Here is a 54,400-nt window from a genome sequence, read left to right as displayed (position 1 = left end):
ATTTTACTTCTGTCTAAAGTATGGCTGAAGTATTCTTCTCCCAGCAGTCGATCGGTGAAGTCGAAATCCCGTGCCAATGGCGGATTGCGACCAAGCTGCCTTGTTAGAACGCGTAACTTCGCATTGGGAGAAACGACTACGTCACACCGCCGGAAACGACACCGCAATAGTCCCAGCCTGGTACGCGAGCATGGTCTCGTCCCCAAAGATGTAACGCTGGCAGCCGACCGTCAGACGGTTATGATTGCCGCACTGGTTGTAAGCGCCGCGATCCTGGCTTTCGGCGTGAATGCCCTGATTGGGTCCTAACCGCCCATGCGCATGTAAAGCGACGGCTTCATGTCAGGCTTTGTAAGGCTGTACACCTCATAAGAGGCTTGGTGGTCGTCTCCCATTCCAAGCGAGCCAACCGGCATACCTGGCACGGCAAGTCCCGCAATCGGAGGTTTCTCGTTCAACACCTTCTCGACGGCCTCCAAGGGGACGTGCCCTTCAAAGAAGTAGTCGCCGACCACAGCGGTGTGGCACCCCTGCATATCTTCAGGGATACCGAGCCTGCCCTTTATCGACATGAAATCATCCTCCCGGACCACGACGTTGAAATCGGCATTCACCATTGCGAGGGCCCAAGCTCCGCAGCAGCCGCAGCTGGGATCTTTATAGATGTCCATCCGAGCCCGCGACGCTGACGCACGCCGGGTAAGTGTGGCAATCGTGCCTGCTGCCGCCAGACACATGAAAGCTCTACGTTTCATGCTCTTCTCTCCTTTCATTGGTGTTCAAGCTCATTTCAGGGCCATGATCGACGCCCGTTTCCCTTCGACATTCTCCTGAACGTTTGCAGGTTCTCTTGACCTTCCCACGATGGCAAACCCCACCTATTTTAAGTCACTTGAATCGGAGACCTTCCATGTACGAATTCAATATCCAGAACATGACCTGTGGCCACTGCGCGGGCACGGTGGAAAAGGCAATCAGGGCCACCGATCCCACTGCCCAGGCCAAGGTCGACCTTCCAACCCGGACCGCAAAGGTGGAGTCAAAACTCGACCCGCTCACAATAGCGGCAGCGATCGAGAAAGCAGGCTATCCGAATACATTCACATCTCTCTAGTCTTCGGGCAGCGGACAACAACGACCTCCCCCTTGCAAATAGCAGCAGATGCTCCCGGGAATGAACGGGAGCATCCGCGCCATCAGGCCTTGTACCCGATGTGTGTCATCATCCCGCTCGCCATATGGTACAGGTGATGATTGGAACGGCCAACGGCCGGAGTTGTCGGCGTCAAAGGCAATGATCACCGTCGACATCATGGGCACCATTACGGTATCGCGTAAAGCGCCGTTAATAGCCCTCCCGTTGATACCGACGACCTGGAACTTGTGTCCGTGCAGGTGCATCGGGGTGGGACATCATTGACATGTTCCTCTCCTGCAGCGTGTGAGCGTGCATCCAGTGGGTCCCGCGCTCTCGGAGGCGAAACTTATCGTGGCGGGTTTGGCCAGGCTTGCACCAGCTGGATTATCCGGCACGCAGTCCTGATCCCACGGCGGCGTTAGACCGTGCCAGTGGATCAGCGTCGGGGCGTCGATCTGGACAACTCAACATCGAATGGAGCGCCGGCGTCGAGCCTCAATCCTGGCGACTCATACGACCGAGTTATGCCAAGCACATTCGCGGCCTGCCGTTGACCTCAATTGTTCGCTTGACGATGCTAAGTCTTTGGGTCGATCCGGCCAGTTGCGTAGCTGGCGCTGTCCCGGCACTTGCTTGCCGAATAGCGAGAGGGTTGGTCGCGCCATAGATAGCCGCCCCGGCCACCCTGCAGGTGAGAAAATCGCGTCTGTACATGTCACTTGTCCGGTTTCGAGGGTAGGCGCGCAATGCAGCAACGAAAAACGTCAGACAGCAAGCCGGGCGGGTCGAGCCCGGGCGGTACCGAATGTCCCGTCAGCGGTGAGATCTGGACCAGATAGACGACAGGGTGGGATAAGTGCAGGAACTCGGAGGCTCCTGAGGCCAATGGCCCTGCGCGCACTGAGCAAACCGAGACGCAGCAGTTCCCGGCCGTCGAATGCGACGGTTCGGAATGCCGATGGCCCGCCATCTCTGCCCTATGATCCTGCACCAAGACGTGGGCGGAGGAGGGAATATCGAGGCAGGGCACAGCGTGAGCTGCGGCAAATGGCGCAAACACCAGGCCGATGGCTAGGATAACCATCGTCGCAATAAGCACCAGTGTTCGATCACGGCCATGCTGTTAGCTTATTAGGGACTGAAGGGAACAGTAAACACGTTGGCGTGTCACGCCGTTGATCCATATCAACAAGGTGAAATGAGACCCTTGACCTTCCCATTATGGGAAGGATTACTTATCTGTGCAGTGAAATGAGGATCCTCCCATGACTGCGCTCTCCCAGTTCGAAAAAAACCTGGCACATTCCACTCCGACCGAGTTCGAAATCGAGGGCATGTCGTGCGCATCCTGCGTCAGTCGTGTGGAGAAATCGATCAAGGCCCTTCCTGGCGTCGATAGCGCATCGGTCAATCTCGCCACAGAAAGAGCCAGCGTCACATTCAAGGATGCCGTCGATCCTGCTTCGGTTCTGCGCGCCATCGAGGACGCAGGCTATCAAGCCAGGATCGATACGCAAGAATTTGGCGTCGAAGGAATGACCTGCGCCTCCTGCGTGGCCCACGTCGAGAAGGCGTTAAAGGCTGTGCCAGGGGTCATCGATGCGTCCGTCAACCTTGCGACCGAGCGGGCGACCGTGCACGTGGCGGCGGGGGCTGTTCAGACCCCGGTACTCGAAGCTGCGGTGAGGAATGCCGGATACGACGTCCGCCGCCTGCAAGCACCACAGGCCCTTGAAGACAAAGACCACCGAGCGACCGAAATCTCCAAGCTCAAAGCCCTGCTAGCGGTCTCTGCAGCGCTGACCTTGCCGCTCTTCCTGCTGGAGATGGGTTCTCACTTCATCCCGGCCGTTCATGAGTTGATCATGGACAGCATCGGCATGCAGAACAATCTTTACCTGCAGTTCGTCCTCGCAACCGTTGTCCTGTTCGGACCTGGCCTGCGATTCTTCCAGAAGGGCGTACCGAACCTCCTGCGTCGGACGCCCGATATGAACTCGTTGGTGGTCCTCGGAACCACGGCTGCGTGGCTCTACTCCGTCGTGGCGACCTTCGCGCCGCGCTTGCTGCCGTCCGGGACTGTCAACGTGTATTACGAGGCTGCTGCGGTCATCGTGACCCTCATCCTGCTCGGGCGTTTTCTCGAGGTCCGCGCCAAAGGGCGGACCAGCCAGGCCATCAAGCGGCTGATCGGCCTCCAGGCCAGGACTGCTTTCGTGTCGCGCAACGGTGCGTTCGTCGAAACCGAGATCGAGGACGTGGTCGTCGGCGACATCATTCGCATCCGGCCGGGCGAGAAGGTGCCCGTCGATGGCATCGTCGCAACCGGTAGCTCATATGTCGATCAGTCGATGATAACAGGCGAGCCGATACCGGTCGAAAAAACAGCCGACAGCGAGGTCGTCGGCGGTACGATCAATACAAATGGCACGTTCACCTTCCAGGCGACCAAGGTGGGCAGCGACACCCTTCTGGCGCAGATCATCAGGATGGTCGAAGCGGCGCAGGGATCGAAACTGCCGATTCAGGCTCTGGTCGACAAGGTGACAGGCTGGTTCGTCCCCGCGGTCATCTTCGCCGCAGCATTCACCTTTGTCGCCTGGTATGCGCTTGGCCCGTCGCCCGCCCTGAGTTTCGCACTGGTTAACGCGGTGGCAGTCCTCATCATCGCGTGCCCATGCGCCATGGGTCTGGCGACGCCAACATCGATCATGGTCGGAACCGGCCGCGCGGCCGAACTCGGCATTCTCTTTCGGAAGGGAGAGGCTCTGCAAAGCCTTCGCGAAGCCGATATCGTCGCTTTCGACAAGACCGGCACCCTGACGAAGGGTCGCCCTGAACTGACCGATATTGAGGTCCGGGACGGATATGCGGAAATCGAAGTCCTGCAACTGGTCGCCAGCGTCGAGACCCTGTCGGAGCATCCGATTGCCAAGGCATTGGCGGCAGCGGCTTGGGAACGGGGCATTCGTGCTCTCCCTGTCACCGACTTTCAGGCGAACCCCGGCTTCGGCATTGAAGGCTCGGTCAACGGCCGAAAGGTTCTGGTCGGTGCTGACCGCGCCTTGGAGAAAGCGGGTATCGACATCGGCCAATTCCGTGAGAAAGCCGCCGCTCTTGGCGATCAGGGGAAGTCACCACTCTATGCGGCCATCGACGGCAATCTCGCAGCGATTATCGCGGTGTCTGATCCTGTAAAGGAAACAACCCCAGCAGCCGTGGCTGCGCTCCATGCGCTCGGCCTGAAGGTGGCGATGATCACCGGAGACAACAAACGCACCGCCGACGCAATCGCCCGCCAATTGGGTATCGACGAGGTCGTCGCCGAAGTCCTTCCGGACGGCAAGGTAGAGGCCGTGAAGCGTCTGCGGGCCGGTGGCAGAAAGGTTGCCTTCATTGGCGATGGTATCAATGACGCTCCGGCTTTGACCGAAGCGGACGTCGGCCTCGCTGTCGGCACGGGCACCGACATTGCAATCGAAAGTGCGGACGTCGTGCTGATGTCTGGCGACCTGAACGGCGTACCGAAGGCCATCGCCCTCAGCAAATCGACGATCCGGAACATCAAGCAGAACCTGTTTTGGGCCTTTGCTTACAACGTGAGCTTGATCCCGGTAGCAGCAGGCGTGCTTTACCCGGTAAACGGCACCCTGATGTCACCGATATTCGCAGCAGCAGCCATGGCGATGTCCAGCGTCTTCGTACTTGGAAATGCGCTACGTCTCCGCTCTGTAAACCCATAACCCATTACGAAGCGGGCTGGCCTGGAAGGGCCGCCCGCATTCAAGGAGATCGAACATGAATATTGGACAGGCCGCAAAGGCGAGCGGCGTTTCGGCGAAAATGATCCGCTACTACGAACAGATCAAGCTGATCACGCCCGCTCACCGGACGGAGTCGAGCTATCGAACCTACGCCGACAACGACATCCACACGCTGCGCTTCATCCGCCGGGCACGCGATCTCGGCTTTTCCGTGGAGCAGATGAAGACACTGCTCGCGCTCTGGCGAGACCGTTCTCGCGCAAGCGCGGACGTCAAGAGCATCGCCATGGAGCACATCGCCGAACTGGAACGGAAGGCAGCCGCCATCCATGCGATGACGGAAACCCTGAAACATCTTGCGACACACTGCCACGGCGACGAGCGTCCGGACTGCCCGATCATCGAGGAGTTCGCAAATGCAGGTGATGCGGATGACGTTCCAGCCATGAACGCTCCATTCGGCGTAAACGGTATCAGGGCTGAGCAGCCGGTACGACGGTGACTGCTATTCCATGCGGAACCTGACATGACAGCTCGTGCAGGTCTGCAGCATAAGGTGGAAGGCATGCTCGGCAGGGAGGGATGAAAGCTCGGCCTCGCTCTGGACATGGGTCCCGAGCGGCCCGCCGCCCATCGGCTCGCCGGGCTTCATTCGCATGCTGTCGGTCATAACCGCCGGATTCTTCCCGGCGGCCACAGCCAGCGCCGCCGCATAGGACTTGAGGTCATTTGCCAGGCGGTCGAAACGGTCACGTTCCTCGATGATATTTGGCTTCGCCTTCGAAGCCGGAGATGCGGCTTCCGACGCGAAGTGGTCGATCAGCGTCTGGCCCGCCTTGTCTCGGATAAGCTCGGCTGCCCACTTGAACTCGGGCGACGAATAGGTCGACGGCACCTTGAACATGCCCGCGATGGACTTGGTGGCAGCCGCGATTGCCTTCATATCCGCCTGCCGGACGGTCACGATGTCGCCCGCGCAAACCGCAGCAGACGCGACAGCCAGAAAAATCAATGAACCGACAATAACGGACCTCATGGCATCCCTTCGCTGGCAGGATCGATGAACGAACCTGGCACGGCTCGGCATCGACTTGAATTTGATCAAGATCAATGTCTTACTTTGCGTCTCAGCTATCTACAGACATTGGCAAGATTCAGCCCAGTTCGATTTAGCGACGAGGTTCAAGGACGGAAAGTCATGGTCGCGGTTTTCATCGCAGTCCTGCTCTTCCTTTCCCCTGTGATGCCAAGCTTCACAGCCGACCTCTCCGTTGTTTCCCAAACGCACGTTTCGGCCGACCAGAGTTCTCACGAAGATTGCGACGATTCAAAACCGCACGCTGTCCCTGGCCAATGCTGTGCCTTGCAGTGTCTGGTGTTTGTCGCAGAGGCCGTTGCGCCAGAAGTCCATCACGTTCCGAGTTTCATTGACGTCGCCTACCGGCAACCAGTCGATCACCTGACCGGTGTCATTTTCCCACCATCGCTGGGACCGCCCCGTACCGCTGCCTGACCTGACGAGCGTGGCCATTGCGCGGCCGCGCGAGCTGGCAACGGAAAACACGGAGTGTCTCGTGACAACGGTACATCATCACGACCATGAACATATGGCGGCATCGCCACCGCCTACGATAACCGGCGAGCCGGTCATCTATACCTGTCCCATGCATCCCCAGATACGGCAGCCCGGCCCGGGTAACTGTCCAATCTGCGGCATGACCCTTGAACCCGAAATCGTGACAGAAGAGACCGGGCCCAGCGCCGAGCTGATCGATATGCTACGACGGTTCTGGATCGGCCTGGTGCTTTCTCTGCCAGTCCTGGCGCTGGAGATGGGCGGCCACCTCACGAACCTGCACATGCTTCTCGGCGCTCAGACGTCGAACTGGGTGCAGATGGTTTTGGCCACCCCTGTCGTGCTCTGGGCTGGCTGGCCGTTCTTTCAACGGGGGTGGCAGTCACTGGTCAGTCGTCACCTCAACATGTTTACCCTGATCGCCATGGGAACCGGGGTCGCCTGGATTTATAGCGCGGTCGCGACCGTGTTCCCGGAAATCTTTCCGGAAACGGTTCGCTCAAACGAAGGCGCGGTTGCGGTCTACTTTGAGGCGGCAGCAGTCATCACGGTCCTCGTGTTGTTGGGTCAGGTTCTTGAGCTTCGAGCCCGCGAGCAAACGGGCGGCGCGATCCGGGCCCTGCTCGATCTCGCTCCGAAGATGGCGCGACGCGTGAAACCGGATGGCTCCGACGAAGATGTCGGCCTCGATGTCATTGTGGTCGGGGTCCGGCTTCGTGTTCGCCCCGGCGAGAAGGTACCGGTCGATGGCATCCTTCTCGAAGGTAGAAGCTCGGTCGACGAGTCGATGATCACAGGCGAGTCCATGCCTGTCTCCAAGGAAGTCGGCTCGAAGCTGATCGGCGGCACTATGAATCAGACCGGCGGTTTCGTCATGGAGGCCGGAAAGGTCGGCCGTGACACGATGCTGTCCCAGATCGTGCGGATGGTCGCCGAGGCACAGCGCTCTCGTGCGCCGATCCAGCGGCTCGCCGACCAGGTGTCGGGCTGGTTCGTACCGGTCGTTATCGTCATTGCGGTCATCGCCTTTGTCGCATGGCTGCTGATAGGTCCGGAGCCGCGATTTGCCCATGGGTTGGTCGCAGCCGTCGCTGTCCTGATCATTGCGTGCCCATGCGCTTTGGGGCTGGCGACACCGATGTCGATCATGGTCGGCGTCGGTCGCGGCGCAAGGCTCGGGGTTCTCATCAAGAACGCCGAGGCACTGGAACGGATTGAAAAGATTAACACCCTCGTGGTCGACAAGACCGGGACCCTCACCGAGGGGCGTCCGAAAGTGACAGCCATCATTCCTCGCGACGGCGTGGCGGCTGATGACGTCCTGCAGTTGGCCGCCAGCCTGGAACGGTCGAGCGAGCATCCGCTTGCCCATGCTATCGTCGTCGCTGCTCAAGATCAGAATCTCCCTCTCCAAGACGCGCAAGACTTCGACAGTCCGGTCGGCAAAGGCGTGACGGGGAATGTTTCAGGAAAAAAGCTTATCCTGGGAAGCCACAGGATCATGGCCGACGCTAACGTCGACGTCCTGCCAATGACGGCTCAAGCGGAGGAACTCCGAGACGAAGGCGCAACCGTCATCTTCCTGGCAATCGATGGCTCGCTGGCCGGTCTCTTTGCCATCGCTGATCCGATCAAGGCCACGACACCGCAGGCCGTGAAGGCGCTGATGGAAGAAGGCGTCGAAGTTGTCATGCTGACCGGCGACAACAAGACGACGGCGGCAGCAGTTGCTCGCAAGCTCGGCATCACCTCGGTGGAGGCGGAAGTCCTTCCAGAAGACAAGAGCAAGATCGTCTCGCGGCTGAGGGGCGAAGGCCGCATCGTTGCCATGGCTGGCGACGGCGTTAATGATGCACCTGCACTTGCGGCGGCCGACGTCGGAATTGCCATGGGAACCGGAACGGATGTCGCTATCGAAAGTGCGGGCGTAACCCTGCTGAAGGGCGATCTACAAGGCATTGTCAGGGCAAGGCAGCTTAGCCGGGCGACGATGCGTAACATCCGGCAGAACCTGTTCTTCGCCTTCATCTACAACGCTGCTGGCGTACCGATAGCGGCGGGCGCTCTCTATCCCGTCTTCGGAATCCTCCTCTCCCCCATCATCGCCGCCGCCGCCATGACCCTGTCGTCCGTGAGCGTCGTCGGCAATTCCCTCAGACTCAGGAGTATCGGACTATGAATTCGCGCACCTGGATTTTGATGGCGGCATCACTTGGCATTATCGTCGTGTTCTTCATGCTCCGGGAGCATTGGCCGCACGCGCTTGGCATCGCCCCATACCTTCTTCTTTTGGCATGTCCGCTGATGCACCTGTTGCATGGACACGGTGGTCATGGAGGTCATGACCACAAGGACGGCGCGTGATGACGTACGAGGACTCTGCGATAAGCACCATCGACCTGCTGGCTCCGCCCCAGCAGGTCTTCGCGTTCCTCGATGATCCAACCGTTGTCGGGGCCCATATGCAGAAGCCCTCGCTGATGATGCTGGGGGCTTCCATGGAATACGAGGTCGATCATGGGAACGGGCAAGTTGTCGGCTCCATCGTGAAGATGCGAGGCAGGGTCCTCGGCATGGACGTGTTCGTTGAAGAGATCGTCACCGAACGGCAACCGCCGTGGCGAAAATCATGGCAGACGCTCGGCCGTCCGAAACTGCTGGTCATCGACAACTACCACATGGATTTCGTCATAAAGCCGATCAGAGAAGGCTCCCGGGTGATCGTCAAAATTCAATACTCGTATTCCCGCAGCCCGATTGGCAGCTGGCTCGGCTCGTTCCCGGCGAAAGCATATGCAGGGTTGTGCGTGTCGAAAATGACGTCAGAGGCTTTGAAACACTTCGCATCCCCACGCAATGGCCAATAACGGATAGGCCGGCCTCCTGGGCCTCCCGTCGGCATCATTTCGCAGTTCTCGGCGCAGCGTCGACAAGCGTCGACAAAGCTTTCCATGTTGATCGGTCCATCTTCATGTTGCCGACCAACGACATATCCATCTTCGAGCCGCCACTGGATGACGTGCCCCTCTTGCCCATATCCATACTCTTGCACTTTTCGAGATAGGTCATGTCCTGCGCCATCATGACAACAGGATCAAGCAGCGGGCGCGGACGCTTTATTGCCAGCCGAATATTGCGACTACCGAAGTTTTCCCATGCAAGTGAGCCGCCCGAATGCAAGCTGCGTAGTTTGTCGGTATCTCGTCGACGCAATCATAGCCCGCCACCTTCGCCGATGGCGGGCTCAAATTCGTGAAGTGCTAGGCAAGCAGGTTGCGTTGTGTGGCGACCTCTTCGAGGATGCGCTTGACGCGAAGAACATCTGGCGAAATCGGGCTACCGGCATCGCTGGATGCTCGAACTGCATTATTCAAGTGATCGATCGCAACTAGGATCTCCTCGTCGCCAATGGACTTATCCGTAGCCATACTCTCGGCAACACCGCCGGTATTCAACATGTTTCATCACCTCTTCATTCATTGAAGCGAGGCGGAAACTAGGTGATTTGGTGTTCGTATGCTTTCCGTGTCGAGCTTTGTGGTTACCAAATAATTACTTTAATTACTAACGTCCACGTCGTTTGAGGTAACCGGTTGCGACGGTAGAGGAGCATGTCCCGGATAGTGCGATTCCGGCTGTGGAAAACGATAGCCGCGAGCGCGAACCGCGGTGACGAAACGCTCATATTCTGGCCCGCTTGTAGAACGGTTCGTTCCCGGTAGCGGGATTTGCAATGCCTCACGCCCCCCGGGGGCTAGGACCGGGAGGCCCTGATCCGCATCGTTCTGCCCACGGAATAGCTGCAGTCCGGAGAGGTAGTCAGAGGTCTGAGACGCGGGCCCCGCCTCTTCGTCGTAGGTCGGACATAGCGGCCGCACGTCGACCGGCCGGCGCGGAACGACGTGCTTCAATGTACGAGCCTCAAAGGGGAGGCAGGACGGTTGGCAGCTTTGGCTTTCATTGCAGCAATCGAGTGGTACGCACCGACCAGAGAAATGTTCGGCAGAACTCGCGAGAAGAGGCACGGCTCCACGCAAAATCCGACGCACTATGCCGCGTGAAGTTTATGAAGTTCAGTTGCGTGCGCTGGCAGGAAATCCCGGTGAAAAGCCGCCGCGGCGTAAACTGAAAGGACACCATCCTGGCTGCGGACGATGAAATCGCTGGGCCGCGCCCTAAGAGCTTCAGTCGCGTTGAATACCGTAACAGCAGCCGTGGCGATAACCATATGGCCACGCTCGTAGAATTCACGGACCCAATCCGGCAAAGTGGCCCAACCTGCTCCGAGGAAGCAAATCTCCCGACCCCGTACGACTTCGACCCGCGCAGGTGTTCTTAGATATTCCCGCATTGGTTCCAATCGGGGCTTCACGGCCGCTAGGGGAGCGCCACCGAGAGGGAGGAGGTAGTATTTCCAGCACTTTTCCGCTTTCTGTCCAGGGTTAGTTGGCACCCTTACTTGCCTGCGCTGCCCCTTAGGTCTATCACTTCACCTGGAAGAATCTAAACTATCGGAGAAGTACGTGGCTAACGGAACTGTAAAGTTTTTCAATCAGGACAAGGGCTTCGGCTTCATAACGCCAGTCAATGGTGGCCCGGACGTCTTCGTGCATATCTCTGCCGTCCAGGGCGGATCGCTACGCGATGGCCAGAATGTCAGCTACGAGCTGGGTCAAGATCGCAAGACCGGAAAATCCAAGGCCGAGAACGTACGTCCGGTCTGATCACGACCTACAACAAATTAGGCCCGCGGGAAATCGCACCGCAACCCGCGGGGCTGAAATTATCATGTGCAACTTCATCGAGAGAGCTTCGCCAGCCGAGGGGGATTGGCCATGTCTAGGGATCGGCAGCCACGATTGTGAAGGTTGATAGCTGCGTCGCACGGAAACGACGACGCCTGATCGTCCCACTCGACTTTGTAATATCGATACCATTCCCTGACAGCCTGCGACATGATGCTGTGGTCAGTCTTAGCTTTGTCCTGAGATACCGCCGAAAGGCACGGCTGTTAGGACATACTGGTAGAAGTCAGTGACGGCCGATTTCGGCTTCAACTTTCTTCCGGGAATTGCCAGCATTCCTGACCGCTTCCTTGACGGTATCGTTGGAGACGCCTTCCTTCTTTGCCTCGTATGTTACCTCGTGGTCCTGGCCGCCGGCGACGCGGGCGCGATCCTGTGCATGGCTTCGAGATGTTTGCGTCTTTGCCATTGCATGTCCTCCTTGATCAATGTTCGCAGCAGGAACTCGCTACGACTCCAGTAGTTCCCTCGAAATAACGAATACCAATCGCGCCGCTTGAAGCGACGACTGAAGCCGCTATGCAGGCTCGCACGACGGAAATCAGGATAACCATGCGGTACCTCTGGACACTGGAGCGCGACGGGCGGGAACCGCGGGGTGGTCTTGATGCCGTCGATGCCTTGATCGAATTCCTGCGTTCAGAGGACCTGCCGGGGATCATGCCGCCGGATTGGATCGTCGCGACCCTTCAGATGGATGAAGACGACAACGGCGTCGCTGTCCAATCCTCGCCTCATGGGTGGAGGCTCCGCGTGAAGCGGATGGCATAGTTCGTCCTCAACCACCGGCGCCACGTCGTCGGTCATTCACCCGTTGACAGACAAATTATATCCATTATTCTGGATGTATGGAACCTAAGGACGCTATCGCGGCGCTGGCTGCCCTCGCCCAGACGACAAGGCTCGAAACTTTCCGCCTGCTTGTGAGGGCGGAGCCAGATGGCATCCCCGCGGGAGAACTGGCTCGCATTTTGGACGTGCCGCAGAATACCATGTCCGCGCATCTCGCCACCCTGTCGCGTGCTGGCATCGTGAAAAGCGAGAGGCAAAGCCGCTCTATTATCTACCGGGCGGACCTCGAGGGTTTCCGGGCGCTCACGTTGTTCCTACTTATGGACTGCTGCGGTGGAAACGCTGAGCTTTGCGCTCCTCTCATCGCCGATCTGACGCCATGTTGCTCCCCGGAGTCCGGGCCATGTATGAACTGACGCTCGCCCCCATATGGGCGGCCGAGCAGTTGAAGACGGCGCTGGCCGCTGCCGGGCTACCGATAGACGATGTCGATGGACCCGACAGAGCGTACTTCCGGCTCGTCGACGACGAAAACCAGGTCCTTGGCTATGCAGGTATCGAAGCGGCCTCAGATGAAGCCGTCCTTCTGCGATCCGTGGTGATCGTGCCGGAATTCAGATCGCGTGGATACGGGCGGCATCTCACAGAAATGACACTAGCCCGAATACCCATGGCGTCTGAGGTCTATCTCGTCACCACGAGCGCCGCATCCTTCTTCGAGCGCGTCGGCTTCCAGGTCGTCGCACGCGATCAGGTGCCGCAGACAATTCTTTCCACCCGCCAGCTGTCGGGCATCTGTCCCGCATCGGCGACGATCATGAAACTGACCAGGCGGCCTGCGACCTAACCACGGAACACGACCATGACCGACAAGACTTACAACGTGCTCTTCCTGTGCACGGGCAATTCCGCACGCTCAATCCTCGCTGAGTCCATCCTCAACAAGGAAGGCGCTGGTCGCTTCAGGGCATTCTCCGCCGGCAGTCAGCCCAAGGGCGAAGTGAACCCGCATGCGCTCAAGGAGCTGGACGCCCTCGGCTATCCCTCGACGGGTTTCTCATCGGAAAGCTGGGACGTCTTCGCTAAACCCGGAGCGCCTGAGATGGACTTCATCTTCACCGTCTGCGACAGCGCCGCTGGTGAAGCCTGCCCGGTCTGGATCGGCCACCCGATGACGGCGCACTGGGGCGTCGAGGACCCTGCGGCCGCCATCGGGACCGAGGTCGAAATCCAGCGCGCCTTCGCGCTGGCTGCGCGCTTCCTCAAGAACCGCATCTCCGCCTTCATCAATCTTCCGCTCGCCTCGATCGACCGCATGGCGCTCGAGCAGCATGTCCGCCACATCGGTTCGCTTGAGGGCGCTTCTGTCAAATCCGCAAAGGCCGAGTGATATGTCCACCTTCGAACGATATCTGACCGTCTGGGTCTTCCTCTGCATCGTGGTTGGAATCGCGCTCGGCCATGTCATGCCTGGCGTGTTCCATGGCATCGGCGCGGCCGAAGTCGCCAACGTGAACATCCCGGTCGCCGTGCTGATCTGGCTGATGGTCATCCCGATGCTGCTGAAGATCGACTTCGGCTCGCTGGCGAAGGTCGGCAGCTATTGGCGCGGGATCGGTGTGACGCTCTTCGTCAACTGGGCCGTCAAGCCCTTCTCGATGGCACTGCTCGGCTGGCTGTTCGTCGGATGGCTTTTCCGCCCACTGCTCCCGGCCGACCAGATTGACTCATACATTGCTGGTCTGATCATTCTGGCGGCCGCGCCGTGCACCGCCATGGTGTTCGTGTGGTCGAATCTCACGAAGGGCGAGCCCCACTTCACCCTGTCACAGGTAGCCCTCAATGACGCCATCATGATCGTCGCTTTCGCACCGATCGTCGGACTGCTATTGGGCCTCTCGGCGATCACGGTCCCCTGGGATACTCTGGCGATATCGGTGGTCCTCTATATCCTCATCCCGGTCGCCATCTCCCAGATGGTTCGCAAGCGCCTGACTGCTGATGGCACGACGCGATCCCTGAACAGTTTGCTGGCAAGGCTGCAGCCCCTTTCGCTTCTTTCCCTCCTTGCCACCTTGATCCTGCTCTTCGGGTTCCAGGGCGAGCAAATCATCGCGCAGCCCGCCGTCATCGGCTTGCTCGCGGTGCCGATCCTGATCCAGGTCTACTTCAACTCCGCACTGGCCTACCTGCTGAACCGGATATCGGGCGAACAGCATTGCGTCGCCGGGCCGTCAGCCCTCATTGGGGCAAGCAATTTCTTCGAGCTCGCGGTCGCCGCCGCCATCAGCGTGTTCGGCTTCCAGTCCGGAGCGGCGCTCGCGACCGTCGTCGGCGTCCTCATCGAGGTTCCCGTGATGCTGTCGGTCGTCTGGATCGTGAACCGTACCAAGGGCTGGTACGAGGCCGCGCCCGCCGTTTCCAAAAACGCCGCAACCGAAAGGACATGAACATGGATGTCATAATCTACCACAACCCCACATGCGGGACGTCGCGGAACACGCTCGAAATGATCCGCAATGCGGGCATCGAGCCGAGTGTAATCGAATACCTCAAGACGCCGCCGTCACGAGCCGAACTGGTGAAAATGATCGCTGACGCGGGCCTCACCGTGCGTCAGGCGATCCGTGAGAAGGGAACGCCCTACGAAGAACTTGGTCTCGACGATCCTTCGTTGACCGACGACCAATTGCTCGACGCCATGCTCAAGGACCCGATCTTGATCAACCGACCGTTCGTCGTCACGCCGCTCGGCACGAGGTTGAGCCGGCCGTCTGAAGCTGTGCTCGATATCCTGCCGGACACTCAAAAAGGTGCCTTCGCCAAGGAAGACGGCGAGAAGGTTCTCGACGAGAAGGGGAAGCGCGTTGTCTGAGGAATTTCCCGCTCTCGAGGAGCGGCATCTTCGCCAGCCTGACCTCGAAGCGCTCCGCCCGCGGTTCCCGACACACAAGCCGCGCATCCTGATCCTCTACGGATCGCTCCGTGACGTTTCCTACAGCAGGTTTCTCGCTCACGAGGCACGCCGTCTGCTGGAGCGAATGGGATGCGAGGTTCGGGTGTTCGATCCCAAGGGCCTCCCCCTGCCAGATGAAGCTCCCGTCAGCCATCCCAAGGTGCAGGAACTTCGTGAACTTTCCGAATGGTCCGAAGGCCAGGTATGGGTCAGCCCCGAGCGCCATGGCGCGATGACCGGCGTCATGAAGTCCCAGATCGACTGGATTCCCCTTGCCGTCGGGTCGGTGCGGCCAACGCAGGGAAAGACGCTCGCGGTAATGCAGGTATCTGGCGGCTCGCAGTCATTCAATGCCGTCGGCCAGCTTCGCATCCTCGGCCGCTGGATGCGGATGATCACGATCCCCAATCAGTCTTCTGTCGCCAAGGCATATCAGCAGTTCGATGCCGACGGGCGGATGAAGCCGTCGTCCTACTACGACCGTGTCGTCGACGTCTGCGAGGAACTGGTGAAGTTCACTTTGCTGACTCGCGACGCCTCGTCCTACCTCACCGACCGCTACAGCGAGCGGAAGGAAGACGCGGCCAAGCTCGAACAGCGGGTTCAGCTGAAGTCGATCTGATCTCAGCCAGCGGCGACAACGCTACGTTTCGTCGCCATCGCCACGCTGACGAATGCGGCCATGCCGACCATCCCGAGCGCGGCCGTGACGAACAATGACAGACTGATGCCAAGCAGTTCCATAGCCATCGCAAAGGCGAAAGGCGCGGCAGCTCCCAATGCGAGGCGGGCGGCCGCCATCCTGCCCGTGATCGCTCCGTAGCCGTCGCTGCCGAACAGATAAAGCGGAAGGCTGCCCTGTGCGATCGAATTGATCCCCGAGCCGAGACCAAGGCAGATCGCGAAGGCGACGGCTCCCGGCAGCCAGCTTCCACTCAGGCCGAGGATCAAGATGCCGACGACCATGAGCGCAGCCGATATGACCGCAAGCATGGGCGGCAACAGGCGCGTGCCGAAGATCATATTGAGCAGGCGGCTCAGAACCTGGGCGGGTCCGAAAAGCGAGCCGATGACCACCGCGGCCGCTCCAAGACCGAGATCACCGAGCATCGGAACCATGTGCGCGAGGATCGATGCCAGAGTGAACCCGAGGATCGCGAAGGCGGCCGAGACGACGACCATCGCACCCCGGCGGGCCTCCGGCGGGATTGCGCCGATCACTCGTTGTCGTTCGCGAGCGGTTCCGTTGGCGCTTGCCGCCTTACCCTTCCGCATCATCCAGAAATGCAGGGGCACGCAAACGACCAGATTGAGGGCTGCGAACACCAGGTAGATTTCCCGCCACGACATATATCCCATCAGCGCCGCCGAGATCGGCCAGAAGATCGTGGAGGCAAAGCCGCCGATGAGCGTCAGATAGGTGATGCTCCGGGAGGCCGTCTTTGGATCGCTTTCGACGAGCGCCGCGAAGGCAGCCTGGTACTGGACCATCCCGGAGGATACCTCTAGCAGGACGATAGCGAGCGCGAACACGGCGACCGACGGTGACCAAGCGCAAAGGGCGAGCGTCAGTGCCGAGAAAAGCGAGCCGACGGTCAGCACGGTCGCCGCCCCGATCCCGTCCATCTGTTTTCCAATCATCGGGGCCGAAAGCCCACCGACGAGGAGCGACACCGAGAACACGCCGAAGACCTGCTCGAGAGTGATCCCGAGGTCCTTCGCCATTCCGGGCGCGAGGATTGAAAACGAATAGTAGAGCGTCCCGTAGCCGATGATCTGGGTCAGGCCGAGCGCGAAAATCGTTGCGAGCGAAATCGCGTTCTTCGTATCACGCATTTTGGTTCTCTTCCGACGTCTCGGTAGAGCAGCAGGCTCCCTCACCTTCGCCAACCCCAAGTACTCGCAGATGTCCCGCGCAGCAGTCGTGCATAAGGAACGTGACTAGCCCCGATAGTGCCTCGTAGTTCGCGCTGTAGACGATCGATCGGGACTCCCTCCGCTGGTCGATCAGCCCGGCCCGTTCGAGTTCCTTGAGATGGAACGAGATGTTCGACGGAGAGACACCCATCTTCTCGGCGATCGCACCCGCCGCCATTCCATCCGGACCGGCGACCACGAGCGTGCGTACGACGCCCAAGCGGGTTTCTTGCGACAGCGCCGCGAAAGACATAAGGGCTTGACGTTCTTCCATAATTCAATATTCCTTGAAACATTGATCAGAGGGGTAGCGCATATGGACTCGATCATCAAGACGGTTTCGACGACATTGGACATCACTTTGGGACAACTCCTGTCCCACGTCGGCTCCGCGCCGAATTTGCCGTTGATATTGTCGTACGAGGAGGGCCGGCTACCACGTCACGGAGGTCAAGGGCGGGCGGTTCTCGGCCCTCGATTGCGGGGCGAATCCCGAAGAATGGTCAGAAATCTTTGTTGTTTCCTCACACCTTTCTCGGGAGGTCAATGGCCAGCGAGGACACTTCCGCGAGTGAACCTCGACATGAGAACGAGCCTTCAAGCTTTCAATCCTTTGGCTCCCGCCTCCTCGAACGCTTCGCGACTTGCGGCAACGTGCTCGTCTCACCCGGGGCGATATGGCCTTTTGGAATGCCCCAGCGGGCGTTCCTAAGGCTCCCGGCCAGCCTGGCGTTCGAGGGCAGCCAAAAGTTCGTACGCGTTGCCTCGGGATGCCGAAAGAACTGCGGGATCGAGAAATCGATGGCAGCTGTCACAGAGTGGCTGAATTCCAGAAAACGACCAGTTTCAGGCAAGCCGTTGCGACCATGGTCTCCTGGCTTTTGCCCAGGAGGTTTCTATGAAAATCGATTTTCACAGCTCGGTTTACAGTGTGTTAGCCCGCCAAACGGGAAACTCCCCGTCCGTCAGCGATGAGAAATTTGAACTACCCTCGTCTACTCCCACCAAGATTCCGGCGCTGAAGACCGACGCACAGTTGGTGGACGATTTTTACCGAAGGCTGGTACAGTCAAACTTCGCAGCCGACACCAATGAAGACGGCAGGGTCTCGAAGGAGGAATACGCCCAGAGCAACAAAGAACTCGCCGCGGCAAACGACCGGCCCTACGACGCGGCCGTCGTGGATAGGCATTGGAACGTGTTGGATCCGACCCACAAAGGAAGCGTCGACCAGGATGAAATGCGCGCCGGACTTGAGCGGCTCCTGCCCGTCAGCGTTGGTCACCTCAGCGATGCGGAGGCTGCGCGTCTCCGCAATCTGAAACCAAGTACCTAAAGTGCATGACGCCATAGGCGGTCATCGCCATGCACGTGGTGCGGCGGCTCTCGATTAGCGCTAAGATCGAGAACCCGCTATGTTTATCAACTGGCCCGCGGAACACGCCGTGCCGGGCACGAGCAATTTGAATGGTCCGGCAAAAGGACCGTTGCCTGGGATCGCACTGGACGATTGACGGGTCCGCAGAAATCAGATTGAGCGAAGCTCAGATTATCGACGCCGACCCCACGTAAAACGACCTGTTCCGGGCAAACAATCCTGTTGGCGGCCCTGGCGAGGCCTGCTATGTCGGGCGTGCCTATGGGACGCTTCGGACAGCCGATGAAGTCGCCTCGGCTATCGAATATCTGTTGCCCGACGACGCTAGCATGATGATAGGGCAGATGTTGAATGTCGATGGTGGAGCGTCCATCGGCAGAGCAGCAATGGACGACGCCCGCTTCAAGCAAAGGCCGAAACGGGCGTCCTAGAAGCGCCTGCTGAGAAAGTCAGGCATCAAAATAGACTGCGCCGATACAACTCATTTCGGGCCGCAAGCGATACTCAGAAATCCCACCATACCGGAACCCAGCGAAACAGATCGCCGGCAGCCGCCACACGCCCCACGGAGGGGAAAGGCAAGTGCGTCGATACCAACCAAGACCCATTGGCGGCGAGTTCATGCATGAGACGAAGGCGAACTCGCGTCGCTTCCTCTGGGTCGTGCTCGAAGCCGTTGTGCCATTCCGGATGATCGAACGAAACGGGGAAGATGGCGTCGCCTGCGAACATCAGTCGCTCGCCGCCAGACGCAAGGCGTACAACACTATGTCCAGGGGTATGGCCGCCCGTGCGAGCGACGGTGACGCCCGGCGCTACCTTGGCCTCATCCACGAATGTTCGAAGATGGCTGCCGTATTCGCGCAAGAATTCCAAAGATGCACGTCGTGCGAGTTCGACAAGAGGCGGTGGCATGGCGGTCCGAGAGAAGTCGGGCGACTGCCAAAATTCGGCTTCCGCTGAAGACACATGAATCCTGAGGTTCGGCCGTAACCGTTCCTTGACACCGTCAGCAAGCAAGCCGCCGACGTGGTCGAAATGCATGTGGGTGAGGATTACGTCCGTGACCGCCGCGAGATCGACGCCTGCCGCCTCCAGCCGCTGAACAAACAAGCCGGCCCTTGGGAAGTCCGGATACTCTTCCCCCAGACCACTGTCTATCAGTATCGTCTGGCTGCCGCTGTGCACGACGACCGCATTTAAGGCCCAGTCGAAGGCCTCTTTCGACAAGAACATGTTGTCCAGCCAGGCCGACCGAGTTGCCGGGTCGGCGTTGGTGGCCATTGACTCGGCCGGCGGCGTCAGCACGCCGTCGCTGATCACAAGTACGTCGATGTCGCCAACGCGCACTGCATAGCGCGAGGGGACCAGTTCGCCTTGAGGGTTACCGAGTATAGGCCCAGGGATCGACGTGGTGGTGGGTCTTGCATCTACCGTTGACATGATAGGCTCCAGATAAGGTTGTTGAGAGCTGTCGGTCATAGGTCGCGATCAGAACCTTAGATCGGGGACAAGATGTGGTCGAGGTATGCTTAGGTTTGGGGGTGCTGCGACGCGACCTCCTTGGCAGTGCTTTTTCCGCCGACTCTACTCCCTGCCAAAGCCTTCTACTCGCTTCATCAAAGGCAGGCGTTTGGCGAGTGGCCTTGCGCCAGGCCGATTACTAACCTTGGTATATCTATTTTTCTTCCTCGCAGGTCGCATACGATCCCAGCCGGTCATAGGCAGGATCAAAAGCGAAGGAGAAGCATGATGCGAAAGCTCGCGACCTTTTTGTTTTGCTCGGCACTGATTGCAGTACCGGCCGGCGCGGCGGACAAACCTCACAACGCCAAAGTCTCCGTGGTCTTCGACCACCCCCTCCCCAACGTACCAGGCAAGAGCATGCGCGGCGTGCTCGTCGAGTACGGGCCAGGTGGCCATAACCCGTCGCATACCCATGCCAAAAGCGCATTCATCTACGCCACGGTCATCGAAGGCGAGATTAAGAGCCAGCTCAACGACGGTAAGGTGACAATCTACAAGACCGGTGAAAACTGGATCGAAGTCCCCGGTGACCACCACCAGGTCAGCGCCAATGCCAGCGATACGAAGCCCGCCAAAATTCTCGCGCTCTTCGTTGTCGACACTGATGAAACGAAGCTCACGATACCGGATGGCGCTACCGATTAGGGTTGCGGCGGTACGGCTCTCTCAAGCCGGCTCTTCTCTGAACTTCGGCGGCCACATCCGAACATTGATGTGCCGCCCCCAAACAAGGTATGGAACCATGAAAATCGTCATCATCGGAGGCTCAGGCCTTATCGGGACGAAAGTTGCCGAGCGCCTGCGAACGCGTGGGCACGAGGTAGTTCAGTCCTCTCCGTCCACTGGAGTCAACTCTCTCACGGGCGAAGGTCTCGGCGGCGCGCTGGCTGGAGCAAACGTCGTAATAGACGTCACGAACTCCCCCTCCTGGGAACCGAGCGCCGTGCTTTCGTTCTTCGAGACGTCAACGACCAATCTGCTCAAGGCGGAGCGTGCCGCCGGAGTTCGCCACCATGTCGCGCTCTCCATCGTCGGGATCGAGCGATCTCCGGAGAACGGCTACTTCAGGGCGAAACTCGCACAGGAAGCGCTTATCAAGAAGGATGGCGCTCCATATACGATCGTGCGGTCGACGCAGTTTCTCGAATTTCTGGGAGGTATCGCTGATAGTGCCACGGTCGATGGAGCTGTCCACGTGTCGCATGGCGCGTTCCAACCGATAGCCGCCGACGAGGTTGCAGGCTTCGTCGCGGAAGCGGCGACCGCCACCGCCGAGAACCGAACGATAGAAATCGCCGGACCCGAGAAAAAACCGATGAGCGACTTCGTAATCGAATATCTCGCTTCCATCGGCGATAGTCGGAAGGTTCTTGTCGATCCTCAGGCGCGGTATTTCGGCACGCTGGTCGATGACCGGGCATTGGTTCCTTTAGGTACCGCCAAGCTCGGAACTCTCGACTTCAGGACGTGGCACGCGCAACGCTCACAAGCCGCGGCCTGACACAGAGGAATCCGGCCGCCGGGCGCGTAAAACCGTGCCCGACGGCCAAGCAGACCTGCCAACCTAAGTGTTGAAAGGACAGGGCCATGGTCGAGTTGCCCAGACAGGAAACATTCGGCAAAAGCATAGAGACTGGCCGGGAGAACGAGGATGCGGCGCCTCAAACGGCAGAGCCCCTCTCAAAGGTACGGACCCGATCCCCGAAACTCTTGCTCAAAAGGAGCGGATACGCGATCGCCGCTATTGCGGTGGTGGGATATGTCGCTCACTTCGGCTACGACTACTGGACGACGGGACGGTTCATCGAATCGACAGATGACGCCTATGTTAAGGCGGACTACACGACCATCGCCCCCAAGGTGGGGGGTTACATCAAGGATGTTCTGGTCAACGACAACGATTTCGTAAATGCCGGTCGAGTCCTTGCGACGATCGACGACAGGGACTTTCAAATCGCCCACAACTCCGCCCGAGCCGACCTGCAGAGCGCTGAAGCTGCGATTGCCAATCTCGACGCCCAGATCGAACTGCAAGCTTCCGTTATCGAGCAGGCGAAAGCCTCAGTCGACGTATCGAAAGCCTCCTACAACTTCGCCAAGTCCGACGCGGCAAGGAATGCTCGGCTGACCTCGAACGGATCGGGGACCCTATCGCGCGCGGAGCAAAGCAAATCCATCCTGGACCAGGCTTCCGGAGCGGTCGATCGGGATCAGGCTGCTCTCGTTTCCGCCCAGAGCAGGGTCCAGGTCCTCAGAACGCAGCGGGATCAGGCGGTAGCTCAACGCGACAAGGCCACGGCTGCCGTCGATCAAGCAGCCGTCAATCTCTCCTATACCCGCATTGTCGCAGCCGTGGACGGGACGGTCGGCGCACGATCGGTCCGGGTTGGACAGTTCGTGGCCTCAGGCACGCAATTGATGGCGGTCGTCCCGTTGCATGCGGTTTACATCGTGGCGAACTTCAAGGAGACCCAGCTCACGCATATGCACCCTGGCCAACAAGCCGAGATCAGGGTGGACAGCTTTCCCAAGCTCAAGATCAAGGGACACGTCGATAGTATCTCTCCCGCCAGCGGCCTGGAGTTTTCCCTGCTCCCACCCGACAACGCTACGGGCAATTTTACGAAGATCGTTCAGCGCATTCCGGTAAAAATCCTCATCGATGACGAGCGCCTCTCCGCCACGCTGCGGTCAGGCATGTCGGTGGAGCCGGAAATCGACACGAAAGACGCCTACGCGCCGGAAGCGCCATAGCAATATCGAAAACGAAGCTCACCCGCACGTTCGTAACTACGGAGAGGCATGTCATGGCTACTCTTCTTATTTCCGCGAACAGCAACCGTCAAATTGCAATTCCAAAACAGGCCGAAGATACGTTGCGGGTCTGGTGTGCCGTCGTCGCCTCGACACTCGGCGCGTTCATGGCTGTTCTGAACATCCAGATCGTCAACGCGTCGCTGGCCGACATCCAGGGGGCGATCGGTGCGGGAAAGGACGACGGCGGATGGATATCCACCTCTTATCTGATCGCCGAGATCGTCGTCATTCCGTTGAGCGCCTGGCTTGCGCGCGTGTTCTCCGTCCGCAACTACCTTCTCGCCAGCGCGATCCTCTTCCTCGTCTTCTCAGTCGCATGTGCATTCGCGACCAATCTCCAGCAGATGATCGCGTTGCGGGCCGTCCAGGGTTTTTCCGGCGGAGCGCTTATCCCAATGGCCTTCACGATTATCATCACCCTTCTTCCCAAACCCAAGCAGCCGACGGGGTTGGCGCTTTTCGCGCTTTCAGCCACCTTCGCGCCGGCCATAGGACCAACCATCGGCGGCTACCTGACCGAGAACTACGGTTGGGAATTCATCTTCTACGTTAACCTGGTCCCCGGAGTGATCATGGTCGGCATGCTTTGGGCATCGCTCGATCGCGCGCCCATGGACCTCTGCCTATTGGCAAAGGGCGATTGGCTCGGGATCGTCACAATGGCCATTGGTCTCGCCGCCCTCCAGACCGTGCTCGAAGAAGGAAACAAGGAAGATTGGTTCGGCTCCAACTTCATCGTGCGGCTGTCGATTGTCGCGGCAATCGCGCTGACGCTATTTCTCGTCATTGAGTTTAGAAGCAAGCACCCATTGCTCAATCTCCGGCTTCTCGCCAGGAGAAACTTCGGGTTCGGGATCGTCGCGAATTTTCTGCTTGGAATGGCGCTTTTTGGATCGGCCTTCATCCTGCCGATCTACCTTTCCCGCGTGCAGGGTTACAATTCGCAGCAGATTGGAGCGGTGCTTGCCTGGACAGGCATCCCACAGCTTCTTCTGATACCGCTCGTTCCGCGACTGATGAAGGTTTTTGACGTCCGCCTTCTGATCGTCTTCGGCTTCGCGCTGTTTGCGGCCTCGAACTTCATGAACGTCTACATGACGGCAGACTATGCGAGCGACCAGCTGTTCTGGCCGAACGTCGTCCGTGCCGTCGGCCAGGCTCTTGTTTTTACCCCGTTGTCGGCAGTCGCCACCGCGGGGATCGAAGAGCAAAACGCCGGGTCGGCATCCTCCCTGTTCAACATGATGCGCAACCTCGGCGGTGCGGTCGGAATAGCGTCGTTGCAAACATTCCTCACCAAGCGAGAGCAGTTCCATTCCAACATCCTGACGAACTCCATCAGCGCTTTCGACGAGTCATCCCGTAACCGTATTGCCAAGCTGGCGGCCTACTACATGAACCACGGCGTCAGCGACCAAGCCGCTGCGACGCACAAGGCTATCGTGACCATTGCCCTCAAGGTCCGGCAGCAGGCAAACATCATGGCGTTCAGCGATACGTTCTTTCTGATGGGAGCGGCGCTCGTCGTTGCATTGCTAGCGTCCCTCCTGCTGAAGAAACCAGGCCGGCTCTCCGCAGGTGGAGCGCACTAATTGACCCCGATTTTCGTTACGCCGATGCCAAAACCGCTCGAAACGTGATTTCGATGAGCTGCTCCGGGAAGGCGAGACGGGAAATTCCGATCAAGTTACTCGCGCACCGAGGCAGCTCTGTATTGTACACTTCCTTCCGGACTTTTCCTGCTACCGCGAAGGCAGCGTCGACGTCGAGAGCGAACAAGGTCTCCTCGACCACGTCATCAAGCGTAGCTCCGAATTTTTCCAGGAGCGCCACGGCGTTGGCGTAGGTTTGCCGCATCTGGGCTTCCATACTCGAGAAATTCACAGGACGCCCAGATGCGTCCAGCTCAGCAGGAGCGACGAGATTTCCCTCGCTGTCGTGGCTGAGCTGCCCAGAAAGGTAAACCACATCCTTGACTTGGACCGCTTGGCAGTAGCCATAGGTCATTTCCCAAGGAACTCCGAAATTCACGGTCTTCTTCGACGTTTCCATAAAGTCCTCCTTGTGACCAATCTTCTCCGTTCTCACAGAGCCAGTTTTTCATCACGGCTTCGCAGCGGAAGGACCAGAGTTGCGCGCGTGCCGATGCCAATCTCGCTCTGCAGATGGAGATTTCCTCCGATCTCTTGGGCAAAGTGGCCGACGATCGTCAGCCCGAAACCGCCGAGGCCAGTGGATTTCGTCGTGAAGAACGCGTCGCTGGCGCGCCGGAGTGTTTCGCGGTCCATCCCTATGCCGTTGTCGACAATTCGAAGTTCTACGACCTCCGAGAGGGGGGCATGGCGCGTCGCAGCCACTGCGAGCGAGATCGAACCTCCTTCTGGCAAGGCTTCGCGAGAGTTCGCGAGCAGTTGGATGACTGCGTCGCGAAGACCGTCACGCGAGGGATGGTTGAGGGGACCTCGATGTCCAGGACGATATCCTCTCCCAGCGTCATTTCGACCTCCAATGCTATTTCCGCGAGGAAGCCCGATATATCGAGCCCGTCGGCTTCGGTATTTGGGGAGATCAAGTGTGTGGAATTTGCGTTCATCTCCGTGGCCTTGCTCGGGTTCTGGCTACCGGAGCGCCATTGCGCTTCGATTTCAGCCGCTTTGAGCGACCGATTGGAAACCTTCGTAAGGCGTGGGAGCGCAGCCAACAAGTAAACTGAAGTTTGGGGTCCTGTGAGCGCTTCGACACCTAACCTGAAGAAACCCAAAGCCCTGCCCGATGGAAGCTTTTGTCTGGAAAGATAGCGCACTACTGTAACTTGAAGATCGGCTTCTTCAGCGTATAATGCGCCATCCCTTCAACAAGCCGCCTGATCGCCAAACCGAGCGAAAGGTGGGCTTTAGTGTTTTTTGACCGGAGGAGCCAATGTCTGAAGGCAAGGCGCTGTCGAAGGTTGATCAATCGGGAAGCGACCGCGACTTTGCGGCGCTGGCGCGTGACCTAGTGGACGCGCTGCCTGGCCATTTGTGGTCGACGGACTCGGGGGGGCGGTTCACGTACATCAATCCGAGCATGCGAGAATACTTCGGCGTCGGCTCTTTGACAGAAGAGTCTGACTGGCTGTGGCGGGTCCATCCCGACGATCATGACGCCGCAGCTGCCAAGTGGCGACATTCGCTGCACACAGGCGAAATTTTCAAGGGCGAGCACCGCTTACGAGGAGCAGACGGCGAGTATCGATGGTTTCGTATCGAGGGGCGGCCATCTTGGGACACATACCACCGGATAACGGCATGGCACGGTCAGAACGTCGACATGGAGGATCAAAAAGCGGAACTGAAGGCGCGTACGCTCGAGCTATCCTTGCTCGTCGATATGGTCCCAAGCCATTTGTGGCGGTTGACGCCTGATGGAACGACAACCCTGGTCAACAAGCGCATGGCCGATTTTCTTGGCCTTGATGTGTCGAACGTGAGCTCGCTCGAGTCCGTTATGGACACCATTTTCCATCCGGATGACGTCGAGGCCGTTGGTGTCGAGCTTACCCGGTGCCTGGCATCCGGGGACAGATTCTCAATGAGGTATCGTCTACTTCGCGCGGACGGCGCTTATCGATGGATGTCAGGTCGAGCCGAACCCTTGCGGGATCAGGACGGCAATATCGTCCAATGGTTCGGCCTATGCCACGACATCGAGGACCAGGTACAGGCGACGGCGGCGCTGCGACGATCGGCGGAAAAGCTGGCGCAGGCAACGCAAGCGGCCAACCTGTCACAGCTTTCGGCGTCTATCGCCCACGAAATCAATCAGCCGCTTGCAGCGATCGCCGCTGACTCCGAGGCATGCTCGCGATGGCTGTCGGCCGACCCACCGAACGTCGAGAGGGGCAGGCGTGCTGCGGAACGTATATCCGAGGACGTTGGAGCGGTCACGGATGTCATCGCTCGAATCCGCGCCCTCTTCCAGCACAAGCCCCAGGCGCGAACAGTTGAGGACATAAACCAACTGATCAACGAGGTCTTGAGCCTCATGTCGGACGAAATTGCCGCGACGACCACCCGGATCGATACCGAACTCGATCCAGCGCTCCCACAGGTTCTGGTCGATCACATCCAAGTGCAACAGATTTTGGTGAACCTGATCCGGAACGGAATTCAGGCGATGGACAGCACGAACCCCTTGAGGAAGTTGAGGATAAAAACAGATCGGGATGGTCCCAATACCGTTGTCATCTCCGTTGAGGATTCCGGGAGTGGATTTAGCGATCCTGACCGCGTTTTCGAGCCGTTCTTCACGACGAAGAGCGCGGGGATGGGGATGGGCCTTCCGATTTGCCGCTCAATGGTCGAATCCCACGGGGGCCATCTTTGGGTGAAAAACAACGAGACGGTGGGTGCGACCGTCGCGTTCACTTTGCCGATCGGGCTTCCGGCTGAACAAGTCTAGGCCGTCGATTCTGGCACGCGCTCGCGAAGGCTCCGACCATTGTACCCACGGCCTATAACGTACATGGCCAGGACCCAGGCTGCAGCGATCATCGCGCTGGAAACCGCCGCCAAGCTCGCATAGCCGGAAGCCCCGATCACTACGCCCGCAAAAACGGGACCTGCTGCAAACCCGAGGAGATTTGCAGCACCTGCCGCCGCCGCCCACCGTCCGCTGGAATCGAGCGCAGCAGCCAGGCCGAATAGATACGGCAGCGAAAAGTAGTAAAGGACGGCCGATGCAATGACCGCTATCCTGTATGCCCACGGGTCGGGCCAGAGGCAGAGCGCCAGCACGACGAGGATGTAACCAACGCAGAAGCCCGTGATTGGAGTTGCCCTTCCCCAGCGGACGTTCAGCACCGTGGCCGTACCCGCTCCCACCAGACCAACGAGTGTGGACGCAGTCAGTACGTATCCGACCGCGCTGGTATCAAGGCCGACCCGTTCGCCCAGTGGTCCGCTAAAGGCGAATAGCCCGGCGGAAACGGCCACGTACAGGACGATTGCGGCAAGAAGCAAAACTCCGAGCATCCGGTTGTTGATGGCAACGATCGTGTTGCCGTCCCTCACCGCGCGGACGTTGGGAACGAGCAAAAGAAGTGGTGTGAATGCCAGGGATGTTGCCGCAAGGAGAGTGAATATACCTCGATGCGCGAATGCGGCGGTGACTTCACCGCCGATGCTGAAAAGCGCAATGCTTCCTATCGCCCAGACAAGTTGGAAGTAGCCGAAAATCTTTTCAGGGTTCTGCGAGTGAGAAGCTACGATACTGAGCGAAATCGCGTAGAGGACTCCCTCCCCGGTTCCTGCCAATCCCCGCAAAAGCAATAGCCCGCTCCACCCAGCGACAAAGATCGATGCGCCTTGCGCAGAAAGGGTCACAATAATCGCGAACAGGCTGGCCCGTTTGTAGGAAAACCGCGATAAGAACGGTGCGATCAGGATCGCGGCAGTCGCGAGAGACAACAGTTCGACGGAGGCAATAAAACCAGCATCGCGCTCCGGCAGCGAAAGACCGTCGATCAATCCAGCGACAACAAATGGCGACATTTGAGGGACGAGACCGCCGATAATCTGGGCGGCTGTCGCGCCGATCACCAGAGAGGCAGGATCGCGGGATATGGCGGCATTGCCTGAAACTTCGCCCATATTCGGCGGTTCCCCAACCGCGTTTATTGTCGGTCGGCACCCTACCCCGTCATCAAACCCGTGTAAATTAGAGGACTACACCGTTGTCATCTCGTGGCCGTCATGGAGTTTTTGGACTTTGCGGACGAGATCGGCGAGCGACCGGCTTTCCATCTTCCTCATGACGTTCATCCTGTGCAGCTTGACGGTCATTTCGCAAATACCGAGTTCGTAGGCCACCTGCTTGTTCATAAGGCCGCTTACAATGAGGAACATCACCTCACGCTCCCGTCGCGTAAGCGTGTCCGCGAGTGCGTACAACCTATTATGTTCGTTCAGCACGCGATGACGCTCGTCATCTAGCTCGATTGCCTTGTCCACCGCTTCGAGCAAGTTCCGAGGAGCGAACGGCTTCAAAATGAAATCCACCGCCCCTGCCTTCAGGGCGGTGACGCTGGACGGAACATCGGCGTGTCCCGTCAGGAATATGACAGGCATTCGGCTTCCGGAGGTTGCCAGTTCTTTTTGTATCGCTAGGCCGCTGCTGTTTGGCATTTGAAGGTCGAGGACTATGCAGCCCGGTCGCCCCGTGTCCGCCGCTTCGAGGAACTCAGCGCCACTGGCAAACGCGGATACCTCCTTGTGAGTGGCCATAAAAAGGTCGAGAAGCGATTCCCTCATCCGATCGTCGTCATCAACGATATAGACAATGGGTTCCACCGTTGCTTCCGCTTTGGAACTCAAAACTGCCATGGTACACCTCCCGGCCGGAGTGCTTGTCTGCCAGAACTTGTTCCGGCTACGTTGCGCAGCAGTCTAACACCAACGTAGCGGTCGCGGACGATATACGTTGGTTTGCCAATCGTGGCCTGCCGGCAAATGATAGCAGCTAGTTGGCCTGGGCGGTGTTGATTTCATCGAAGGTACGCACGACGTCCACGATCGATCTGGCCTGAAGCTTCTTCATCATGCGGCTACGGTGAAGCTTGACCATTATCTCGCTGATGTTCATCTCCCGTGCTATCGCTTTGTTGGGCAGGCCTTTCGAAACAAGGGCAAATACCTCAGACTCACGGGGCGTAAGAGTATCTACGACCGATTGCGCGCGGAACCGCGCCAGATATTTAGACCGCATCTCAGCATTGCGGGAAAGCGCGAAACCCGTGCGTTCAGCAAGGGTTTCGAGCTCCAATGGTTTCAATATGAAGTCAAACGCGCCGGCCTTCATGGCCAAAACGCTCGCCTCCACAGAAGCGTCCCCAGTCATGAATATGATCGGCAAGGGGCATTCCAGGGCAGACAGCTTTTCCTGAAGCTCCAGACCAGTCATTCCAGGCATCCGGACATCCAGAATGACACACCCGGGGCCCGACAAGTCGGCCTGCTCCATGAAGTCGCTCGCCCTTGCATAAGCCGTAGCCAGCAGGCCAATCGATGCGAAGAAATCGACCAGCGACGTTCGAATTCTCAGGTCGTCATCAATGATGTGGACCGTTGTAAACGGTGGGTGGCTCGCCTTGGTCATGGTGGCCTCAGCAGATTGAGCAATTCACTGCTATCTAAGGGCTTGCTGAGAAATGCACAGGCTCCCAGTTCGAAAGCGACAGACGCAGCATCCGGGTCTGGATAGGATGTCATTAGGATCACTGGTTGCTCGATCCCACCTTCCCTCAGTCGTCGGAGGAGTTCGATTCCAGACATTCCCGGCATCCGGAGATCGCTGAGAATGCAGTCGCACGTGAGATAGCCCTTGCTGGACATGAAATCTTCGCCTGAAGCATACAGCTCGCCGTATATGCCAGCGGAGGCAAGCATGTCCTCCAACGCGACGCGAAATTTACGGTCGTCATCGACTATAGCGACAATCTTCGCGCGGGAGCCAGACATCCATTGGCAACCTATGTTGAACCGGCATGCAGAGAATTTGATCGCAGGGAAATGCTGAGATCGGGGCATTAGCGGGCCGCAGAAGGGTGTCCTTGGGCGGCGGTCCTTCACGCCTCAAGGTTATCATAGTTGTCCTCAATGTAGCAGGTATACCAAGGTTTGTATTTCCGGGCTCAGAGTGCGCCCTACCGCTCTGACCGTGGCCCTCGATCCGGAGTCGAAACGAGGATGGATCAGGAGGGCCGATCTGCTGTAGCTGACGAACAGGAGGCTGCCGATAGTCGCCGAGTTCTACCGCTAACAGCTGCGTGCGAACCTTGGCCGCCGCCCGCGCGCACTCATAAGATGGGCCTGAAACCCGGGCAATGGTGGTTTTTAGGCGGTGGAACCGGCATCGGCCTGGCAAACCCCTCAATCGGCGTTCCTGATAGCAGATGGTCAATCACACTCTGCCGGAAAACGGGCGTCACGATCACTCGCTCCGGTGGAAGGTAATTCAGCGGCCAGAGGAGTTCCTTTGCGGGCAGCCAAGGGAGCGCAAATTCAGCGTCACCGAAATCCAGGAACAAGGGGGGCGCCTCTCTCCCCGCCAACGCTCGACGATAGCCGGCGCGATCCCATGGAAACCGCCTTCGAATTACCGCTCTGTGCGGTCGCACTTGAAAAGCATCCATATACCATCCATATAACATCTATGTGGATGGAGATACGTTATGAAGGACAATGTTCACAAGCTCCGCGACAAGGGCGGTGACTCTGAAAAAATCACGATTAATCTAGGCTATGTCGATCTCGGTCGTGTCGATCTTCTCGTGCAGGAAGGCTTTTATTCCAATCGCACGGATTTCATCCGCACGGCAATCCGAAACCAGCTTGCCATCGAGCGTGAGGCGGTCACTCAATCGATCGTCCGGCACACTCTCGAACTGGGACTTCGCGACTATACCAGTGCCGATCTGGAAGCGGTGAGGGCTGCCGGAGAACGCCTCGATATCAAGATAGTCGGACTTGCCCGCATCGCAGCCGATGTCTCCCCCGAGCTTGCCCTTGCAACCATCGAATCCATCACCGTGCTGGGCGCACTTCACGCCAGTGCAGAACTGAAATCAGCCTTGGCCGAGCGTATTCGCTAGGGCAACGGCAACACCAGCAAGGACATGTCCATGAACGAGGATTTCCTAGCATCCATGCGCCGGGCAACACTATCCACACGCGCCTTCAACCTCGCCGAGGCGACACGCGTGATCCAAGTTGCACTTGCGGGCCCTCCAGCGTTCGGCACTCACGGGACAGCAGACCCGGACATTACCCCTGCTCCATCAAAAGGCCGGTCAAAACCTTTTCCGATCGATCCCGCCGCAGAGGTCATCGAGCCGACGAAAGGGCTGAGCGGGGCTGCAACCTCGCAAAGGTTGCGAAAGCCCCTCGGAGAGGTTCTACGCATCCTGCGTGAAGGACGGTCGGCGAGCAGCGCGTTCGGATCGATGTCGGGTTCAACTCCGCCAGACATGGCCAAACATGGCCCCTATCCTGCGGTTGCAGACGGGGCACAATTTCTCATCCGATCCTTTACCGGCGCGGCCGGCCGACGAGAGTACAAGCTCTACATACCGGCATCCGCGCATGACCAGCCGCGCGGGCTTGTCGTGATGCTTCACGGTTGCAAGCAAGACCCAGATGGGTTTGCCGTTGGCACGCGCATGAATGATATTGCCGAGGCACACGGCCTGCTCGTCGCCTATCCCGGCCAGACCGGGGCGCACAACGCCTCGTCCTGCTGGAACTGGTTCCGGCCGACGGATCAGATGCGCGGGGCTGGAGAACCTGCGATCATTGCGGGGATCACCGCGGAGCTCATGTCTGAATTCAACCTCGATCGCGGCCGGGTTTTCGTCGCCGGCCTTTCAGCGGGCGGCGCGATGGCGGCCGTCATGGGCGAGACCTATCCCGATCTCTATGCCGCAGTGGGCATCCACTCTGGACTGCCCTATGGATCGGCAAACGACGTCATGTCGGCATTTTCCGTCATGCGCGGGGATGCAGGTTTTATATCCCGGCCCGAGCGCAGTGCTCGCCCGATGGAGCTGGTTCGCACCATAGTCTTCCAGGGAAGTGCTGACCGGACGGTTCATCCTTCCAACGCCAAACGGATCGTGACGGCAGCCACTCCGGCAGGCTCGACAACCCAAACGCAAACGGGCCGTTCCGCAGGCGGGCGGACCTATACGAGAACAATTGTTGCCGACCCAAATGGGGTATCGACGGTGGAACACTGGCTCGTCGAAGGTGCCGGACATGCCTGGTCGGGCGGCCATGGCAGCGGCTCCTACACCGACTCCTATGGACCGGATGCCTCAGCAGAGATGGTTCGTTTCTTCCTCGAGCATCTTAGGCTAAGGCGAAACTAAATCACACGATGAGACCCTTACGCGTGGACGGGAGACCCCTCGATAATGGAAATGGGTCCTGAGGTCTCAATCACCCGTTCAAGCCGTAGCCCGGCGGCGTTGAACAAGCTTGCATACTGTGCCTCCGTCCTCTCCAAGCCGCCGGTGACGGCGAGCATGACCACGTCGATACCTTTAATGTGGTTCGGTTCGTCACCAGGCGGGATCAGCGTCTCTGCCACAAGCACCTTCGCGTTCGGTAGCATCGCCTTTCGGCAATTTCGCAGGATCGCCATAGCACGCCCATCGTCCCAATCGTGAATGACCTTCTTGAGGACGTAGACGTCACCGCTGGGAAGGCCGTCAAAGAAATCACCAGCGATAAATTCGGTGCGCGGCAGGTCGCCTCCGGTACCGTCATGTGCCGCCGCGACGCCCGAAGGCAGATCGAAAAGCACGCCGCGCAGATGGGGGTTGCGGGCTAGGATCGCCGAGAGAAGCTGACCATGTCCGCCCCCTACGTCAATGATCCTCGTGTACGGGGTGAAGTCATAAGCTTCGGCAACGGCCTCGTTGCTGCCTTGGCTCACAGCGACCATAGCACGCTGAAACAAGGCAGCCTGCTCGGGGTGTTTCGACAGCCAGTCAAACCTTGGGCTCCCGAACACCTTGTCGAAGGCTGGCTTTCCTGTACGGACAGAATACAGGAGTTGCTCGAAGGCAAGATATGCCTCGCTATTGATCATACTGACGAAGTCACGCGGACTCGGCCGATCGGAGCGCAGCACGGCACCGACCTCCGTCAACTCGAAATGTCGGGGCGCTACTTCCCTGAAAACCCCTTCAGGCGCGAGAAGTCGCATTACACGATAAAGCGGGTCAGCGTCTGACTGAGTGGCGGCCGCTAGTTCATCCACCGACCGCTCGCCGTCGGCCAAAAGATCGGGGACGCCGAGTTCGATAATGACCCGCAGTGCCTGTGACACAGCGAACCCGAATCCGAGCCTCATGATCTGCTGCGACGCGCTGGACATGGATTCTCCTCGACTGTGTGCGTAACGCTAACAGAATTGAGCAAGCGCAACTAGGCTGCTGCCTTCAATCCGACAGGCCCGCCTTCCGAAATCCGTTCAGAATTAGGTCCATTGAGACCGGGTTCCTGAGCGGTAGGCGTCGGAGCGTCGTGAGTCAATCCGGGAGACAGGGAGTGAAGCTTGGAAAGCGCGTCTTGAGCCTCCTCGATGCGGTCGAGGTGGGCGTTAGTTGTGACCAATGGCTTGCTCGAGGCGGCCGCTGAAGAGGGCGGCAAGTGCGGCGATCGTCAAAAACATGAAACGGCCGGAATCCAGCGGGCTCAACGCCATGGCGTGCTCGGCAAGTCCAAATGCTTCGCTCGGGTCTCCGCCGAAAACCAGCGCTGCGGCGGCGGTGAAAACCACGTATCCCGCGCCGGTATTGAGGTCGAGGGCGCGGCGCACTGCGTGAAGACCGACATCATAGTCGCGTGCCACCATCGCAAGCACAAAGCCGGCCCTCGCCAGCGACATTGCATCCTCGTCGCCGGCAACGATTGCGCGGCGGGCGAGCGCGATGGCCGCCTCGGCGTCGTTCGCCCCGGCTGGCGGCCACCCGCGTCGCCATCGAGAGTGCGAGGGTAACCCTGCTGACGGGCGATCTACAAGGCATTGTCAGGGCAAGGCAGCTTAGCCGGGCGACGATGCGCAACATCAGTCAGAACCTGTTCTTCGCCTTCATTTACAACGCCGCTGGCGTGCCAATAGCGGCGGGGGTTCTCTACCCCGTCTTCGCAGTCCTCCTTTCCCCCATCATTGCCGCAGCCGCCATGGCCCTGTCGTCCGTGAGCGTCGTCGGCAGCTCCCTATTCGCACACCTTGATTTTGATTGCGGCATCACTTGGCATTATCGTCGTGTTCATCATGCTCCGGAAGCAGTGGCCGCACGCGCTTGGCATCGCCCCATACCTTCTTCTTTTGGCATGTCCGCTGATGCACCTGTTCCATGGACACGGTGGCCATGGAGGTCATGACCACAAGGACGGCGCGTGATGACGTACGAGGACTCTGCGATAAGCACCAACGACCTACTGGCTCCGCCCCAGCAGGTCTTCGCGTTCCTTGACGACCCAACCGTTGTCGAAGCCCATTTGCAGAAGCGCTCGCTAATGATGCTGGGTGCCACCATGCGATACGACGTCGATGCCGGGAACGGGCAAGTCGTCGGCTCCATCGTAAAGATGCGCGGCAAGGTTCTCGGCATGGAGCTGTTCGTCTAGGAGATCATCACCGAATGGCACCCACCGTGGCGGAAGCCGTGGCAAACGCTCGGCCGTCCGAAGTTCCTCGTCATCGACTCCTATGGACTTCGTCATCAGGCCGATCTCGGAAGGCACCCGGTAATCGTCAAAATTCAATACTCGCATTCCCTCAGCCCGGTGGGTAGCTGGCTGGGCGGAGTTCCGGCAAAAGCGTACGCCAGGTGGTGCGTATCAAAAATGACGTCGGAGGCGGGCAATCACTTCCCACAGTCTCCGAAAAGAACCTGAATGGAAGGCCGGTCACCCGGCCCTCCCGACGGCCTCAGGCGGCCATCTTCTCACAGCTGTCCGCGCAGCGTCGGCAAGCATCAACGCAGCTTTCCATGTCGCCGATGCGCTCGCAGTCAGCAGCGCATTCCCGGCAGATTTCCGCGCATTCACGGCAGGTGTGCTTATGATGCGGTGTGCCGAGCAACATGAAATGCGCCGATGTACGGCACATTTCCGAGCAAGCCATCATGAGACGGAAATGGTCAGGCTTCGTATGTTCGCCACCCATTTCCAAACAGTGGGTCATCGCCATCGATAGGCACTCCTGGTAGCAAGCCAGGCAGGTCTCGATGCAACGCTTCATTTGTTCCGATTGGTGGTGCATGACCGGCTCCTACTTGGCTTCCTTCTCGACCCACTTGGTCATGTACGCGATCTCCTTCTTTTGCGCAGCGATGACCTTCTTCGCCATGTCCTTCGCCGCTTTGTTATCGCCGTACTTCAGTTCGGCCTCGGACATGGCGATTGCGCCCATGTGGTGGGCGATCATCCCGCAGACGAAAGCCACATCGGGGTCTTTCTGCATCATTCCCGTCATCATGTCGTCGTGCATCGACTTCATGCCGTCCATCACGGCCTTCTGGTAATCGCCCATTTTATCCATGGGCATATCCATCTTCACGTCACCGCCAGAAGACATGTCCATCTTCATCCCGCCGCCGGACGCCGTGCCCATGTTGGCCATGTCCATCCCCTTGCATTTTTCGGGAAGGGTCATTTCCTGGGCGATAGAAGGCTGCACTGCAAATGACAGGCAAGACGCGGCGAAAGCCGTCAAAAGGTACTTCGTTTTCATCGGAAATCTCCAAAGATTGGGTTGATCGAAACGTCAGACCGCGACGTCTCTCGGCGGCGGATCGATTGGCCTGATCAACAGGAGCGGGCTTGCTGCCGCGTGTCCCGGGAAAACGATGCCTCCCAACCGCAGCGACGCACCGGAGAGCACGACGATCGGCATAAGCGGACAGCAATGCATGTCAGTGCAGCATGCGCCTACATGTATCGTATCCGGCTTTTCATCATGTGAGCCTGAGTAGGCATGCACGCACTGCCCGCCCAGCGAACCAGCGTTCACCGACGGGGCCATCGCCGCGATCACCATCAAGCTCAACGCCAGGGCGATTATGGCATGGGCCATTTTGCTACGAATACGGCTCACTGCGAATTTCCCTTTCGCTTCCACTGCGAAAGCAGAATTTTGTTCCTGAGGGCGATATGGGCTGGGAAGCTTGGAAAGCAACCAAGGAGCGCGAAGTGGATACCCAATTTTTACAGAGTCACGGCACTCTCCACGGCAATTGGAGGGGATCGAATGCGCAAAGGCTACAGGGGTTACCAGATCGCCTTGCACTGGGTTATCGCTGGACTACTGCCGATACAGTACCTCACTGGAGGTAGTATTGAGCGGACCCATCATGCGGTGCACATGGGCGTGCAGCCGTCGGCGACCGACGTTCTGCAGCATCTGATCCACAACTATGCAGGGCTTGTCATCGGCGGGTTGATGGTCCTGCGGCTTCTCCTGAGGATTATGCAGCCGCCTACAAAAGCAACGCCGCTAACACGCGCCGACCTGCTCGCGACAGCCCTCCACATTGCCTTCTATACAGCGATCATCGGTCAAGCCGCACTTGGTTTCGTCGCCAGCTATTTGACCTTCTCCGTCGCCCCGCTTCATGCCATCGGATCGAATGTGATCCTGATGATGGTCGCGATCCACTTCACCGCTGCTGCCTGGCATACGTTGATCAAGCGAGACGCTACAATCGACCGGATAATCCTTCCCCGCACAGACGAGCCGGTTACCTGAACCGTCAGGTCAGACGCTAACCGCATTGTTGGACCCAAGTCCGATGGCGAGGGGAGCGGTTAGTCCTAGTCTCTTCCTATCCTCTTCTGCTGGGAGGATAGTGGGAGGCCACAGCGGAGGGGTGGTTTGCAAAAAGCCGGGGTCGCCTCCCTCAAACTCGTTGCCGTCCGAAATTGCAGGCGGTTCAGCAAAATAGATGTTGACCTTCCAACGGTGGCAAGCCGTACACGCCCCCATGACTGCCTCACAATGGTCGCGAATCTTTGAAACGTTCGGGAGCGCAATTGAAGCGAGGCCGCTTTGGCTGTAGCTCTTGGGAATGGGCAAAATGTATCGAATCGCACTGAGCAGACTGCTCATATTCGTGCGGCTGGTGATCATCGTATCGCTGGCAGGATACACCTTGTCCAACGCAAATGCCGCCATGCATGGATCGGCTTTCCCCGAATTGCCGTCACCAATTGCCGCGAGCGGGCACGACCATAGTGCCATGTCTCACGATCATCACGGCATGTCCGGTCACGATCATTCGATGTCCGGTGATCAGGCGGCGGCTCAAGATGTTTCCCAGCAGCATGATCACGGGTCATCCACGGGCGATCACGACCAGTTCTCCAAACAGCAGTGCTGCAAGGATTTCTGCGGCGGCTTTGGCATTGTTTGTGAAGCTCACGACGTAGGCGGACCCGTCGTGTCTTCGATCCGGCAGTTCGTCAACGATCAAAGTCTCGTTGGCGAGCTGCCGCCTCTGTATCGACCGCCTAATATCTGAATAGCGATTAGCCCGTCCTGACGGGTCCGGAAGGCATGCCGTGGCGACAGCCGCGCCTGCCGGTCGACTTCTGCTATTCGGATTTTTCAAAATGAAACCTTCCCTTTTTGTGGTGGGGCTGCCCCTTTTGATTGGCGGCTGCGCATCCACCCCTCCCGATGTTATTGCGTCGGCGGACGTCCAGCAGACGTACTCGGTGCGTCCTATTCGATACCGTTCGCCAATCTCTGGCTTCGTTGCCCGCCAGCCTGTCGATCCCAAGCCGTGGCGGCAACAAAACGAGCAGCTGTCTCCGAAGACCGGAGACCAATCATGATCGCGATCAGGAGAGCGGTAGTCCTGACAGCTATTCCACTGGTTCTGGCCGGTTGCGTCAGCAGTGCCGAATACGCCGGAAAGGAAGCGGGCTTTTCCACGGTCTCTGCCAAAGTCGGTGGTGTCACGTCTAAACAGACTGTCTGGGTGCAAAACCAACAGCAGGCACAGGCAACGTCCTCTCGCGTGAGGGCCATCCTTGGCAGGAACAAGGTGCTGGACGCCGAGACAGCCGTTCAGGTCGCGCTCATCAACAACAAGGGCCTGCAGGCAGCCTACGCCGACCTCGGCGACAGCGCGGCAGATGCCTGGCAGTCGACGATGCTGCTGAACCCGACGGTTTCTGTAGGCTTCTCGGGGGTCGGTGCGCCGGAACTTGAGGCATTTCGTACAATCGAGGGGGCGATCACCACAAACCTTCTCGCCTTGATGACGAAGAAACGGGACATCGAAATCGCCGACACCCGTTTCAGGCAGGCTCAGTTGAACGCTGCCGTTAGGACCCTGCAGCTCGCAGCGGAAACCCGTCGTGCCTGGATCAACGCCGTCGCCGCATGGGAAAACGTCGGTCAGCTGCAACGAGCACAAGCAGCCGCCGACGCAGCGTCGGAACTCGCCGAAAAGCTCGGAGAAACAGGCGCTATGACCAAAAGCGGCCAAGCCCGTGAGCATGTCTTCGTTGCCGAGCTGGCTGGCGAAACGGCGAAGGCTCGACTGACGGCTCGTCTTGCCAAGGAGGAACTCACGAGACTGATGGGCCTATGGGGCACAGATGTCGATTACCAGGTTCCAAACAGTCTCCCGGCACTGCCACGGTCGCTTGCCAAGCGCGACGCAATAGAGACCGAAGCCCTCAGAAATCGTATTGACCTTCAGGTCGCCCGCCTGGAGCTGGAGGCCACCGCGCGATCCTATGGCCTGACCGAGGCCACCCGCTACGTCACGGACCTGGAAATCCTCGCAGGCTTCGAAGCCGAACGCGAAGTCGAGGACGGGAAGAAGAAGTGGGAAACCACTGCCGCTGGCGAGCTGGAGTTCTCAATCCCCATCTTCGACACCGGCAAGGCAAGGATGCGCAAGGCCGAGCTTGGCTACATGCGGGCCGCGAACCAATTGGCGGAGAAGGCCGTCAATGTCCGTTCGGAGGCAAGATCGGCCTACGAGGCCTACCGCTCCAACTACGACATCGCCCGGCACTACCGCAACAACGTCGTGCCGCTGCGTACCAAGGTCGAGGAAGAGTCCCTGCTCACCTACAACGGGATGATCACCAACACCTTCGAATTGCTCACCGACACTCGGGACAAGATCAATTCCATCCTGCTTTCCGTCAACGCCAAGCGAGATTTTTGGCTGGCCGACGCGAACCTTGCCCCCGCTGTCTATGGCGGCGGCTCGTCTGCGGCGGCAGCCGAGACCGAGGTTGCTTCGGCCTCCGAAAGCGGCGGCGGCGCTCATTGAGAAAGGGCACTCAGATGTTCAATAGACGACAACTTTTTGGCGCTGGTGCAGCCCTGGTGGCAGCCGGAGCCTGGACCAAGACGTCCGCGATGGGCCTACCGGACGCTCCGGCAATGGCGTCGGCGGATATGCAGCCTCCACTGCACCCGACCTCGGGCCCTGACTATCAGCCGGTTGTCACCCTCAACGGCTGGACACTTCCCCATCGGATGAACAATGGCGTCAAGGAATTTCACCTTGTCGCCGAGCCGGTGGAACGAGAGATGGCGGATGGCATGACCGCCTACCTCTGGGGCTACAACGGACAATCTCCAGGACCGACCATCGAGGCCGTCGAAGGTGACCGTGTTCGTATCTTCGTCACCAACAAACTGCCGGAGCATACGACGATCCACTGGCACGGCATGATCCTGCCATCGGGTATGGACGGCGTTGGCGGTCTCACGCAGCCGCACATCCCGGTCGGCAAGACATTTGTCTACGAGTTCGATCTCGTGAAGTCCGGCACCTTCATGTACCACCCGCACTCGGACGAGATGGTCCAGATGGCGATGGGCATGATGGGCTTCTTCGTCATCCACCCCAAGGACCCAAAGTTCATGCGGGTCGACCGGGACTTTGTGTTCCTGCTCAACGCCTATGACATCGATCCCGGCACCTATGTGCCCAAGGTCATGGAAATGACCGACTTCAACATGTGGTGCTGGAACAGTCGCATTTTCCCCGACATCAGCCCGCTTGTCGTTTCCAAGAACGACCGCGTGCGTGTCCGCGTCGGCAACCTGACGATGACCAACCACCCGATCCACATGCACGGCTATGACTTTGAGGTCACCTGTACGGATGGAGGCTGGGTGCGGCCGGAAGCGCGGTGGCCGGAGGTCAGCATCGACATCCCCGTCGGGGCGATGCGGGCTTACGAATTCGATGCCAAGTACCTCGGGGACTGGGCGATCCATTGCCACAAGTCGCATCACACCATGAACGCAATGGGCCACGACATCCCGACCTTCATTGGTGCCGACAAGTCGAAGGTAGCCGAAAAAATCCGCAAGCTGCAGCCCGATTACATGCCGATGGGAACCAAAGGCATGGCTGACATGGGCGAAATGGAAATGCCCATCCCCGAGAACACCATTCCCATGATGACCGGTTGGGGTCCCCACGGGCCCATCGAGATGGGGGGCATGTTCTCGGTCGTGAAAGTCCGTGAGGGCATCTCGGCCGACGATTACTCCGATCCGGGTTGGTACGAAAACCCGCCCGGGACCCAAGCCTGGGAGTGGACCGGCGAACTGCCGGACGCTCCCGAGGCCACAGACGCAAACACCACCATCACGCCGAAGCCGATGAAACACGGTTGACGCACATCCTCAGCAACGAAGGACCTGACATGAAAATTTACGCACTTGCACTGGCTCTCGCCGCCGTCACCTCCCCCGCACTGGCCTCCGGCAACCACGCTGGTGGGCATGGGGAAAAGATGGCGGTTGGTGAACCCGGCGATAAGGCGAAGGTCACGCAGACCATCCGCTTTACAATGAAAGAGACCGAAGACGGCAAGATGCTGTTCCAGCCTGCTGTCATTAAGGTTCGCAAGGACCAGACGGTGAAAATCTCCATCAAGAATGCTGGGGAAACCGACCACGAGTTCGTGCTCGACCAAGAAGGTAAAATCCTGGAGCACAAGAAGGTGATGGAGAAGTTCCCTGAGATGGAGCACGCCGACCCCAACGCAATTCGCCTGGCGGCGGGTGAGTCTGGCGAGATCATCTGGAAGTTCACCACAGGCGGCGACTTCAAGTTTGCCTGCCTCATCCCCGGCCACTACGAGGCTGGCATGCACGGCGACGTCACCGTCGCCGCCAAGTAAGCGCCCCCCAAAAAAGGAGACTAACATGAAGATCGCAATCAAACTCGCTTTGGCCTTCCTGCTCTCCGTCAGCGCCGCTGCTGGAGCATTCGCGCAGGAGTTCACCAAGGGCGTCGTCAACAAAGTCGACGCGAAAGGGCAGAAGATCACCATAAAGCATGAGGACCTGAAGAACCTCGACATGCCCGCCATGACAATGGTTTTTCGGGTCAAGGATGCGGCCATACTTGAGAAACTCAAGGCGGGCCAGAACATCGAGTTCGTTGCCGAGCGCGTTGATGGCAAGCTGACCGTCACGCAGGTCAAGTAAATAGTGCGCCCGGGCCGCTGAAAACCGGCCCGGGCGCGACGAAGACAGCTAATTGGCGCGAAGGTCCGTCGGTTTGAGTTAGCCGACTAGGACACCTGGCGGGTGCATAGCGATTCTACGAGGTCCTCTTTCCAGTCGAGAGTCGCCTGACTTGGCAGCGGAAGGTACTCCTTGCCACCCACGAAAACCTTCCCGGGCAGACACTTGACCCGCGCGTCATGATTTCCATGATCGATAAAAATGGTCCTGCCGTTACTCAGCCGCTCGGTCAGCCTGATAGTGACATCACGGTCATATTCCCGAGACCGAAACGCGGTGACGGATCGCACCGACAAGGCAACCGAGACAATCCGCCGAGAAGATTGACGTGTGAAATGGGGGAAGGTCAGCGCCAATACTCGACGCCGCCAAGCTGACAAGAGCCGTGAATAGAATTGGCGGTCCCCACATGTAGCCCTCCCGAGCCGGAGTGAGTGGGATTCCTTGCTCAGAGAGCGGTCGATATCGAAGGTCCGCATTATGTCGCAACGCTCCGCCCTTGAGGTCACTCGCCTTTGCGTTGTCCAGGACGTCGAACACGTGCATGCTGTAGCAACCATCGCCCCGTTGCAGGTCATCAGTCAGAGAGCCCGCGATCCCTCAGAAGACAACCGCTCGGCTTGGCAGCCAGGGTCGATGCCTTGAAAGAGGCGTGTGCCGCTTCGTTCAACAACATCTCCCGGGAGTCCTCGGTGAAGAGCGGTGCGGTGAAATTTATCTGGTAATTGCAATGGTGGTTTTCTCGCTCGTGCGGGGCAATAAGTGTCTGAATTTCTTCTATTATGTGAAAACCTCCAGGTTCACGTAATTTAAATGGCCGCAAGCTCGGATGTTGCGACCACAATCCGTCACCACGGGCTCATGTCGCTGTGGACACACCGCTGGAAAGGAGCTTCACCAACGCTTGAGCGCCGGCAGTCGATGACGCAGGGTTCTGGCCCGTAATCAGACGTCCATCCGTGATCGCAAAGGGTTCCCAGTTGGGTTTTTTTTCATAGATTCCGCCCAGACGTCTCAGTTCGTCCTCTACGAGGAAAGGCACGACGTGAGTGAGCTGAACCTCTTCTTCCTCGGTGTTGGTGAAACCCGTAACGCGCTTTCCCTTCACGATCGGCTCGCCCCGATAGGTAACATGGTGGAGCACACCGGGTGCGTGGCAGACGGCGGCGACGGGCTTGCCGGAGTCGTAGAAGGACTCGATTAGCTTGATTGAGTCAGGATCTTCGGCCAGATCCCACATTGGACCGTGGCCGCCCGGGTAGAATACGGCGTCGAATCCATCGGAACGCGCGTCCTTCAGCAACTTCGTCGTCGCGAAAACCTGTTGCGCGGCTGGATCCTTCTTGAATCGCGCCATCGCTGGTGTCTGGTTTTCCGGAAGATCGCTCTTCGGATCGACGGGAGGCTGTCCGCCTTTAGGCGAAACAAGGGTCAGGTCGATCCCCGCGTCGCGGAATACAAAGTAGGGGGCAGCACCCTCCTCCAGCCAGAAACCCGTCTTCCGGCCGGTGCTTCCTAGAATGTCGTGTGATGTAAAAACCATCAAAATCTTCATCTGTCGGCTCCTCGCTCAATGTTCGGCAGTCGAATGCTGCACGAGCCGGAGTATGCGCGTCGCCCGGCGCCATTGCACTTGAACGATGGTATCGGCGATACCGAATGGTAATGGCGGACCGTTCGGAAGTCCTCAAGGTGTCTGGAGTTTGCAATCGCGCATTGAACCGCACTTCCCGGCTGACCGCATCGTGGTGCTCGACCAGCGGCTTCGCATTATCCAGCAACACCTCGTTGGGAACGCCACCAAATCGAAGGAACGCACCTTCCAGTCCTTCGAACCGGTCGGTTTGCCCCTCTCGCAACGAGGCTCGGATATGTATGCGTCTCGAGTAACACAACGCTGCGACAAACACGTACACCCGAAGCCGCTCACCGGCGACCCATACGCACGTCTGGCCAAAGTCGATTTGCAACTGGCGACCTGGTGGAATTTCGAACCGAACTGTCGCACGCTTCTGAGCCTACAACTTCCGTCGCCACTGCCGAACTCGAAGCTCTACAGAACGCAGGCCGATGACAATCCCGTGCTCGATCGCCAACTCCTGGCGTATTACATCCGCATTGCCGTCATGACGGAAAAAGCGTTCTCGCAACCAATCGTCCAGCCCGTCAAACGAACTGCGCCGAACAGGTTTCTTGAAAAGCGACACGCCGCCTTCCCGCAAATATCGGCGAACCGTGTTGCGCGCGCACGCAAATTCCTTGGACAGCCGCTTGGCACCCAACCAAGAACATGTAGTCGCAACATTGCCACCAACTCAACCTGAAGCATATCCCCGCCCTGCATCGTTCGCGACAATGGAGATGCAATAAAATCTCGCTCGTCATCCAACTCTCCTCGTTTGACACGAGGGGTCAGTTCTTGCTTCGTTGGGCAGTTTCTCATTTCTCCCGACATTCCTGACGGAACGACGACAAGTATCGTTTGAGAGGCATGCCGTCGACCACCAACACCATCGGATCGCAGAGTACTGAAACTCAATGACAGTGCCGATAGCAGTCTTCACGTCCGGATGTTGACTTCGCCGTCGATGGTGCGGTGAAGAGTTGCTGTCGCAATGTCGTCAGTGGCGACAACACTCGCTGGCTTCTGAGGCTGACCAGTCCCTTAATCTTTATCTGACGTTCCATGCTACCGCTGTCGCACCGACGGTTCCGTGCAAGGAGTAGGTGATCAGAAGCGGTCTTGGATCAACGCCGCGGCCGCGCGGTGGGCTGGAGCTTCCCTGCCCCCTTTCATACGTTCGTAGATTGGTCTGAGCAGGCCCTCAGCCTCCGCGGCGCGACCCTGCTGTTGCCAAATCGTGGCCATGTCAGTTGCCGCCCTCAACTCCCAGGCTCCAGCGCCTTGGCTACGGCTTAGTTCCAACGACTTCGCGAGGTAGGTCTCCGTATCCATGTTGCTCAACTCGGGTGCCCTGAAAACGATTTGCCCCCTGAGCCGCAAAAGCTCCGGTAGGTAGGAGTAATAGCCCTTCTCTTCGATCAGTTGTTCGCTTTCCTTCGAAAGCGACCAGGCATCAGCAAATCGTCCCAGAGCCACCAACCCCGTAATGATGACGAATTGGAACCGTACCGTGAAGAGTTCGAAGCGTTGTGTATGGAGAATTTCGAGCTGCTCTTGTAGCGCCGCGACCCCAGCCTCGGCGTCGCCGCGGCGGATCGCAATCTCAGCCTGATAGGCGTGTCCTATGGAGAGATAAGGGCCGAAAGCCTGCGTCTTCGCACGGGCGATGAAAGGTATCAAATGCTCTTCGGCGACATCGAGATCACCGATCCAGAGGAGTGTGGCGATCGAACTTAGGGAGATAGCGAACGAGACGGGATGACGCATTGTCTCCGCATCCTTGAAGCATTGTCGGATCACCGCGCGCGCCTGATCGACATTGCCCTGGAGCCAGAGGTTCGTAGACCATCCAATCCTCGCCCACGTATAATGATCGAAACCATAGTGCATCTGTTTGCTGGCTGCCGGCAAACCTGGTCCGACAATCGGTGCCAAGGTCGCGTGGGCCTCCTCAAGGCGTCCAACCAGACAATAGGAGAGACCGGGTAGCGCCTTGGAAAGCATGGTTGCTGCCGGATCGTCGAACTGGCTCGCAATTGCGGAGCAACGTTCGGCGTATTCCAGACACCGGCGGAACTCCCCGCTCCGCAAGTGGAAGAAGTAGATCGGGCCGTGCAGCCGAGCGGCATTCAACAGGTCGCCTCGCGCTTGGGCGATCTCCAGACTTCTCTTCAGCGCCGAAGACGATACTTCGTTGTGGCCTCTCATGAACATAACCGAGACGCCGAACGTCGCCTGAAGCTGCATTTCCTCGACGCTGCCGCGCGTCGTGTCGTCCAACGACTGTAGGGCGCGCTCGGTCCAACGCTGGCATTCGGGAAGCAGGCCCATGGCACGAAAGACTGGAGCGACCGAAGCAACCAGGCCAACCCCTAACGATACATCGCCTTTTCCTCCGAAGCACCATTCCAAGGCACTGCGGACGTTGTTGACAGCGTTGAAGTGTGGCGCGCGCTCCATCGGGGTCAAGAGCGATGTCCATTCGTTGCCGTTCTGATCGAACCACAGGCGGCAGTAGGCGGCATGCCGCCTCGCCAGTTCCTCCCGCTCGTCTTCCTCGCTGAGTTCGATCACATAGGCGCGTGTGGTATCGAGAAGGCGATAACGCATCATCGCGCCGATCGGACGGGCGGCCACCATCGACTTTTCCACCAGACTGTCGATGGCGGCAAAAACGGAGGCGCGCTCGAGAGTTTCGTCCGCTACCACGTCCAGGGCGGCATCGAGCGGGAAATTGCCTACGAATACTGCGAGCCTGCGCAGAACCGCCCGCTCGGGTTTGGACAAAAGTCCGTAGCTCCAGTCGAGCGTCGCCTGCAGCGTTTGATGGCGAGGCGGTGCCGTGCGCAATCCCTGCCAAAGGTGCGTCAGCCTTTGATCGAGTAAGGCGGCCGTCTGCTCAAGACCATATGTCTCGACGCGTCTGGCGGCCAGTTCGATGGCCAGCGCTACCCCGTCAAGCTTCCGGCAAATATCGGCTACGATCGCCGCTTCCGCCTCGTTTCCATTCAGTTGGGCACCGCCCGCTATCGCACGTTCGACGAATAGCTGGACCGCCGGATACTCCGCGATGGCTGCGGTGGCTTCGGGCGGACAAGCCAGCGTATCCAGCCGATAGATGCGTTCATTGTCGATCCGCAATGCTTCCCGACTCGTCGCGACAATGTGAACGTGCGGCGCTGCGTCGAGGATGGACGACACAATGGTGGCGATCGTCTCCACGAGGTGCTCACAGGTATCGAGGATCAGAAGAAGGCGTTTTTCTCTGAGAAACCTGATGACATCGGGTGTCGCGTCTTCGGCTTGGACCGGAAGTCCGAGCATTGCGGCAATTGTCGTCGCCGCGAGTTTCGGATCGGAAATAACGCCCAAATCTACGAACAGCACATGTCCGGCGAAAGCGTCCGCCGCCTGATGCGCAGCGGCAATTGCAACCGTCGTTTTTCCGACACCTCCCGGGCCAACAATCGTGACGAGCCGTGAGCCCACCAGTTGCGCGCCTAGTTTGATGACGTCGACATCACGGCCCACCATGCGGCCGAGCCGCTGAGGAAGGTTGGCATGAGGAAACGACTCTTTGGGCGTGGAGGTGTCGTTTTCGTCGGGGAGCGCCCGTTCGGTGGGAGCGACAAAACAGTAGCCTCTCCCGGCAAGCGTGGCGATGTAGCGCGCTCCATCCTGGCCGTCTCCAAGCGCCTTGCGCAGGCCGGCCATATGGAACCGAAGACTTCCCTCCTCAACGATGGCATCCGGCCAGACCCTGTCCATCAGCTCCTTCTTGCTGAGGACTTCGTTCGGAGACGTCGCCAGCGCTATGAGAATCTCGAGGGCGCGTCCACCCAGTTCCACCGGGATTCCCTCCCTGGTCAGCATCCGCTCGTTTACCGCCAGTTTGAACGGCCCAAAGCGGACTCCTGTGCTATCCCCGACTGCGGCCGCCATGACCAATCCCTCAAGCCGACGCTCCAACGCCCGGCGGACATTAGTCCACCGGGTCGCGCTCCGCCACTACGCGAAGGTATAGAAAACTACGAGACACCGTATGCGGCGAACACAGCTAACTGTTAGCACGCTGCGAGTTCGGGCCTAACAACATCTAATAACGCATAACGGGCGTTTCCCCGCCTCCTGCCGTAGGTTTTGGACAGCACAAAGGTGCAGCCGAAACGGACACACAGGAGACGACCATGCATACGAAGGTTATCGAAGAAGTCGATCAGGATCGCCGCAAGTTCCTCGCTGCCGCTTCGCTCGGCGTCGCAGTTGCTAGCACCGGTGCTCTTCTACCTTCTCATTTGCTCGCGGCCTCTCAAAGCGGCGACACAATCACGCCATTCCACGTACATTTCTCCGACGAGACGCTGAAGGACCTTCATCGCCGCGTCCTCGCCACGCGTTGGCCGGATGCTGAGACGGTCAAGGATCACTCGCAGGGCGTCCAGCTCGCTACCATCAAGAAGCTCGCCGACCACTGGGCCAAGCACTACGACTGGCGCAAAATCGAAACGAAACTGAACTCCTACCCGCAATTCACCACGAAGATCGACGGGTTGGAGATTCACTTCATCCATGTGAAATCCAAGCACACGAACGCCCTGCCGATCCTTGTTACCCATGGATGGCCCGGTTCCATCATCGAACAGCTCAAAATCATCGAGCCCCTGACCGATCCGACCGCGCACGGCGGCAGTGCCGAAGACGCCTTCCATGTCGTCATCCCATCGCTTCCCGGCTACGGCTTCTCCGGCAAGCCGACGGAGCCCGGATGGAATCCACCACGTATCGCCAAGGCCTGGGCGGTGCTGATGCAACGCCTCGGCTACGCAAAGTACGTCGCGCAGGGCGGCGACTGGGGCAATGCGATTACCGAACTGATGGCTGTGCAGGAACCTCCGGGATTGCTCGGCATCCATACCAACATGGCGGCAACCGTTCCCGCCGACATATCCAAGGCACTATCCGCCGGCAGCCAGCCCACCGGCCTTTCGCCTGATGAAAAACGAGCATGGGATCAGCTCGACGATTTCTACAAAAATGGTCTTGGCTACGCCATCGAGATGAATAACCGGCCGCAGACGCTTTACGGCATCGTCGACTCACCGATCGGGCTTGCCTCATGGATGCTCGACCATGACATCCGCAGCTATGACATGATCGCTCGCGTTTTCGACGGTAAAACAGAAGGGCTGACCAAGGACGATGTTCTCGACAACATCACGCTCTACTGGCTGACCAACACGGCGATCTCTTCCGCCCGCCTCTACTGGGATAACGCGCACTTCCCGTCTGGTGGCTTCTTCGACCCGCGCGGCATCAAGCTTCCGGTGGCGGTCAGTGCCTTCCCTGACGAAATTTACCAGGCCCCCCAGAGCTGGGCCGAGAAGGCCTACCCGAAGCTCATCTTCTACAACCGGCCTCCCAAGGGTGGCCACTTCGCAGCCTGGGAGCAGCCGATGCTTCTCACGGCCGATCTGCGCGCCGCCTTCAAGCCGCTCCGCAAATCGATCTGACCAGATCTGCGGCGTTCCCCCGCGCCGCAGTCAATTCAGCATTCCAACCCCCATGCATGAAGGAGAAAGACAATGTCAGACAACCAGATCGTCGATTCCAGCTTCACCGCGATCATCAACGCGCCGATCGAGAAGATCGATATTCCAACCTGGTGCTTCACGCTGCCCGAGAAGGAATACCAGGGCTGCTCGCCCGCCCATATCGCTGCCGGCTTCACGACCGCGCCGGACGGAACGCGCATGTCGATCAACGTCGAAACGATCGGCGGCAGCCTGATGGTACAGCACTACGTCGAAACGCTCGGCGAAAAGGATCATCTGATCCTTGATTCCGACTCAGATGTGTTCACGCCGACGGGCCGGGTAACCATTCACGTGACCTGGGAACTAAGCGTCAAGGCAATCGACAAGGATCGCTGCGAATTCACCAACCGGGTGCAGTCCTTTGCGACCCAGGAAATGCTCGCATCCCTCGATCGGCAGGGCATCCCTTTCGAAATCTTCCGCACACAGCGCCAGCCGATGTCGATCGCCCACAACAAGGGCGAGACGCCGCTGTTCGCAGCCAGCATCGAACGCCACGCGCTTCGCAGCCAGCAAGCGTCGAAGGCCGCCTGAGGGCGAGCGGAGGAAACAATGTCCGAACTCTCCTACGAACACGGCATCACTGGTCTCCTGGTGGTTGATCCGTACAACGACTTCATCTCCGAGGGCGGCAAAATCTGGCCACGCATCAAGGATGTCGCCGAAGCCAACAACTGCGTCCCGCACATGGAGCAAATCCTCAAGGCGGCCCGGCAGGTGAAAGTCCCGGTGTTCTTCGCGATGCACCACAGGTACCGCGAAGGCGACTACGAAAACTGGAAGTACATTGCCCCCATCCAGAAAATGGCATGGAACCGGCGGTCGTTCGAATACGGGACCTGGGGCGGTGAGTTCAGGGCGGAGTTCGTGCCCGCCAAGGGCGAGGTTGTGGCTTCAGAGCATTGGTGCTCCAGCGGCTTCGCCAACACCGACCTCGACAACCAGCTCAAAAGGCGGGGCATCCACAGGCTGATCGTCATCGGGCTCATCGCCCACACCTGCATCGAAGCGACCGTCCGTTTCGCGGCCGAACTCGGATACGACGTCACCGTCGTGAAGGACGCTGTCGCCGACTACTCCGACGAAATGATGCACGCGGCCCTGGAAATCAACATGCCGAACTACGCCAGCGCCATCGTGACGACGGAGGAAATCCTCAAAGCCTTCGCTGCCATGGCGACTGTGGCACCGGCCGCATAGTCAAACGCGCCAGAGGGCGGCACGTCCGCCCTCTGCCATCTCCCAAAGGGCCGGCGACCCCGCGACGAAGGAGTGGAGGCATCGGTCATAACCTGCCTCAGGAAGCGCCATCCGCATTCGCCAAAACGATCATCGACGTCGCTGACGCCGGATCAATAAAGCCAACCTCGCCCCTCATACGCAACGAAAGCAAACAGGAGTGCATCATGGACCAGAAAGCGAATTCCAAAGTTCTCTACACTGCAAAGACCCACGTTACCGGCGGACGCGAACATGGCGTCGCGCGGAGTTCCGACGGGCGTCTCGATGTCCGGTTGGGGGTACCGGGGACGGCGCGTATAGGGACCAACCCGGAACAGCTCTTCGCGGCAGGCTGGTCGGCCTGCTTCGAGAGCGCCATCGGGCTCATCATGCAGAAGAAGCGCATCACGCTCGGTGGCGATGTGACGATTGACGCAGAAGTCGATCTCAATCTGTCCGACACCGACGGGTATTCGCTGACCGCTCGCCTGCATGTTGGCATCCCCGGCGTGGAGCGTGACGTCGCCCAATCACTGATCGAAGAGGCTCATCAGATTTGCCCTTATTCCAGGGCTACGCGCGGAAACATCGCCGTCACGATCAAGCTCGTTTGAACGCAACTCAAACAGAAACATCTCGGCCGAGCGGCCGAACCAGCAAGGAGTGCGTGCAATGACTTCCGCAAACGGTACAGCGCTGATTACTGGCGCTTCCTCCGGCCTCGGGGCGATCTACGCCGACAGGCTCGCTCGGCGAGGCTTCGACCTCATCCTGGTGGCCAGGGGAAAGGAAGCCCTGGCCACCGTCGCCGGGACAATCGTCGACGCAACGGGTCGATCGGTCGCGACCGTTCAGGCCGACCTGGGTAGCCCCGAGGACCTCCGTCGTGTCGAGGCTGTCTTGAAGGACAACTCCTCGATCACCATGCTCGTCAACAATGCGGGCGTAGGTTCTGTCGAACCGCTTTTGAAAGCGAACGTCGACGACATGGAGCGAATGATCGAGATCAACATCGTGGCCTTGACCCGTTTGGTCTATGCGGCCGTCCCGGCTTTCGTCGAACGCAAGCGCGGCACAGTCATAAATCTCGCGTCCGCTCTCGCGTTGGCTCCTGGCATGTTCAACGGTGTTTACGGAGCGTCGAAAGCATTCGTGGTCGCATTGACGCAATCCCTGGATAAGGAGCTTTCAGGGAGTGGACTTCGCTTCCAGGCGGTGCTTCCGGGGGCAATCGCTACCGCGTTCTGGAAGGCATCCGGAGGATCACTCGACCATCTGCCGGAACGAGCGGTCATGCACGCCGAAGACGCCGTCGATGCGGCCCTTGCCGGCCTCGATCTCGGTGAATTGATCACGTTGCCGTCCTTGCCGGATGTTTCCGAGTGGGACGCCTACGACACCGCGCGGCGGAATCTGATCCCCAAGATTTCCTTGAACAAACCCGCACAGCGCTACCTCACCGCAGCTCGAGCATAAGCGACTTCGTAAGGGCCGGCATGGCCACGTTGCATCGAAAGGACAACTCCATGAAATCGACAGCTATCGTCTTGGCCAGCCGGCCCACTGGCACACCCGGACCAGAAAACTTCCGGACCGAGGAGATCGACGTTGGAGCACCGCTCGACGGCCAGGTCTCCCTTCGCGTGCTCTACCTCTCGCTGGACCCCTATATGCGTGGTCGCATGAGCGACGCCAAATCCTACGCCGAGCCGGTGCCCGTCGGCGGCGTCATGGAAGGCGAGACCGTTTGCGAAGTCATGCAGTCTAGGAGCGCGGAGTTCAGGGAGGGCGACATTGTCCGGGCGATGACAGGCTGGCGTACCCATGCAGTCATCGATGCGAGACGCGTCAAACGGGTAAACACCTACGGAGCACCGGCCTCCACAGCGCTTGGTGTTCTAGGTATGCCAGGCTTCACCGCGTATGGCGGGATGAAGGTGATCGGCCAGCCCAAATCGGGCGAGACCGTTGTGGTTGCCGCCGCTTCCGGTCCGGTGGGCTCGCTTGTCGGCCAACTTGCCATGCGTGTCGGGGCGCGAGCCGTCGGTATCGCAGGTGGCCGCGATAAATGCGACTACGTCAAGACCGAACTCGGCTTCGACGCCGTGGTCGACCACCGCTCGCCGGATTTCGCCTCGGAGCTGGCAGCAAACTGCTCCAATGGCATAGACGTCTACTTCGAAAACGTCGGCGGCCACGTCTGGGATGCTGTATTTCCGCTGCTGAACCTCTATGCCCGGGTGCCCGTCTGCGGGTTGATCGCCCAGTACAATGGATCTGTTGTTGGCGAGCAGGACCGACTTCCTGCGACGATGTCGGCGATCCTGCGACGTAGTCTCCTGTTGAGGGGCTTCATCAACACCGAGTTCGTCCCCACGCACTATGAAGCGTTTCAACAGGAGCTTGGTCCGCTCGTCGCCGTGGGTGAAATAAAGTACCGCGAGGATGTGGTTGACGGCCTCGACAACGCTCCTGAGGCCTTCATCGGAATGCTCAAGGGCAGCAATTTCGGCAAGCTTTTGGTACGCGTCTCATAAGGGCCCGATATCGCGTTCACGACAGCGACAAAAGTAATACTTTTTGTCGCTCTCCCCTTAAGACAGGTCGTACTGGTCGCTCCGTATTGGCCGCAGACCTTCAAGGCGAGAGGAACGTCCGTCTGGCCTCGTGCCGAGACGTGCCCGCCGCAGTTTCAAAAGGAAGATGATGACAGTTACCGGCGCCCAGTTCATCGGCGGGCGATCCGACAGCGGCCGGGAATTCACACCGACTTTCCCATCTCGCGACAGGATATTGCCGAAACGACCGGCACGACGATCCATAAGGTCTCCCGAATCCTGAGCGCGTGGGGATCGAAGGGGATCGTTGAAGGCGGAGGCCAAAAGATGACGGTCCGAGATCCTCAGAGGTTGCTAACCCTTGCAGAAGGCGCGCGGGATTAGGAACAGACATCTCGCCCTGGGTAGCCAATGCCCCTTGAAACAGATGAATAAGCGAAATAAAAGGGCGCTACTCGAACTCAAGTCGGAGCGCCCTTACGTCGTAAACGGCAGCGTTGCGGCGGAGGCCGTGGTCCGACAAAACGCATTTCAGCGGATTCGCATGTGCTCCGCAAGATCCCCATCACGAACTACCCATCTCGACAGCCCACGTTTCCACACATCGTCCACCGCCTGTCCACAGGTTATCCACACTGTAAATGTACGGAATTAGGTAGCAACTGCCACCAGACTCTCCGCCGCTGAACTCTTTAGGATCGACGCGCTCCTAAAGGAGAAGGTTTCGTATGGTCGATGTTACAGGCGAGTTGAAGCGGAAGAGTGCCGAGATCGGCGCTGAGATCGATGATCTACGGAAGCGGCTCTCCACGCTCGAACAGCAGCGAGCTGCCTTTGATGTCGTCATCCAGACGTATGAGCCAGGCTATGCCGCTGCTGCATCCCTCGGTGTTGTCCGACGCCGAGGCGGCGAAGGTGCCAACGGAATCTCTGCGCTCTTCAAGGACTTCGACCGTCGGAGCTTCACACTTCGCACGCTCCGTCAGGCTGGGCGGCCGATCACCATGGCGGAGTGCGGCTCAGCGTTTGCCCGTGAAATCGGACTGGAAGAGGGCGATCCCGGTATGGGGAACATCGGCAATCGCTTTTCCCAAGTACTGGACCAGCTCGCCAAGACGAATAGAATTCGGCGCGCCGGGATGGCCGATGGTCATCGCATCTCTGGGAGGTGGCTGTTTAACAAGGTCCACATGGTCCCAGACTCCGACGCTTTGAATGTCCGGCGGAACCATCAATTATTTAACGCCACCTCGGTGCTGGTTGCTCTGGGTCAGCATCAGAGTCGTCTGACACCTCCATTATGCGTTTACGACGCCGATCGGCAACGTTTTGCTTGGCTTCCAACCTTTCCAGAATGCCTTAGAGTTGATGCTCGCGCACTCGTGCATCAAGACGTTCGTCTTCACGGTATTTCTGAAGGATTGAGACGGGCCTAAGTTGATCGCCGAACTCGCGTTCTGTTGTCTTACCAATATGCAAGTCACGGATAATAAACTCAAGCTCCCGAAGGGCAGAGAGAGCTCGTCTAACCGACGACTTATTTTCCAAATCTGACAGTTGATCTTCAATGGTAAGCGCGATTTTCGATGCGCATTGACGGCTGCTGCACTGCTGGCCTCGCATCAGTACCGAGATCCGGCTCTGTTAGGCGGTGGATGTTTTCGA

General features: G+C 58.8%; 61 protein-coding genes and 4 pseudogenes (1 of these 65 cut by a window edge). 41 read left to right on the top strand and 24 right to left on the bottom strand.

Annotation, left to right across the window (positions count from 1 at the left end; translation table 11 throughout):
* On the top strand, positions 1–309 hold part of the coding region annotated (locus tag FHT76_RS37625) for a hypothetical protein (RefSeq protein WP_259186596.1) (this coding region is incomplete at its 5' end). Its footprint begins 228 nt before the window's first position; 309 of 537 annotated nt are visible.
* On the opposite strand, the gene FHT76_RS37620 is transcribed toward FHT76_RS37625, so the two are convergent.
* The gene (locus FHT76_RS37620; protein WP_259131692.1) at positions 306–755 is read right to left on the bottom strand and encodes a DUF411 domain-containing protein; all 450 of its coding nucleotides are present in this window, start codon (positions 753–755) and stop codon (positions 306–308) included. The genes FHT76_RS37625 and FHT76_RS37620 overlap by 4 nt on opposite strands.
* Before the next feature lie 155 nt (positions 756–910).
* Here FHT76_RS37620 and FHT76_RS37615 point away from each other — a divergent pair, with 155 nt between their 5' ends.
* The gene (locus FHT76_RS37615; RefSeq protein ID WP_183758298.1) at positions 911–1,114 is read left to right on the top strand and encodes a heavy-metal-associated domain-containing protein; all 204 of its coding nucleotides are present in this window, start codon (positions 911–913) and stop codon (positions 1,112–1,114) included.
* Positions 1,115–1,196: 82 nt separating this feature from the next.
* Here the strand turns inward: FHT76_RS37615 and FHT76_RS37610 are convergent.
* Positions 1,197–1,426 (bottom strand): annotated as a pseudogene (locus tag FHT76_RS37610) (multicopper oxidase domain-containing protein); the annotation flags it as partial.
* 977 nt (positions 1,427–2,403) lie between these two features.
* Here FHT76_RS37610 and FHT76_RS37605 point away from each other — a divergent pair.
* Together FHT76_RS37605 and cueR are read left to right on the top strand one after the other, a co-directional pair.
* Positions 2,404–4,881, top strand: coding sequence for a heavy metal translocating P-type ATPase (locus FHT76_RS37605; RefSeq protein ID WP_259131688.1), 2,478 nt, complete (start codon positions 2,404–2,406; stop codon positions 4,879–4,881).
* A 55-nt stretch (positions 4,882–4,936) separates the two neighbouring features.
* On the top strand, positions 4,937–5,404 hold the full coding sequence (gene cueR / locus FHT76_RS37600) for a Cu(I)-responsive transcriptional regulator (protein ID WP_183758294.1): 468 nt from the start codon (positions 4,937–4,939) through the stop codon (positions 5,402–5,404).
* A gap of 3 nt (positions 5,405–5,407) precedes the next feature.
* Here cueR and FHT76_RS37595 read toward each other — a convergent pair whose 3' ends face one another.
* On the bottom strand, positions 5,408–5,938 hold the full coding sequence (locus FHT76_RS37595; RefSeq protein WP_183758293.1) for a cytochrome c: 531 nt from the start codon (positions 5,936–5,938) through the stop codon (positions 5,408–5,410).
* A 291-nt stretch (positions 5,939–6,229) separates the two neighbouring features.
* Positions 6,230–6,466, bottom strand: coding sequence for a hypothetical protein (locus FHT76_RS37590; RefSeq protein WP_259186594.1), 237 nt, complete (start codon positions 6,464–6,466; stop codon positions 6,230–6,232).
* Between the two features lie 43 nt (positions 6,467–6,509).
* On the opposite strand from FHT76_RS37590, the gene FHT76_RS37585 reads away from it, so the two are divergent.
* The 3 genes from FHT76_RS37585 to FHT76_RS37575 are packed head-to-tail and all read left to right on the top strand — an operon-like array spanning position 6,510 to position 9,345.
* Positions 6,510–8,657, top strand: coding sequence for a copper-translocating P-type ATPase (locus FHT76_RS37585; protein WP_259186600.1), 2,148 nt, complete (start codon positions 6,510–6,512; stop codon positions 8,655–8,657).
* Positions 8,654–8,842 (top strand): DUF2933 domain-containing protein, encoded by a 189-nt coding sequence (locus FHT76_RS37580; protein ID WP_183864897.1) that lies wholly within the window; start codon positions 8,654–8,656, stop codon positions 8,840–8,842. Before FHT76_RS37585 ends, FHT76_RS37580 begins: the two co-directional genes overlap by 4 nt.
* Positions 8,842–9,345 carry an SRPBCC family protein gene (locus FHT76_RS37575; protein WP_183864896.1) on the top strand — a complete coding sequence of 168 codons (504 nt, stop codon included), beginning with the start codon at positions 8,842–8,844 and terminating at the stop codon, positions 9,343–9,345. The genes FHT76_RS37580 and FHT76_RS37575 overlap by 1 nt, the downstream gene beginning before the upstream one ends.
* Before the next feature lie 393 nt (positions 9,346–9,738).
* Here the strand turns inward: FHT76_RS37575 and FHT76_RS37570 are convergent, their stop codons facing one another.
* On the bottom strand, positions 9,739–9,936 hold the full coding sequence (locus FHT76_RS37570) for a hypothetical protein (RefSeq protein WP_183864895.1): 198 nt from the start codon (positions 9,934–9,936) through the stop codon (positions 9,739–9,741).
* Positions 9,937–11,001: 1,065 nt separating this feature from the next.
* On the opposite strand from FHT76_RS37570, the gene FHT76_RS37565 reads away from it, so the two are divergent.
* Entirely contained in the window at positions 11,002–11,202 is a 201-nt protein-coding gene (locus tag FHT76_RS37565; protein WP_183758285.1) for a cold-shock protein, read from the top strand.
* 307 nt (positions 11,203–11,509) lie between these two features.
* Here FHT76_RS37565 and FHT76_RS37560 read toward each other — a convergent pair whose 3' ends face one another.
* Positions 11,510–11,692, bottom strand: a complete 183-nt coding sequence (locus FHT76_RS37560) for a DUF3606 domain-containing protein (protein WP_183758283.1) — start codon at positions 11,690–11,692, stop codon at positions 11,510–11,512.
* 110 nt (positions 11,693–11,802) lie between these two features.
* Between FHT76_RS37560 and FHT76_RS37555 the strand changes: the two genes are divergently transcribed.
* The 7 genes from FHT76_RS37555 (at position 11,803) to arsH (ending at position 15,653) form a co-directional block, all read left to right on the top strand.
* A complete protein-coding gene (locus tag FHT76_RS37555; protein WP_210296796.1) occupies positions 11,803–12,054 on the top strand; it encodes a hypothetical protein in 252 nt (83 codons plus the stop codon).
* Positions 12,055–12,131: 77 nt separating this feature from the next.
* Complete coding sequence (locus FHT76_RS37550) at positions 12,132–12,491, top strand: helix-turn-helix transcriptional regulator (RefSeq protein WP_183758281.1); 360 nt, start codon at positions 12,132–12,134, stop codon at positions 12,489–12,491.
* Positions 12,479–12,922, top strand: a complete 444-nt coding sequence (gene arsN2 / locus FHT76_RS37545) for an arsenic resistance N-acetyltransferase ArsN2 (protein WP_259131677.1) — start codon at positions 12,479–12,481, stop codon at positions 12,920–12,922. The genes FHT76_RS37550 and arsN2 overlap by 13 nt, the downstream gene beginning before the upstream one ends.
* A gap of 15 nt (positions 12,923–12,937) precedes the next feature.
* Positions 12,938–13,465 carry an arsenate reductase ArsC gene (locus FHT76_RS37540; protein ID WP_183864893.1) on the top strand — a complete coding sequence of 176 codons (528 nt, stop codon included), beginning with the start codon at positions 12,938–12,940 and terminating at the stop codon, positions 13,463–13,465.
* Between the two features lies 1 nt (position 13,466).
* Positions 13,467–14,525 (top strand): ACR3 family arsenite efflux transporter, encoded by a 1,059-nt coding sequence (gene arsB, locus FHT76_RS37535; RefSeq protein ID WP_183864892.1) that lies wholly within the window; start codon positions 13,467–13,469, stop codon positions 14,523–14,525.
* Complete coding sequence (gene arsC / locus FHT76_RS37530; protein ID WP_183864891.1) at positions 14,522–14,950, top strand: arsenate reductase (glutaredoxin); 429 nt, start codon at positions 14,522–14,524, stop codon at positions 14,948–14,950. The genes arsB and arsC overlap by 4 nt, the downstream gene beginning before the upstream one ends.
* Positions 14,943–15,653: an arsenical resistance protein ArsH gene (arsH, locus tag FHT76_RS37525; RefSeq protein WP_183864890.1), complete on the top strand. Its 711-nt coding sequence runs from the start codon at positions 14,943–14,945 to the stop codon at positions 15,651–15,653. Before arsC ends, arsH begins: the two co-directional genes overlap by 8 nt.
* A gap of 2 nt (positions 15,654–15,655) precedes the next feature.
* Here the strand turns inward: arsH and arsK are convergent, their stop codons facing one another.
* Both arsK and FHT76_RS37515 read right to left on the bottom strand, forming a co-directional pair.
* Positions 15,656–16,867 (bottom strand): arsenite efflux MFS transporter ArsK, encoded by a 1,212-nt coding sequence (gene arsK / locus FHT76_RS37520; protein WP_259186590.1) that lies wholly within the window; start codon positions 16,865–16,867, stop codon positions 15,656–15,658.
* Positions 16,860–17,222 (bottom strand): helix-turn-helix transcriptional regulator, encoded by a 363-nt coding sequence (locus FHT76_RS37515; protein ID WP_183864888.1) that lies wholly within the window; start codon positions 17,220–17,222, stop codon positions 16,860–16,862. The genes arsK and FHT76_RS37515 overlap by 8 nt, the downstream gene beginning before the upstream one ends.
* 624 nt (positions 17,223–17,846) lie before the next feature.
* Here FHT76_RS37515 and FHT76_RS37505 point away from each other — a divergent pair.
* The gene (locus FHT76_RS37505; protein WP_183864887.1) at positions 17,847–18,284 is read left to right on the top strand and encodes an EF-hand domain-containing protein; all 438 of its coding nucleotides are present in this window, start codon (positions 17,847–17,849) and stop codon (positions 18,282–18,284) included.
* A gap of 546 nt (positions 18,285–18,830) precedes the next feature.
* Here the strand turns inward: FHT76_RS37505 and FHT76_RS37500 are convergent.
* Positions 18,831–19,769 carry an MBL fold metallo-hydrolase gene (locus FHT76_RS37500; RefSeq protein WP_183864886.1) on the bottom strand — a complete coding sequence of 313 codons (939 nt, stop codon included), beginning with the start codon at positions 19,767–19,769 and terminating at the stop codon, positions 18,831–18,833.
* Between the two features lie 309 nt (positions 19,770–20,078).
* Here FHT76_RS37500 and FHT76_RS37495 point away from each other — a divergent pair, with 309 nt between their 5' ends.
* From FHT76_RS37495 to FHT76_RS37480, 4 genes are all read left to right on the top strand, one after another.
* Entirely contained in the window at positions 20,079–20,498 is a 420-nt protein-coding gene (locus FHT76_RS37495; protein ID WP_259186598.1) for a cupin domain-containing protein, read from the top strand.
* Positions 20,499–20,595: 97 nt separating this feature from the next.
* Positions 20,596–21,354 carry an SDR family oxidoreductase gene (locus FHT76_RS37490; protein ID WP_259186587.1) on the top strand — a complete coding sequence of 253 codons (759 nt, stop codon included), beginning with the start codon at positions 20,596–20,598 and terminating at the stop codon, positions 21,352–21,354.
* Positions 21,355–21,440: 86 nt separating this feature from the next.
* Positions 21,441–22,607 carry an HlyD family secretion protein gene (locus tag FHT76_RS37485; protein WP_183864884.1) on the top strand — a complete coding sequence of 389 codons (1,167 nt, stop codon included), beginning with the start codon at positions 21,441–21,443 and terminating at the stop codon, positions 22,605–22,607.
* A 53-nt stretch (positions 22,608–22,660) separates the two neighbouring features.
* The gene (locus FHT76_RS37480) at positions 22,661–24,262 is read left to right on the top strand and encodes a DHA2 family efflux MFS transporter permease subunit (protein ID WP_183864883.1); all 1,602 of its coding nucleotides are present in this window, start codon (positions 22,661–22,663) and stop codon (positions 24,260–24,262) included.
* A gap of 16 nt (positions 24,263–24,278) precedes the next feature.
* On the opposite strand, the gene FHT76_RS37475 is transcribed toward FHT76_RS37480, so the two are convergent.
* Both FHT76_RS37475 and FHT76_RS37470 read right to left on the bottom strand, forming a co-directional pair.
* Positions 24,279–24,722, bottom strand: a complete 444-nt coding sequence (locus tag FHT76_RS37475; RefSeq protein WP_183864882.1) for a RidA family protein — start codon at positions 24,720–24,722, stop codon at positions 24,279–24,281.
* A 32-nt stretch (positions 24,723–24,754) separates the two neighbouring features.
* Positions 24,755–25,180, bottom strand: coding sequence for an ATP-binding protein (locus FHT76_RS37470; RefSeq protein ID WP_259131701.1), 426 nt, complete (start codon positions 25,178–25,180; stop codon positions 24,755–24,757).
* 409 nt (positions 25,181–25,589) lie between these two features.
* On the opposite strand from FHT76_RS37470, the gene FHT76_RS37465 reads away from it, so the two are divergent.
* Positions 25,590–27,110 (top strand): PAS domain-containing sensor histidine kinase, encoded by a 1,521-nt coding sequence (locus FHT76_RS37465; protein WP_183864881.1) that lies wholly within the window; start codon positions 25,590–25,592, stop codon positions 27,108–27,110.
* Here FHT76_RS37465 and FHT76_RS37460 read toward each other — a convergent pair.
* From FHT76_RS37460 to FHT76_RS41555, 4 genes are all read right to left on the bottom strand, one after another.
* Positions 27,107–28,300, bottom strand: coding sequence for an MFS transporter (locus FHT76_RS37460; protein ID WP_183864880.1), 1,194 nt, complete (start codon positions 28,298–28,300; stop codon positions 27,107–27,109). The genes FHT76_RS37465 and FHT76_RS37460 overlap by 4 nt on opposite strands.
* Before the next feature lie 75 nt (positions 28,301–28,375).
* Positions 28,376–29,032: a response regulator transcription factor gene (locus FHT76_RS37455; protein WP_183864879.1), complete on the bottom strand. Its 657-nt coding sequence runs from the start codon at positions 29,030–29,032 to the stop codon at positions 28,376–28,378.
* A 136-nt stretch (positions 29,033–29,168) separates the two neighbouring features.
* Positions 29,169–29,804, bottom strand: a complete 636-nt coding sequence (locus FHT76_RS37450) for a response regulator transcription factor (RefSeq protein ID WP_259131667.1) — start codon at positions 29,802–29,804, stop codon at positions 29,169–29,171.
* Complete coding sequence (locus tag FHT76_RS41555) at positions 29,801–30,166, bottom strand: response regulator transcription factor (protein WP_405049531.1); 366 nt, start codon at positions 30,164–30,166, stop codon at positions 29,801–29,803. The genes FHT76_RS37450 and FHT76_RS41555 overlap by 4 nt, the downstream gene beginning before the upstream one ends.
* A gap of 713 nt (positions 30,167–30,879) precedes the next feature.
* On the opposite strand from FHT76_RS41555, the gene FHT76_RS37445 reads away from it, so the two are divergent.
* Positions 30,880–31,299 carry a CopG family transcriptional regulator gene (locus FHT76_RS37445; RefSeq protein ID WP_183864876.1) on the top strand — a complete coding sequence of 140 codons (420 nt, stop codon included), beginning with the start codon at positions 30,880–30,882 and terminating at the stop codon, positions 31,297–31,299.
* Positions 31,300–31,329: 30 nt separating this feature from the next.
* Positions 31,330–32,574, top strand: coding sequence for a PHB depolymerase family esterase (locus tag FHT76_RS37440; protein ID WP_183864875.1), 1,245 nt, complete (start codon positions 31,330–31,332; stop codon positions 32,572–32,574).
* A 17-nt stretch (positions 32,575–32,591) separates the two neighbouring features.
* Here the strand turns inward: FHT76_RS37440 and FHT76_RS37435 are convergent, their stop codons facing one another.
* Entirely contained in the window at positions 32,592–33,587 is a 996-nt protein-coding gene (locus FHT76_RS37435; protein ID WP_183864874.1) for a methyltransferase, read from the bottom strand.
* Positions 33,588–33,812: 225 nt separating this feature from the next.
* Positions 33,813–34,100, bottom strand: coding sequence for a hypothetical protein (locus FHT76_RS37430; RefSeq protein ID WP_183864873.1), 288 nt, complete (start codon positions 34,098–34,100; stop codon positions 33,813–33,815).
* An 80-nt stretch (positions 34,101–34,180) separates the two neighbouring features.
* Between FHT76_RS37430 and FHT76_RS37425 the strand changes: the two are divergent.
* The 3 genes and pseudogenes from FHT76_RS37425 to FHT76_RS37415 all read left to right on the top strand — a co-directional run.
* Positions 34,181–34,435, top strand: a pseudogene (locus FHT76_RS37425) (haloacid dehalogenase); the annotation flags it as partial.
* A gap of 16 nt (positions 34,436–34,451) precedes the next feature.
* Positions 34,452–34,619, top strand: coding sequence for a DUF2933 domain-containing protein (locus FHT76_RS37420; protein WP_348649652.1), 168 nt, complete (start codon positions 34,452–34,454; stop codon positions 34,617–34,619).
* Entirely contained in the window at positions 34,619–34,846 is a 228-nt protein-coding gene (locus FHT76_RS37415) for a hypothetical protein (protein ID WP_183864871.1), read from the top strand. Before FHT76_RS37420 ends, FHT76_RS37415 begins: the two co-directional genes overlap by 1 nt.
* A 304-nt stretch (positions 34,847–35,150) precedes the next feature.
* On the opposite strand, the gene FHT76_RS37410 is transcribed toward FHT76_RS37415, so the two are convergent.
* From FHT76_RS37410 to FHT76_RS37400, 3 genes are read right to left on the bottom strand one after another with little or no spacing between them, the layout of a single operon-like run.
* Positions 35,151–35,483, bottom strand: a complete 333-nt coding sequence (locus tag FHT76_RS37410; protein ID WP_183864870.1) for a four-helix bundle copper-binding protein — start codon at positions 35,481–35,483, stop codon at positions 35,151–35,153.
* A gap of 9 nt (positions 35,484–35,492) precedes the next feature.
* A complete protein-coding gene (locus FHT76_RS37405) occupies positions 35,493–35,954 on the bottom strand; it encodes a DUF305 domain-containing protein (protein ID WP_246712823.1) in 462 nt (153 codons plus the stop codon).
* Positions 35,955–35,987: 33 nt separating this feature from the next.
* On the bottom strand, positions 35,988–36,317 hold the full coding sequence (locus FHT76_RS37400) for a hypothetical protein (RefSeq protein WP_183864869.1): 330 nt from the start codon (positions 36,315–36,317) through the stop codon (positions 35,988–35,990).
* 153 nt (positions 36,318–36,470) lie between these two features.
* Here FHT76_RS37400 and FHT76_RS37395 point away from each other — a divergent pair, with 153 nt between their 5' ends.
* The 7 genes from FHT76_RS37395 (at position 36,471) to FHT76_RS37365 (ending at position 41,699) form a co-directional block, all read left to right on the top strand.
* Positions 36,471–36,968 carry a cytochrome b gene (locus FHT76_RS37395; protein ID WP_183864868.1) on the top strand — a complete coding sequence of 166 codons (498 nt, stop codon included), beginning with the start codon at positions 36,471–36,473 and terminating at the stop codon, positions 36,966–36,968.
* Positions 36,969–37,287: 319 nt separating this feature from the next.
* Entirely contained in the window at positions 37,288–37,740 is a 453-nt protein-coding gene (locus FHT76_RS37390; RefSeq protein WP_183864867.1) for a hypothetical protein, read from the top strand.
* A gap of 91 nt (positions 37,741–37,831) precedes the next feature.
* Positions 37,832–38,056 carry a hypothetical protein gene (locus FHT76_RS37385; protein ID WP_246712828.1) on the top strand — a complete coding sequence of 75 codons (225 nt, stop codon included), beginning with the start codon at positions 37,832–37,834 and terminating at the stop codon, positions 38,054–38,056.
* Positions 38,053–39,516: a TolC family protein gene (locus FHT76_RS37380; protein ID WP_183864866.1), complete on the top strand. Its 1,464-nt coding sequence runs from the start codon at positions 38,053–38,055 to the stop codon at positions 39,514–39,516. Before FHT76_RS37385 ends, FHT76_RS37380 begins: the two co-directional genes overlap by 4 nt.
* 14 nt (positions 39,517–39,530) lie before the next feature.
* Positions 39,531–40,880 carry a multicopper oxidase family protein gene (locus FHT76_RS37375; protein ID WP_183864865.1) on the top strand — a complete coding sequence of 450 codons (1,350 nt, stop codon included), beginning with the start codon at positions 39,531–39,533 and terminating at the stop codon, positions 40,878–40,880.
* Positions 40,881–40,909: 29 nt separating this feature from the next.
* Positions 40,910–41,389 carry a plastocyanin/azurin family copper-binding protein gene (locus tag FHT76_RS37370; protein ID WP_183864864.1) on the top strand — a complete coding sequence of 160 codons (480 nt, stop codon included), beginning with the start codon at positions 40,910–40,912 and terminating at the stop codon, positions 41,387–41,389.
* A gap of 25 nt (positions 41,390–41,414) precedes the next feature.
* Positions 41,415–41,699, top strand: a complete 285-nt coding sequence (locus FHT76_RS37365) for a copper-binding protein (protein ID WP_183758242.1) — start codon at positions 41,415–41,417, stop codon at positions 41,697–41,699.
* A gap of 898 nt (positions 41,700–42,597) precedes the next feature.
* Here FHT76_RS37365 and FHT76_RS37360 read toward each other — a convergent pair.
* The 3 genes and pseudogenes from FHT76_RS37360 to FHT76_RS37350 form a co-directional block, all read right to left on the bottom strand.
* Positions 42,598–43,293: a type 1 glutamine amidotransferase domain-containing protein gene (locus FHT76_RS37360; protein WP_183864863.1), complete on the bottom strand. Its 696-nt coding sequence runs from the start codon at positions 43,291–43,293 to the stop codon at positions 42,598–42,600.
* Between the two features lie 151 nt (positions 43,294–43,444).
* A pseudogene (locus FHT76_RS37355) lies at positions 43,445–44,123 on the bottom strand (IS21 family transposase); the annotation flags it as partial.
* Between the two features lie 346 nt (positions 44,124–44,469).
* Positions 44,470–47,304: a helix-turn-helix transcriptional regulator gene (locus tag FHT76_RS37350; RefSeq protein WP_259186583.1), complete on the bottom strand. Its 2,835-nt coding sequence runs from the start codon at positions 47,302–47,304 to the stop codon at positions 44,470–44,472.
* 245 nt (positions 47,305–47,549) lie between these two features.
* Between FHT76_RS37350 and FHT76_RS37345 the strand changes: the two genes are divergently transcribed.
* From FHT76_RS37345 to FHT76_RS37320, 6 genes are all read left to right on the top strand, one after another.
* Positions 47,550–48,872 (top strand): epoxide hydrolase family protein, encoded by a 1,323-nt coding sequence (locus FHT76_RS37345; RefSeq protein ID WP_259186581.1) that lies wholly within the window; start codon positions 47,550–47,552, stop codon positions 48,870–48,872.
* A gap of 72 nt (positions 48,873–48,944) precedes the next feature.
* Entirely contained in the window at positions 48,945–49,490 is a 546-nt protein-coding gene (locus FHT76_RS37340; RefSeq protein WP_183864860.1) for a hypothetical protein, read from the top strand.
* Positions 49,491–49,508: 18 nt separating this feature from the next.
* On the top strand, positions 49,509–50,156 hold the full coding sequence (locus FHT76_RS37335) for an isochorismatase family cysteine hydrolase (protein ID WP_183758233.1): 648 nt from the start codon (positions 49,509–49,511) through the stop codon (positions 50,154–50,156).
* A 206-nt stretch (positions 50,157–50,362) separates the two neighbouring features.
* Complete coding sequence (locus FHT76_RS37330) at positions 50,363–50,791, top strand: organic hydroperoxide resistance protein (protein WP_259186577.1); 429 nt, start codon at positions 50,363–50,365, stop codon at positions 50,789–50,791.
* Positions 50,792–50,849: 58 nt separating this feature from the next.
* Positions 50,850–51,653 (top strand): SDR family oxidoreductase, encoded by an 804-nt coding sequence (locus FHT76_RS37325; RefSeq protein WP_183864859.1) that lies wholly within the window; start codon positions 50,850–50,852, stop codon positions 51,651–51,653.
* Between the two features lie 50 nt (positions 51,654–51,703).
* Positions 51,704–52,714: an NADP-dependent oxidoreductase gene (locus FHT76_RS37320; RefSeq protein ID WP_183864858.1), complete on the top strand. Its 1,011-nt coding sequence runs from the start codon at positions 51,704–51,706 to the stop codon at positions 52,712–52,714.
* Positions 52,715–52,771: 57 nt separating this feature from the next.
* Here the strand turns inward: FHT76_RS37320 and FHT76_RS37315 are convergent, their stop codons facing one another.
* Positions 52,772–52,999, bottom strand: a complete 228-nt coding sequence (locus FHT76_RS37315; RefSeq protein WP_259186575.1) for a hypothetical protein — start codon at positions 52,997–52,999, stop codon at positions 52,772–52,774.
* On the opposite strand from FHT76_RS37315, the pseudogene FHT76_RS37310 reads away from it, so the two are divergent.
* Positions 52,922–53,119: pseudogene (locus FHT76_RS37310) on the top strand (helix-turn-helix domain-containing protein); the annotation flags it as partial. The gene FHT76_RS37315 and the pseudogene FHT76_RS37310 overlap by 78 nt on opposite strands.
* A 344-nt stretch (positions 53,120–53,463) precedes the next feature.
* Positions 53,464–54,171 carry a hypothetical protein gene (locus FHT76_RS37305; protein ID WP_259186574.1) on the top strand — a complete coding sequence of 236 codons (708 nt, stop codon included), beginning with the start codon at positions 53,464–53,466 and terminating at the stop codon, positions 54,169–54,171.
* Positions 54,172–54,400 lie beyond the last annotated feature (229 nt).

Source organism: Rhizobium sp. BK176, assembly GCF_024808055.1.
Note: the sequence above shows the minus strand (reverse complement) of the source record. Positions and strands in the feature narration are given on the sequence as shown.

What these genes read in the sequence shown, in the direction of transcription:
- FHT76_RS37620 (WP_259131692.1), bottom strand. Translation starts at nt 755, where the DNA reads ATGAAACGTAGAGCTTTCATGTGTCTGGCGGCAGCAGGCACGATTGCC.
- FHT76_RS37615 (WP_183758298.1), top strand. Translation starts at nt 911, where the DNA reads ATGTACGAATTCAATATCCAGAACATGACCTGTGGCCACTGCGCGGGC.
- FHT76_RS37605 (WP_259131688.1), top strand. Translation starts at nt 2,404, where the DNA reads ATGACTGCGCTCTCCCAGTTCGAAAAAAACCTGGCACATTCCACTCCG.
- cueR (WP_183758294.1), top strand. Translation starts at nt 4,937, where the DNA reads ATGAATATTGGACAGGCCGCAAAGGCGAGCGGCGTTTCGGCGAAAATG.
- FHT76_RS37595 (WP_183758293.1), bottom strand. Translation starts at nt 5,938, where the DNA reads ATGAGGTCCGTTATTGTCGGTTCATTGATTTTTCTGGCTGTCGCGTCT.
- FHT76_RS37585 (WP_259186600.1), top strand. Translation starts at nt 6,510, where the DNA reads ATGGCGGCATCGCCACCGCCTACGATAACCGGCGAGCCGGTCATCTAT.
- FHT76_RS37580 (WP_183864897.1), top strand. Translation starts at nt 8,654, where the DNA reads ATGAATTCGCGCACCTGGATTTTGATGGCGGCATCACTTGGCATTATC.
- FHT76_RS37575 (WP_183864896.1), top strand. Translation starts at nt 8,842, where the DNA reads ATGACGTACGAGGACTCTGCGATAAGCACCATCGACCTGCTGGCTCCG.
- FHT76_RS37570 (WP_183864895.1), bottom strand. Translation starts at nt 9,936, where the DNA reads ATGTTGAATACCGGCGGTGTTGCCGAGAGTATGGCTACGGATAAGTCC.
- FHT76_RS37560 (WP_183758283.1), bottom strand. Translation starts at nt 11,692, where the DNA reads ATGGCAAAGACGCAAACATCTCGAAGCCATGCACAGGATCGCGCCCGC.
- FHT76_RS37555 (WP_210296796.1), top strand. Translation starts at nt 11,803, where the DNA reads ATGCAGGCTCGCACGACGGAAATCAGGATAACCATGCGGTACCTCTGG.
- FHT76_RS37550 (WP_183758281.1), top strand. Translation starts at nt 12,132, where the DNA reads ATGGAACCTAAGGACGCTATCGCGGCGCTGGCTGCCCTCGCCCAGACG.
- arsN2 (WP_259131677.1), top strand. Translation starts at nt 12,479, where the DNA reads ATGTATGAACTGACGCTCGCCCCCATATGGGCGGCCGAGCAGTTGAAG.
- FHT76_RS37540 (WP_183864893.1), top strand. Translation starts at nt 12,938, where the DNA reads ATGACCGACAAGACTTACAACGTGCTCTTCCTGTGCACGGGCAATTCC.
- arsB (WP_183864892.1), top strand. Translation starts at nt 13,467, where the DNA reads ATGTCCACCTTCGAACGATATCTGACCGTCTGGGTCTTCCTCTGCATC.
- arsC (WP_183864891.1), top strand. Translation starts at nt 14,522, where the DNA reads ATGAACATGGATGTCATAATCTACCACAACCCCACATGCGGGACGTCG.
- arsK (WP_259186590.1), bottom strand. Translation starts at nt 16,867, where the DNA reads ATGCGTGATACGAAGAACGCGATTTCGCTCGCAACGATTTTCGCGCTC.
- FHT76_RS37515 (WP_183864888.1), bottom strand. Translation starts at nt 17,222, where the DNA reads ATGGAAGAACGTCAAGCCCTTATGTCTTTCGCGGCGCTGTCGCAAGAA.
- FHT76_RS37505 (WP_183864887.1), top strand. Translation starts at nt 17,847, where the DNA reads ATGAAAATCGATTTTCACAGCTCGGTTTACAGTGTGTTAGCCCGCCAA.
- FHT76_RS37500 (WP_183864886.1), bottom strand. Translation starts at nt 19,769, where the DNA reads ATGTCAACGGTAGATGCAAGACCCACCACCACGTCGATCCCTGGGCCT.
- FHT76_RS37495 (WP_259186598.1), top strand. Translation starts at nt 20,079, where the DNA reads ATGCGAAAGCTCGCGACCTTTTTGTTTTGCTCGGCACTGATTGCAGTA.
- FHT76_RS37490 (WP_259186587.1), top strand. Translation starts at nt 20,596, where the DNA reads ATGAAAATCGTCATCATCGGAGGCTCAGGCCTTATCGGGACGAAAGTT.
- FHT76_RS37485 (WP_183864884.1), top strand. Translation starts at nt 21,441, where the DNA reads ATGGTCGAGTTGCCCAGACAGGAAACATTCGGCAAAAGCATAGAGACT.
- FHT76_RS37480 (WP_183864883.1), top strand. Translation starts at nt 22,661, where the DNA reads ATGGCTACTCTTCTTATTTCCGCGAACAGCAACCGTCAAATTGCAATT.
- FHT76_RS37475 (WP_183864882.1), bottom strand. Translation starts at nt 24,722, where the DNA reads ATGGAAACGTCGAAGAAGACCGTGAATTTCGGAGTTCCTTGGGAAATG.
- FHT76_RS37465 (WP_183864881.1), top strand. Translation starts at nt 25,590, where the DNA reads ATGTCTGAAGGCAAGGCGCTGTCGAAGGTTGATCAATCGGGAAGCGAC.
- FHT76_RS37460 (WP_183864880.1), bottom strand. Translation starts at nt 28,300, where the DNA reads ATGGGCGAAGTTTCAGGCAATGCCGCCATATCCCGCGATCCTGCCTCT.
- FHT76_RS37455 (WP_183864879.1), bottom strand. Translation starts at nt 29,032, where the DNA reads ATGGCAGTTTTGAGTTCCAAAGCGGAAGCAACGGTGGAACCCATTGTC.
- FHT76_RS37450 (WP_259131667.1), bottom strand. Translation starts at nt 29,804, where the DNA reads ATGACCAAGGCGAGCCACCCACCGTTTACAACGGTCCACATCATTGAT.
- FHT76_RS41555 (WP_405049531.1), bottom strand. Translation starts at nt 30,166, where the DNA reads ATGTCTGGCTCCCGCGCGAAGATTGTCGCTATAGTCGATGACGACCGT.
- FHT76_RS37445 (WP_183864876.1), top strand. Translation starts at nt 30,880, where the DNA reads ATGAAGGACAATGTTCACAAGCTCCGCGACAAGGGCGGTGACTCTGAA.
- FHT76_RS37440 (WP_183864875.1), top strand. Translation starts at nt 31,330, where the DNA reads ATGAACGAGGATTTCCTAGCATCCATGCGCCGGGCAACACTATCCACA.
- FHT76_RS37435 (WP_183864874.1), bottom strand. Translation starts at nt 33,587, where the DNA reads ATGTCCAGCGCGTCGCAGCAGATCATGAGGCTCGGATTCGGGTTCGCT.
- FHT76_RS37430 (WP_183864873.1), bottom strand. Translation starts at nt 34,100, where the DNA reads ATGTCGCTGGCGAGGGCCGGCTTTGTGCTTGCGATGGTGGCACGCGAC.
- FHT76_RS37415 (WP_183864871.1), top strand. Translation starts at nt 34,619, where the DNA reads ATGACGTACGAGGACTCTGCGATAAGCACCAACGACCTACTGGCTCCG.
- FHT76_RS37410 (WP_183864870.1), bottom strand. Translation starts at nt 35,483, where the DNA reads ATGCACCACCAATCGGAACAAATGAAGCGTTGCATCGAGACCTGCCTG.
- FHT76_RS37405 (WP_246712823.1), bottom strand. Translation starts at nt 35,954, where the DNA reads ATGAAAACGAAGTACCTTTTGACGGCTTTCGCCGCGTCTTGCCTGTCA.
- FHT76_RS37395 (WP_183864868.1), top strand. Translation starts at nt 36,471, where the DNA reads ATGCGCAAAGGCTACAGGGGTTACCAGATCGCCTTGCACTGGGTTATC.
- FHT76_RS37390 (WP_183864867.1), top strand. Translation starts at nt 37,288, where the DNA reads ATGGGCAAAATGTATCGAATCGCACTGAGCAGACTGCTCATATTCGTG.
- FHT76_RS37385 (WP_246712828.1), top strand. Translation starts at nt 37,832, where the DNA reads ATGAAACCTTCCCTTTTTGTGGTGGGGCTGCCCCTTTTGATTGGCGGC.
- FHT76_RS37380 (WP_183864866.1), top strand. Translation starts at nt 38,053, where the DNA reads ATGATCGCGATCAGGAGAGCGGTAGTCCTGACAGCTATTCCACTGGTT.
- FHT76_RS37375 (WP_183864865.1), top strand. Translation starts at nt 39,531, where the DNA reads ATGTTCAATAGACGACAACTTTTTGGCGCTGGTGCAGCCCTGGTGGCA.
- FHT76_RS37370 (WP_183864864.1), top strand. Translation starts at nt 40,910, where the DNA reads ATGAAAATTTACGCACTTGCACTGGCTCTCGCCGCCGTCACCTCCCCC.
- FHT76_RS37365 (WP_183758242.1), top strand. Translation starts at nt 41,415, where the DNA reads ATGAAGATCGCAATCAAACTCGCTTTGGCCTTCCTGCTCTCCGTCAGC.
- FHT76_RS37360 (WP_183864863.1), bottom strand. Translation starts at nt 43,293, where the DNA reads ATGAAGATTTTGATGGTTTTTACATCACACGACATTCTAGGAAGCACC.
- FHT76_RS37350 (WP_259186583.1), bottom strand. Translation starts at nt 47,304, where the DNA reads ATGGCGGCCGCAGTCGGGGATAGCACAGGAGTCCGCTTTGGGCCGTTC.
- FHT76_RS37345 (WP_259186581.1), top strand. Translation starts at nt 47,550, where the DNA reads ATGCATACGAAGGTTATCGAAGAAGTCGATCAGGATCGCCGCAAGTTC.
- FHT76_RS37340 (WP_183864860.1), top strand. Translation starts at nt 48,945, where the DNA reads ATGTCAGACAACCAGATCGTCGATTCCAGCTTCACCGCGATCATCAAC.
- FHT76_RS37335 (WP_183758233.1), top strand. Translation starts at nt 49,509, where the DNA reads ATGTCCGAACTCTCCTACGAACACGGCATCACTGGTCTCCTGGTGGTT.
- FHT76_RS37330 (WP_259186577.1), top strand. Translation starts at nt 50,363, where the DNA reads ATGGACCAGAAAGCGAATTCCAAAGTTCTCTACACTGCAAAGACCCAC.
- FHT76_RS37325 (WP_183864859.1), top strand. Translation starts at nt 50,850, where the DNA reads ATGACTTCCGCAAACGGTACAGCGCTGATTACTGGCGCTTCCTCCGGC.
- FHT76_RS37320 (WP_183864858.1), top strand. Translation starts at nt 51,704, where the DNA reads ATGAAATCGACAGCTATCGTCTTGGCCAGCCGGCCCACTGGCACACCC.
- FHT76_RS37315 (WP_259186575.1), bottom strand. Translation starts at nt 52,999, where the DNA reads ATGGATCGTCGTGCCGGTCGTTTCGGCAATATCCTGTCGCGAGATGGG.
- FHT76_RS37305 (WP_259186574.1), top strand. Translation starts at nt 53,464, where the DNA reads ATGGTCGATGTTACAGGCGAGTTGAAGCGGAAGAGTGCCGAGATCGGC.